This is a genomic window from Flavobacterium sp. (assembly GCF_043778725.1).
GTDB lineage: Bacteria > Bacteroidota > Bacteroidia > Flavobacteriales > Flavobacteriaceae > Flavobacterium.
In genome coordinates, this window is sequence record NZ_JAYWFT010000095.1 from 1 (window position 1) to 57,671 (window position 57,671).

Here is a 57,671-nt window from a genome sequence, read left to right on the forward strand (position 1 = left end):
CCACACAATCAGACATTTGTTGTTTTATATTTTTCAAAAAATGAATGTCATGAACTTCGGCTTTTGTAATATCTAATGAATGAAAAACTCCTGAAATTGAACAAACTCCATGAAGTTTATATCCATAAAACCAGTTGTTTTGAGAAGCACAAAATCCTTTTGATGGAGCAGTTTCAAATTCATCTTTACAGATTTTAACTCTATTATGACGAGAAAATTTACATATTTCTAAAGGCATACTGTCAACAATAAAATAATCTTCAAATTCAAGAAAAAAAGAAGCTAATTTGGTTCTGATTTCTTCGGAAAAAAAGAACAGTTTTCTTCGCCTTTTATTAAACTGACTTCTATCAATTAGATTGAAAATTTCATTGGAAGTTATCTGTTTAAAAAGAGCATTTTCACTATCAATTGACATAAATTCAGCAGTTAGGCTCAATGCAACTACTTCTAAATCAGACATTTTTTGTTTTCTACCAACATCTGATTTATATTCTAATTCGCAATTCAAAGAACTTATAACTTCTAAAACTCTAAAATAATTTTTTACTATATTTGACATAGATATTGGTTGTTTAGCGACTTCAAGATACTGAATTTCAGTATCTTGACCAGTATCTAATCAATTTATTTTACTTTAAATAATTACACCCAACGGGTTGTCTTAATAATTATTTTTATATCTATTTTAGGTTTTACTGTCGTAATAATTTATGTGCTAATTTATTAAATAAGTTGGAGTTGATTGTAAGTGTAAATACTTATTTTTAATGAAGTTAATTAGGTCAAACAATAAGTTTTTTTATAAAATTCTACAGTTTAATTTATTTGTATTTATTTTGAATATGCGCCGTCAAGGTGTTGCATTTGAAGGTAAAGAAAGAGTACTGTCTATTTTACTTTGTTTTTAAAGCTCTTAACCCCATAACATTCGCTTCTTTTTCTAGACTAGTATCCTTCTTTATGGTTGTATTATCTTTTATTTGCTTGGTGGGCTTTACTCTTCCTTGTTTTTGTTGTACTATATGAAAAGCTTCGTGAGAGAGGTGTTTTTCTTGACCTGTACCAAAATTAATGTCAGTACCTTGAGCATAAGCCTGTGCTTGTAGTTGGGCAGGTTTTTTAGAGTCGTAATGCACTTTGACATCGTCCATAGCTATATCCGATAGGTTTTCAATACCTGATTTTAGGTTGTCTGGTAAATCTGTATTGTTTTTCTTTTTTTGGTTGACTTCTGCTTTTTGTACTTGAGCCACCTGTATAGCAAGTCGGCTATTATTTATTATGGGTAAATTGTTCTCTTGAACTCTACTTTTATTTTCAGATGTCTTGTTGGTGTTTGTATTCATCTCTGGGCGGATTCAAGACCTTAATGCAACAAGGTCAGTTAATATTTTAATAATCAAATTTAGTTTTTTATTTCAAATCGGCATCATTTCAGAATAACTTTTTTGGCTTTTTTAAAGAGCCAAAAGTTATTTCCGAAATAGGCTTGGTTTAAGCAGCATGATTAGTTATTTCTTGGTTCATAATTTCATTAGGAGTTTTGTATGCTAAAATCTTTCTAGGTCTGTTGTTTAAGCTGTTTTGCGCATGTTTAAGCTGTTCACTACTATATTGTTGAAGTCAGTTCCTTTTGGAAAAAATCGTCTAATTAAACCGTTTGTATTTTCGTTAGTTCCTCTTTCCCATGATAAATATGGATTAGCAAAAAAGATATCCATTCCAGTTATTTCTGTGAGCCATTTGTGATTTGCCATTTCCAATCCGTTGTCGTAAGTCATTGTTTTTCTGATGTATTTAGGTAAAGTGTTTAATATTTGTGCAAATTGTTGTGTTACAGTTATTGATTTTCTGTTCTGGATTTTGACAATAAAAGTGTATCTTGTTTTTCTTTCTACGATAGTTCCAATTGCACTTTTTTGTCCTAGACCAATCATTAAATCTCCTTCCCAGTGTCCGACTTCAAGGCATAGTTCAACGTGTTGTGGTCTTTGACTAATATTGACTTGGTCTTTAATTCGGACTCTGTTTTTTCCAAACTTTCTATTCTCTCTTCTTTTGTGATGATGATAGGGAAGAAGCTTGATTAGTTTTTTGCCTAAATAGGATTGTCTGTGCCTATAAATAGGCTGATAAATAGCTTCGTATGATATTGACATTACTGGGTCATTTGGATATAGAACTTTGATTCTACCACCAATTTGTTCAGGGCTAAAACCGGACAATAATCCTTTGTATACAAATAGTTTAAGTCTTTTGTAAGTATTGATTTTGTCTTTATTCCTCTTCTTTAAATAGTCCTGTTTAGTAAAGAAATGAGCGTTAGCAGCATTGTATATATCTGTAGGTTTTCTAACCCAATTATTGACTTCACGAGTAATTGTAGATCTGTTTCTATTTAGATGTTTGGCAATGTAACTTTTGGTCTTGTTTTCTTTGAGTAAAGCCTCAATAACAATCCGTTCATTTAAGGTTAATCTTCTACGTAGTTTTTCCATAATTCAACAAAGATAAAATTTATCATTTGTTGAATTAAGTTATTGAAATCGTCTGGTTTGCCCATTCTACAACATCAATTTTTTCTACTTGGAGTAATTCTTCTTTTATGTAACTCTTTGCCTTAATGCATTGTGGAAGTGTTAGGTTTTTATATTCTAAAATACCCGAATCGTAAAAGGAGTGGAGGTTGGTACCTCTACCATAAAAGTTTATTTGGTAATTGTTTCCGCCTTTATCTTCGCCGTAACCAACATGTAATGGTTGATGTAAATCACCTACTAAATGAAAAAGAATGCAAAGCTTGATTTTGACTTCTGCTTTTGTAAGTGCTTTGTAATTTTTTAGCTCTTCGATGGTTTTGGTGAGTGCACCAATACTATTTTCTTCATTATTTAGTGTTATTTTTTGACCTCTCTCTGCATTGATGTAGTGTAGCTTTCTAAGATAATCGTAGGTTTTGTCGCTTTTAATTTCATTCATCCAGTTGGTGGCATCTTGGATTGTCATACCATCAAGATACTCAGTAAGCACTTTTCTTTTGGCTGGATCTAAAAAATTAAAGGCGACCTCTGCTACTATAGCGTGGCCTTTTTGCCCCAGGCAAATGAAGTTGTAGATTGAAAAATTGTAAAGAAGGTCAGCAATAGTATAGTGTGTCGTTTCATTTTTGATAAATTAGTATCGAAAGGTATGCAGTTTTTTTTGTTGTAGCGGTGGTTATACTTTATTTTTTCCGGATAAATGCGGAGATAAATTTAGATAATCACTGCATTTAATTTTTTATTTATAGTTTTTCAGTTCATTAGCTAATTCCGTGCGAAGAACATTAGAGGTTCGATATTTCCTTTGTCTGCTTCACGAATGGCATTTATATATGATTTTCTGGTTTCGTTAGCCTTTATCTTATTGGAATGATTCCATGAAAAAATAGGAGCTTCAAAAATAGACTCAATAATACTATCTGCCATAATTCTTGAGTGCCTACCATTACCATTTGGGAAGCAGTGGATATTTACCAATCTATGCTTAAATCTTATGGCAATTTCATCTGGAGTGTAAGTGTTGTTTTCAATCCAATAGAGGGTATCATCCAATAAAACCTTTACATCCATACCTATTCTTATCCATGGTACTCCAATATTTTTTTCTGATCTTCTGAATTCGCCAGCCCAATTCCAAACTTCGCCCAGCATTCTTTTATGTAACGCTTTGATGAATTCTTCGGAAAGTATGGTTTCTTTTTTTAGTTTTTGACGCATAAGCCATTGTATCGCCTTCTCTATATTAAGTTGCTCGTATTCGTCCAGTTCTCCATGTGTAGTAATGGTCTTGATAAGCAATCCTTCTTTTTCTTCCTCGCTTAATGGCGTTTGCCCCTCCTCATATACAAACTCTAATCCCATAATGATTTGTGCATTTCACGTTTTAATTCGTTTGCCAATTCCATGATGGCGTTGTTTATTTGTTCGGGACTGTTGCCTTGGTTTTCCAATTTCATATTTTGATTTGTTCGCAAAACAATTCTTTGGGCAATTTTCGTGGCTTTAGCTGTTATCATTTCGTCAACGGAATTGTATTTGGGAACAAAACCATAGACAAAGTGCATGTCTAAAGCTTTCCCCATTTCCTTGAGGGATTTGATAGAGATTGATTCGGTTGCTTCTCGTTCTTCGATTTTTTTAATGCCTTGTTTTGTCATTTGGAGTTTTGCTCCTAATTGTTCCAAAGTCATATTTAGTGAAGTCCGGATGGTATAAATCCAACCTTGTTGTGGTACAATTACTTTTTCTGTACCTTGGAAAGGTTTTAGCTTTTTGTCAAGCTGTTCTATCAGTAGTTTTTTAGTACTTCGCATCACTATTACGTTTACAAATTTTGTCAAAAGTAAACCTATATATTTACAAAACAAAATAAAAGTAAACTTATACGTATACTATTTTTTATAAAAGTAAACATATAAGTTGATAAATTATAATTAAAGTAAATGGATGTGTTTACTATGATGCTTGACATTTCGAAAAAAAGACTAGCTTTACAGAGTGCGGAAGTCCTAAAGGCTGAATCCTAATTCCGTATAAAAATACACTTCTAGTGTCTTTTTCTTTTGAATTTTACGGATTCAGCCTTTAGGAGTTCCGCACTCTAAGTAATAAAATTAGATTTGTTCAAAAAAAATGTTTATAAAATTTGTTTTACTTTTTTATAAAATTTCTACCCATATTTTATCTTGATATTTAATATAAACTTCAAAGGTTGTCATTATTATTTCAATATTTTAAACTTACTTAGAAAAAATATTATCCGCATTTAATTTGCTCTTTACTATAGTGTGCTGTAAAGAGCAGGATTGAAATTGATTAAATTAACTCCATATTTCTTTTTAACAACGTATTAGGAATGTTGAGGAGTGTGCTTTTAACTCTTCTTATTTTGCTATTGATAATTGATTTTATAGAAAAGTAAATACAAAAAACAGCTATTAAGCTAATTAAACACGGAAGAAGTTTTCTCCATTTGAAATCAGAATTTATCCAGCTGATTACAGCAATACAAAAATAGATTATTGTGATTATCAGTAAAGCTGATAAAAATAGTAAGCTAATTATTAGAAATTTTATGTCAAAATGAATCCAAGTAAGTGGATTGATGATTATTGATTTTTGAAGAATTGGAAGAAAAAAAAAGTAGCGAATAGTAATTTTTGTTTCATGGTGTTTCAATAATTAATTGTTGGTTTGTATTATACGAAGTTATTAAAAAATCCAAATTATCAAGCGTTTTCTCACGAAAAATCTTTAAATATGCATTTCCTAAAAGATTTTAAATTGAAAACTGAACAAAAAATATTTTATTCATGGCAATCGGATTTACCAAAGGATAATAATCTTAATGGTATTAGACAATCGTTAAGAAATGCCGCAAATGAAATTGAAAATAATAATAATGAAATAAGAATTGATTTGGACGAGGCTACAAGAAACACATCTGGAAGTCCAAATATTCCTTTAACTATTTTTGATAAAATAGATTCTTGTGATGTATTTATTTGCGATGTTACAACTATCAATTCTGAAAATTCAGATAATCGAAAAATGCCTAATCCTAATGTATTGATAGAGTTAGGTTATGCCATTTCTGCACTTGGATGGTCAAGAATTATTATGGTTTTCAATACTAATTATGGTAGTTTTCCAAATGACCTTCCGTTTGATGTTGATAGACATAGAGCTACAGTGTTTTCAATAAAAGATAAAACTGATAAAGTTGGGAAAAGTCAATTATCGTCAGTTTTAAAAAATGCTATTGAAGCCATTATAAAAGCTGCACCTTTAAAACCAAATGAACTAAAAAAACTTTCACCTACTGAGATTAAAAGAAAAAAGGATGTAGAAAATTTGAAAACATTATTAAATTATGTTCATGTACCTACAGTAGATTTGTTTCTTGAAGATGTGCCATCGACAGTAATTGATGAAATATTTTACTATCAAGAAAGATTTAGAGAATTTTTAGAAAGTAATTCATTTCACATATATGATAAAAAACTACTTAAATTATTAATAGACTTAAACAATAATTGGAAAATAATATTATCATATGGCAAGCACTATGATTCTGAAAGAATTGGTAATAATTACAAATTTTATATACCTTGTCATGATAAACCTGATCATGCAGAAGCTTTTTCAGACTATAATTATCTATTGAAAGTAAGGTTGGAATTAGAAAAGAATTTTAAAAATCTCTTTAAATTGATACGACTAGAATCTCTTGAAATTGATTTAGACGAATCAAGTAAAAAAGCATTTGAAATGTACCAAGAACATAATTAAATCTCGGATTTACTTACTATGATAAGTTTTGAAATAAATGAACCTTTGTATAATGTCAAACTTTGAAAGTCTTAAATTGAAATTACGCCTAAACTGCCCAGTCTTGTTATTGTAGTATCAGATACTTTTTCGAGACAGGCTATACATAATAATCTCTCTGTACGACTAAAAGCAACATAACCAAGGCGTGGATAATCAGTTTTTTCATTGTCGCGTTTACTTTCTCTTATGGATCGGTCTGTTTCTAACCATAATAAAAGTTCTTCTTCTGTTTTAGCAATTGCAAGCACCGCTTCGGATTCCAAACCCTTAATAGTATGTATATTGGCAACAGTAACATAATTACCAACTTCTTTATTATTAAAATCGAATTTCAGATTTTCAATTTTTACTGGCAATCCCTCTTTGATTTCTAAATTAAGGACATTTTTAACAAATACTCCAAAAGTGTTTTCATTTGTTATAACCCCAGAATTTATAGCTTTGAATATTGCAACTGCATGTTTTCTAAGTGTAAATATATTCGTTTCATACTTAGTACAGAATTGTGTCTGATTCATTTGTAAAGTAGAAAGTAAAGTATCCTGAATGACTTTTATTGGGAGCAAACTAGAATTCTTTTTAGGATCCATATATTGATTATTTACTGCTGATTTTATACGACTAATAACATCATTTTTTTTAGCTAAAATGCACCTGTTCGTCATAGGAATTGCAATGTTTTCGCACCTAGTATAGAAAGTCTCAATTATTGGTTTTACTGTTTCCCATTGCGGAATAAATACTATTTCTTCACTAGAATCTTGTTCAGTTAATGAATTAAGTTCTTTTGATATAGACTTTTGCTCAAACTTTTGATTTTTAAAAGTTCTTCCATTAAAATGATTTAAAAATTTAACAATCTTAGATGTTGACCTATAATTTTTATCATTAATTTTTACATTATAACTATTACTTTCGGATGCTTTTAGAATAGGGATGTTTTTAAATTCCCTGATCGATGAATCAAAACTTTGAATATACTGTTCAGGGTCGCCGACACAATAAATTTTTGTTTTATTAATTTTTCTAATGTTTTCAATTATGCTGAATACTTCATTTCCAGAATCTTGAAATTCATCTATAAATAGATATTGCAGTCGATTACTTATTATTCTGCATATTTCAGTTTTTGACATACATTCTTTAGAAAGAGATAAGGTCTGGTCATATGTTATATATCCTCGTTTATTGAGTTTTTTTTTGATATTTGATTTAATAACTGCAGCATCTTGAATGTTCTTACTTCTTTTGCTTTTGTCTTTCATTTTTTCAACTTTTTTAAAGACGTCATCAATTCCACATTGTATGAAAAGCTTTTCTTTGCCAACTTCTTCAATACCATGCGATGAAAAAGGTATTATTATGAAGCGATTTAAGAATGAATGCATTGTACCTATAAAAAGGTTTTCAGGTATAATTATTCTTTTAGAAAGTCTGTTGTAAATGTTATTAGTTGCAGAATTAGTATAAGTAATTACCGCTAAGTATCTACTTGGAGATAAATCTTGAAGTGCTACAATTATGGATTCAACCATATTATAGGTTTTACCAGCACCTGGTCCAGCTATAATTAATTCTCCCTGCACTTTTTTAATTGCCATTGTTGTTCGTTTATGCTAAGAATTTTACACCATCACTTATGTAAGTAGGTATTACAAATTCATCATTGGATTCGATTAGATTAAGCATTAGGCTATATGCAAATTCTGATTTGTATTGTTCAATAAGTGCAAAATATTCATCAACTATTATAGGATTGCTTCCAATATTAGTAAAATATGATTTACCACTGTTAGGTCTTACTTCCTGAATTACTTGTAAAAGAATATCTCTCCCTTTACCACTCGTATTAACTGAAATTAAATCTTTCTCAAAAGTTGATTCTGTGGTAATGCCAACATGTATTTCTGAAACTCCAGAATATTTGGCGGCCAAATTATCAGCCCGATCTTTTGCTTTTGTATCTGAGTCACGATCCGTTAAGACTAGACACTTTTGAAAATAGCCATTTTTAATAATTTCTAAAAAATAACTGAATGCCAAACCGTTTACACTAATTACACAGCAACTTGATTTTTCAGTTGAATGCTTAATTATTTTTTCAAAAAAGATAGGCAATAATAATTTTTCAGATATGCCCTCAACTAAAATTACTTTTCTAGAATAGAAAAAGTTAGTATTTACTGCATCCAAGTATTTATTTAGATATTTAATTTGTTTTTTACCCAGAGCATCAGCACTGAATCCGTCAAGAATATAATGTGATACTATTTGATTATCCTTTCTATAAAGTACGACTGTATTTTCAAAATCAATTTTAGTAGTAATATGTGTTGAATGAGAAGTGATAAGTAGTTGAATATCTTTTCTATACTCTTTTTGATTTGCTGTTTTTATTAAAGATTCAATGTTGTGTGCTAAATGGTCTTGAAGGTTTGGATGTAAATGTGATTCAGGTTCTTCAAGTCCAACTACTCTGAAAAAAGAGCTTTGCGCTCTAGTTACATCTTCGATATATGATAAAACCAGAGAAATAAATAAAAGGTTATTTCTTCCAGTACCATTTCGTTCTATTTTTATTGGATTATCGCCATATATTAAACTGATTTTTTTTAGTAAATCTGAAACATCAGGAAGTGTAAATATTAAATCAACAATATTTGTTGTATCATCAGTAGCTAATGATATTTTATCCAATTGAACAGAAATACCTTTTTTTATTTCCTGTAATGCTCTATTTTCATTTATTGCCTGTTGTAAACCTACAAGTTGACCTTTTAAATCTTGGTATTCTTTTTCTTCTTTTGAATTTAAAATTCTAAAAAGTAATTTATTATTATGACTTGCTACTAATTCAGTACCGGCATCCCTAAGCGCATCGAGAAGCTCAAACCGTAATTGGTTTAGGTGATAAGTATTTGCTTGGGTACTTTTTCCTAATCCACCATAAATGCTATAATGGTATTTTGAGATAGGAAAGTTGATTAAATCAAGCTTGGCACTTTCAGGAAGTTTTTCATATACAGCTTCAGTATTTTCATTTTTAAATTTTGTTATAAAATTTCGCTGTTGTTGAAGTTCCTCTTGTTTATTAAAATTAGTTACTGGTGCAAATACATAAGATATAGTTGCTTCACTGAACTTCGGATTACTGTACCAATCTGATATAACAGATTCTTGGTCATCATCCCAATCCTTTAATGTTGCTTCAATGATGATTTCTGGAAATTCTATAGTTTCAATTGAAACTGTAAAATCTAGTACTTGTCTTTTAAAATCTAATAATGTATCATAATTAAAATCTGCCACCTCTAGAAATCTTTTTTTGAAGAACGATACATCTTGCCCAAAGATTAAGCCTAGTGAATCCAACAAATTAGATTTACCAACGTTGTTTTCGCCAATTATTAGAGTAAGGGGTTTTAGTTCAATTGTAAAGTCCCTAAAACTTCTATAGTTTTTTATTGTAAGTTTTGATATATACATTTAAAGTTTTTTTTAGTTAAATGATTTCGGATTTATATTTAAATTTTTTTAAGTTGAGTAATAATCATTTTAAGCCTTCTGATTAAATCATCGTAAGTAAATATATCAATTACATTCTTATACTTTCGTTTAATAATTTCAAAATCATGAAGTTGATTTTTATCCATTTTGTTATCTCTTCCCATAATAATTATGGCGCTTGGATTTGTTATCCTGATTTCCAAATTATCGGGCAATTCATCTTTATATTTTTTAGTAAGCTTGTTTTCTATTTCTTTTCCTGATTTATTTAAGTAAAAAATATATTTTTCAATTTGCATTATAGTGCCAGATAAGTCCCTATTAGGAATGTGATTATCTCTATATGTTATATCTGAAACAATATTTTTTTCAAAAGGAATTTTTATTTCAACTATATCTAGATTGCCCATAAAATCTATCAAACCATAATCTAATCTACGATTTTTATTGCTGTAAATATCAAGGAAATGCACTTCTTTAAATACAGCTATGTACTTAGGGAAAAGTAAAAGTATGATTTGAATTATTTCAGATTGCCATTGGTTTTCATTGTAATTTATTTCATTATTTAGCATTGATTCTAAACGTTCAACTAAGGTCTGGTACTTAATAATTTCAGATTCCTTAAAGGTCTTTCTAATTTTGCTTTCAATGAGAGGAACTTTTTTATTCATATAATCATTATACGCTAGCTCCTTATCATCAACATTCTTAAAATAATTCTTTAAAATTGAAGTAACTTTTGCCTGGCGGTAAAGTTTTATTTCTTGAGTTGTTGGAAATATTTTAATCAAATTAATAAAGTCAATATATGGCAAATTTTTATCAACTGCACCTCCAATATAGAGGTCTTTTTTGAGAAGTGAATCTATCTGATATAATAGCGATATTTTTGATTTGGCTACGAAAGTAGTTTCGTTTAAGTTTAGGTTTTTATAAAAATAAAAATCATTTTTTAATCCAAATACAGAATTATCAATGGTGGATTCAATTAATAAATGCGAAGGCCTTTTGGTTACTTAATTTTTGTAAATATACTTCATTTGGAGAATTAAATTGATGTCTTTTTCTAGGACGATTATTTAATTTTTCTATTACAGTTTCAACTTGTTCCGCAGTTATTAAACTGAAGTCTGAACCTTTTGGAAAGTATTGTCTTATTAATCCATTTAAATTTTCGTTTGCACCTCTTTCCCAACTACAATAAGGGTTAGCAAAATAATAATCAATTTCTAACGCAGTAGCTATTGACTGGTGCTTTGCAAATTTTTTTCCATTATCTGATGTTATTGTTTGTAGAAACGGCTTCCAGTTTTCTAATAATTCAATAGTTGCATTCTTGACAATTTCGGCATCTTTACTTTCTATTTTTTTCATTTGTAACATTCCTGTTGCTCTATCGTTTATTGTTAGTAATGCTCCTTTATGGTCTTTTCCAATCACTAAATCTATTTCTAAATCTCCAAATCTCAGTTTTTCTTCTACTTCTTTTGGACGGTTTTCTATTCCAATTCTTCCAACTATTTGTCCTCTTTTATCTTTTGACGCACCTCTTTTTCGATAAGTTTTACCTTGGTTTCGAAGATGACAATATAGGTTTCCATTTTGCTTTTTATCGTTCCAAACATATTTATATATTGTTTCAATACAAACACAATTAACATTGTCTTTTAAGGCTTTTCCAACTATTTGCTCTGGAGAAAGATCTTCAATAATTAAACTTTTAACGTAAATTTTAATTTCATCAGTAAAGCATTGGTTTTTAGGCTTTTCTTTGTGTCTTTTGCTGCATTTCCGAATGGCTAAATTGCCTTTGTAAACAGTACTACGAGCGTCTGAATTACGATTAATTTCTCTATAAATTGATGAAATATGTTTATTTAATTCTATAGATATTTGTGGTTTAGATACGTTTTGTTGCAAAAGAACTTCTAATTTGTATCTTTGTTCAACGGTAAAATGGTTCATACTTTTGCGAATTTTAGGCGAGGAGCAAGTAAAACAAATTTTTCCATTTCAGCAAACAGGGAAAAGAATTAATTTTCTTTTCTTTGTTCTGAAAAAATATTTAATCTTACTATGCGATTCCTAATTTTCGCATTTATTAATTGAATCTATGAATTTTATAATATTCGCCAACTAAATTCCCTATCACAAACAAAAATACAGGCTCTTCAAATTCGTCATCAATCTTCTTATAAAATTTGATTTATCTAAATGAAAAACACCTGCCAAAGTGAATTCTTTATCCGTTTTTAATAATTTATCGAGCCAAATTGTTGGCTGAAAATCTGAGGAATATTTTAAAATCAATCGTTTTTTAACTTTTTCTATATAAATCAAAATATTTGTATTAAAGTTTTGAGTAACATTAAATATACATTATTTCCTTACCTTATCAATGCTGTCAAAGTAAGGATGTTTAATTACATAAGTTTTATTTTGATCTTCAACAAATAAATTAAAATCCATAAAAACTTGTTCATTATTTGTGATTCTTGAAAAGTCATAAACTGTATAGCACTTGTATTTACTATTAAACATGTATAAAGTTGGCGCATTTATTAGAAAAATACCTTCAACAGTGAATTTTGATAAATCAATATTTGATATTGGTTTGTCTTTTCTTAGTTTAAAGTGGTTTTCAATCATTTCAATGTTTTTAATTGCCCAATTGACTTTTCGCTCTAACTGTTTTTCATATTTATCTTTGAAATTGGAGTAATCTCTTTTCCAATTATTATAATCAAATCTAGATCTATTGTGCTTACATTCACAAACATAAATTACCTTTTTTGAAGTATCTAAAAATAAAACATCTATATCTCCAATACTGTCATTTATGTTTATAAATTGCTTTTTGTGAGTTTGAAAACTTTTAATATCAATTTTGTAAGGAAATGATTTTTCAATTAGCTTATTAATAATTGGCTCTTGTAATATTTTATCGTGTGTTGTGTCAATTTTTTCGATGAATTTCTTTAATTCGATGTTTTTTTTCCATTCTACAGGGAATAAACCAAAAGGAAAGCAGTTTGTTGTTAAAAGATAAAGACTTTCTCCCCATTTATTAGGGCCAATAACATGAAACGTTTTTTTGTCAATTGTATATTCTAGTATAGGTCTGTAAATATGCCTACTTAAATCTTGATTATTGTAAAAACATTTTTCTATTTCAAGAACATTTTCTTTGCTAACCGTTAGCCCTTTGTAAAAACTATCTATAAAATCGTGATTAACATTGGAGTTGTTTTTAATATTTTCAATTATTGTTGGCATTATTGTTACTCCTAATTTATTTGCAGGATTATTTATAATTTCTGTAATGAAATAACACAAATTGTCATAAGAAATATTGTATTTATCTTCAATTAAATTTTTAAAATCATCTATGCAATCTGATAAAACTACATTTGAATCATGTTTTGGTAATTCATTAAAAATGTGAGAAAAAAAATGAGGGTAGGGTTGATATGTTAAATATGTAAGTTCACCATTATTTATAATTATGCCAATTGCTTTAGGAAAAAGTTGACTTCTAGCTATATATTCACTAGTTATAAATGCCCATTGGCCAACATAAATCATTTTTTCCAACAGTTCACAATACTCAAGCCAATTGTTTTTCATTTCCATGGAGAAATTTGGGCAACCCTTTAAATCATATTTTGTTGATTGCTCTAAAATTATCTTAATGATTCTTCTTGATGCAGCAAATTTCTCCTCATTAAAAGGAAGCTTAAAACCTACAGTTAACTTTAAATGGATGTCTATAGAGTCTTCGTGTAAATTATGGCAGAATAAATAAAAAGAGAATCTTTTTTCATTTTCAATTAGTTGACTGAGTTTATTACAAAGAAAAGTAAAGCAATCTTTTAAAATTTCTTGTACTTTTTCTGGTTCTCGTATTTCAGTAGCGTCTGTGAAATATTTATTTTTTATGTATTTCGATAGTTCTGTCCAATAAATTTCTTTGTGTTTATCATCTGAGATAAGAACTCTTTTGCGGTCTATAATATATCCTGGCATCTTTTCATCATTTTTTGTATTAGTCTTGATTTCATTTTTAGCAATCCTATTTTAATTTTAGCTCAAGTTTAAATCCATTTTTCCATATAGTATAAATATTTAGTCTCTCTAAGTAAATAAACTTGTTATGTTTTTATTTCCATTTTTTAATTACAGCTAAAATCATATGTAAGTGGTCAACGCAAGCATACAACATTTGAAACCCTTGAATAACATGTGGATAATTGCTATCAACTCCTACTAATTTAAATGATTCAATAATATTACTACTAGGCAGATGTGCATCTCCATGTCTCAACTCATATACGCCTACTATTGGACTTAATATTTTTCGTGCATATTCCTCCTTAATTTTAATACTTAATAGATTTTCAAGAGACTTTATTGAACCCCATTTTGTTCCTTTTGGTGGAATTGCAATTTTTTGAATTTCTTCTGTATTGATATCATCAATAATAACCCTTGCTATGTCTTTTGCTAGTGAGAATAATCCTTTATTGTCGGTGGCCTTAAATCTATTAATTGAAGGTAAAATTTCCTTTATGCTTTGATGCTCGCGAAATAGTTTAAAACCCAATTGTTTTGTAAACTCATTGTTTAAATTATTTATAACGCTGCCAAAAAAATCTTCTGGTGCAAGAGTAGAAGCAGGTTCTGATTTTACTTGAGAGTCGTGTAGTTCTCTCGATATGCCACCTTCTGGAGAAATATTAAATCCTGCCCATATCTGTTATTGCCAAATTGGTAAATACCCAATATCTTTTGCATATACAGTTATTAAACCCAATTCATTTATTCCGAAATGGATAGCTCCATTTGGACCACATGCAATGCTACCTGTATCTTGAGTATACCAAGATAAATTGCTGCCTCTGTTTGTTAGTAAATTGCTTACTAAATCAGGTTTAAACCATAGCCATTTTCCACCTTTTCTAAGATTATAGCCGCTTTCTTTCCTGCCTTCTGCATCTATCGTAAAATATATCTTCGTTTTGTCTTTCTGACCCAAAACAATTGAACTTTTTTTAGCAGGATTTATCCAATCATATTTCCAAAGTTCTGCCATTATTCTAAACAATTTTTTTCCTTCAAACTCCTTTTCGTAAAATTCTGATTTTACGTTATCGTTTGTTGGAAATTTGGATATATCAGGAATGTCTTCATTTTCAAATATATCAATTCTACCTGCATGAGATATTGCAATTTTTTGCCCAAAAGGAAAACCTCCTTCATGAATCTCCATAATTCTATATTCCCATATGTCTTTCCCTTTTTTCTCTTCTTTGGATTTTTCGTTCCATGATACTATGTCTGATTTATCATAAATATATACTCGACTATAATAAGAACTCACATAGAGTCCCGAGTCTCTGGCGCTAAGGTAATCCTTCAAAAATTGATTTTTAATAAGCATAACAACAGGATTTCCTTCTTTATCTCTCTCAAGCTTTGCTACTTCAACGTAGCCTTCTTGTGGACACACCCATATATCTCCTTCTCTTTTTAAACCAAGGCTTATTACCAAATCTTGATGTAAATGCCATTCGTTATTGTCATAGTTATTGTCAAATGATTGATTTAATATTAAATTAGTTCCTTTGAAATTACTATTTTCACTTATGAAGATATCTGATGGAAAATATTGTCCTTCTCTGTAATGACTATTATGTATGGGCATTATTCCTATATCCATCCAATCTAATTTTTTGGAATGTGCTTTATCTTTTTTAGCAATCATTAAGGAGCCACTTCCAAAAAAATCTTCCTGATGACCATAAAATCTCGATTCAATATTATTTCTAATAGTTTTTTCAGATCGAAGTGGAATCCAAACTGAATTATCTAGATTCTTATTTCTGAGATCTAGCATTTCGAACCAAGACTGATTTATATTCATAATAATTGTTTTATATATTTTGCCTAAAAGTATTTAATTAACAAATATATATAACTTATTGTGGAGTAAACAAATGAGAATAAAGATGCTTAACAAATTTTCATTTCTTTCTATCTTTCCAACTATCATTTTTAAAGTAGTTTCTTTTATTCTCATAAATTTTACCGCGAATGTAAGCACCAATTATTATAACTGGAACAGCTAATAGAATTTCATACCATTGCATGTTGATTATAAATTTGATTAATTTGCAAACCTAATGCGCTATAACTATTTTAGCAAGAAGTGTAGTGTGTGATTCCGGAATTGAATACTATATTTTTGAATATGTAGTATAAAAAAGATGCCGGAAGCATCTTGAATTGTAATTTTTATGTTTGAAGTGATTAATTAAAATACAGTATCATTAATTTTAATTAATAAACGCTTTAATGCATTTTCTTTTAAGGTGTTTTTGAGAGTTTTACCCACAATATGTTTTTCCATGACATAGGAAATCAAGTGGCATCTTGCTTGACTGAAGTCTTTATTGTTTTTTTGAACTAACATGTCTTGAGTTACTTCGAAAGTAAATAAATCAGTTTCAGTTGATGAGGTCATCATTACACATACATAAAGTTCGTCTTTATCGTAAACGTCTTCGTTTGAAATTATGATTGCAGGATGTGTTTTTGTTTCCTTTGAGTATGGTAAATTAAAAAATACCTCAATAATATCGCCTTTTTGGAAACTCATTAACAAGAAAGTAGTTTGTCTAGAGAAGCTGCTTTCATTTTAGAAAAGCCTTCTTTAAACTCTTTATCAGTTTCAATTATTGGAGCTGATTTGTACACATTTTTGTGGAGCTTACTTTCCAATTTGTATAGACATTCAAGCGAATATTTGATATTTTGTTTAACATCATCACTGTCTAAATAGTTAGCTTTGGCTAAATCGACTTCAACATTTTCTAAAGATGTTATAATTCCTTTCATTTCTGAAAGTAATGATTTTGATTTTTCTATACTGAGATCTTCAATGCGATTTATGGCACCTTCTAACGCTAAGTTAAATGTAGTGAGATGGTTGTTGTATTTAGTGACCATTTTATTTTTAATAAAATACAAAAACCGAACAATGAATGATACTTTTTTAGTATCACTTACTATTGGTTGTGCCATGTCTTGTATGTCAATACTTAAATACATATAGTAATTGTAATGCAAATTACGTTCCAAATATAGTTATTCTAATTAATATAACAATAGATAAGGACTAAAACCGATTGAATTGACTGATTTGAAACTTAATTTAGTTTGTTTATTAAACGTACAAAATTGTAAAATGTTTCAAAAAGTATGTTAAAATGAAATTATATAAATTTACTATCTATTTTATCCATATCTAAGTTTAACTCACGATAATTTTTCAGCCAACTACTGAAGTATAATAAATCTGCTCTACCAATTATTGAGTATGACAACCATTCATTATCAAGATCAGTAAATTTTAATTGTTGTGAGTTTGATTTTCTAGAGATGAGTTTGTCTAAATCTTTTAGAGCCAAAATTCTGTTTTCAAATTTCATACTTTTAGTTATTATAATGGCAATTTCATCATTGGTGATTTCCTCCTTTAAAAAATTTCGAGATTTATTTATCGTTTCATAGATAAGAGTTGTTCTAAGTATGTGAGACATGAAATTTAACCAATTATTATGATAACTATTCGTTTTAAGTTGACCTAAATTATTGAGTATTCTTATTATCAAACTTGCAGCGTCTATAATCTTAATAGGAAGAAATGTTGTAGTTACGCTGTATGCACCAACTTCCATAAATGCATCGGATATTAGTTTGACATAACCATAGTTAGGCATAGTTTCACAAGCAGATAATATAACTAGTGGTGCGGTTAGTTCATGTTTAACAATATCATCACCAGTTAAAAAAAGTTTTTCTTCAGCATTAATCACAAGAAAAGACGATAAATCATTTTTGCTAGATCCTCCATGGCAATCAAAAATCAGCAAGTCAGGTTTGCATTCATCAATCGCTTTCTTAATTTCTTCAATACTTGAACATCTTGCACTTTGAAATCCTAGAGAAGATTTAAAATTATCTATTAGATCAAACATACTGTTCATCATATTATCATTTTTTGACGAACAATGTATTACTAATGTCTTGTTGATTAAATTAGTTGGGATTTCATATAAAAATCTTGAAGCATGTACTGCTGAATTTACGATACCATTTAAATTGAATTCTGGAAGTCGGCATACATCATGTGTAAAACACAAAGGATATTCATCTAAAAATAACCATTCAAACGGTAAATCACTGATTGCAAATACTTGACCATTTCTTTGCTGTAGATACTCGACTAATGGTTCAGCAATTATTAGGTTTCTTAATTTATTACCAAATTTTTTAATATTAGATATTGTACTTGATTTCTTTAAAGATATTTTTTCAAGATGTGACAGCTCCATGTTAATTGAAGCTCCTATTTGAGGTAGCCTTATTACAGGAGAAAAATCAAATCTCGCATGTAAAAATGCAACGCAATCAAGATATTTTAATCTCAAAGAAGCATTATTCATGATAAAATGAAATTCTTCATGCGACACTTTGCTTATATCATCGGGATTAAATTGATGTTCGTAATTTAAATTCTGTTCAGCACGAGAAATTGAAAGCCAAGTCTTTTCCTTTTTATTGGATATAGCACCATAAATCTTCTCTGTTCTTGGAAAATGATAAGGAGCTACAATAACAATTGTTGAAAGTAAGGGTTGAAATGGATCAGTTGGTTTCACCTTAACATCATTATACATTATCATTGAAATATTATCAATTTTTTGTGATTGATTAATTATTTCTTGTGTTCGTTCAGCATGATTCGTTATTAGGTTATCAGGTTTTTTCAACTTGTTAACCCATATATTACCAATAATTTGATTTAGTACAAAGTAATTGTTTTGTGCAATATTTGAGCCTGGGAAATCATTTGAATTAATAAAGGTACCATTTGGATTTATAGAAAAATCGATACCTAAATCGATATTTTCACCTTGCTTTTTGTAATAATCAATTATTGACTGATTAATTTTGGAACTATCTCTGTTTATCAAATCAATAAAATCATGTTCCGATTGAAAATAATTTTTTGTATTGTATTGATTTTTGTAATCCTCTGAACTTGGTAAAATTGTAAAGTAAGAATGTTCAGAAATTTCTAAAAATTGAGAAATTTGCTGATGATTTTTTAATGAGCTGTCAATTATAAAAACGTTTAAGTTTGAAATGATTTTATAAAGATTTATATATTCATTGAATTTGGATAAATCATCCTCACTATCATCAGTAAAAAAAAATGAAGGAAATGTAAATATTTCAAATGATCTCCTAGAATTAAATCTAAAATTAAATTCAAAATTATTTATCGAATTTTGTAATTGAGACAAATCTATAGGAAGTACGCGTAATAGGTTTAAAGCAGTGCAATAAAATTCATTACTACTATATGACATCGTATCTGTTATTAAAATATACTGAATACTACTTGGAGATGTTGTTTTTATTACCGAATTAGATACCCTCATAAATTTATTATTTTCAAGTATCAAATATACATAACTGTATTCTAACTTATTCAAACAAAAAAAAGATGCTATTCAGCATCTTTAAATTTTATTTTTCTATAATGGTTTATCTGGCCAAAAGTCTTTCGGAGAACAATTGAATATTTCAGCAATCTTATTTAGATGATTGATATTATATTTTGCTCTTTTTGATGGTGCCTCTACATGTGAAATAAAACTATCACTCATTTCCATCTTTTGTGATAATTCCAATTGAGAAAGTCCATGCTCTTTCCGCATAGTTCTAATTTTTTCAATTATATATTGCTCAATTGTAGTCAAAATTTTTATTTAATAAAATTATTACAAAGAGCATCTTATTTTAATAAAATATCAATGGCACTTGTACCACTATTAAAATAATTTATATATATTTGCTTTTGATTAACTAAATTTGCGATTCTTCAAATACAATATTGAAGCATTCGCTTTGAATCTCTCCTTAGAAAACTGGTAATTTAATTGGGAACGAGATGATAAGTATGATGCTCACGCTCTAGGGTGTGGGCTCACTTATTGTTCCCCGGTATACCAGTACCTCTAAGGCAATAAGATGAGTTCCATGCCTTTTTTTATACCCAAAGGTTTCCTCAACTTTATTCTTAGCACTGTTTCTATTTTTCTTGGTTTTGCGAATTGTTTTCAAAAGTTCTCGATATAATTTTCTATACTTAAAACTTGCGTTTTAGGTATAGAAAATCACTCGAAGTGACGGTAGAAGTGTAAACAACTAAATCAATCGCCTATGGAATAAAAGACTAAACTAACATCACAAAAAAAAGCCCTCTAGCTCGTCGGCAAACTAGACTAGAGGACTGGACAAACAAAACAAATGTTTCATTTAACTCAACCAAAATTATGAATAAATTTTCATTGTACAAGGATAGGTGTATTATAGTGGTATGCTGTTTTTATATTCAAGTTGCTTTTTCTTATGGGAGCGACATTGGAAACAAGAAGAAATATGCAAGATGCAAGACTTTCTACACTTTGAATATTGAATGCGATTCCTCCTTCGTCGGAATGACAAAAGACGAAAGTCTTAAAGGAAGTCCCTCGACTGCGCTCGGGATGACAAATCTTGAGTATTCAGTGCTCAGTGTTCAGTATTCAGTGGCTACTGTGCAAACAACACAACAACAAATCAAAGGAACTGTAAGTGATGCTAATGGCGTATTGACTGGTGTTACTGTAACGATTAAAGGTAAGCCAATTAACACTATAACAAACGAGAATGGTCAATTTACAATAGCTGCTGCTGAAGGCGATGTGCTTGTTTTCAGCTTTATGGGTTATGAAGAGGTTGCAGTCTCAGTCTCAACAAGCAGTGTTATTAATTTAACTATGCAGGAAGTTGCTACTACTTTGAAGGAAGTAGTTGTGAATGCTGGGTATTATACTGTAAAAGATAAAGAGCGTACTGGGAGTATTGCTAAATTGAGTGCTAAAGACATTGCTAAACAACCTGTTACTAATGTGCTTGCAGCTATGCAAGGCAGGATGGCAGGCGTAGAAATTACTCAAGAAACTGGAGTTCCTGGTGGAGGCTTTGCCATCAAGATAAGAGGTATTAATAGTTTGCGAGCTGATGGTAATACTCCGCTATATGTTATAGATGGAGTTCCTTATTCTACGGAGACTGTTGGCGCTAGTCAAACCTCAACTGTGACCCCTACTGCAACTGTAAGCCCCTTGAGTAACATCAATCCGAGTGATATAGAAAGTATAGAAGTTCTAAAGGATGCCGATGCTACGGCTATCTATGGCTCTCGTGGTGCTAATGGTGTGGTCTTGATCACTACTAAAAAAGGAAAAGCTGGCAAAACTACTTTTAATGTAAATGCTTCTAGCGGTTGGGGTAAGGTTACTCGTTTTTTTGATTTGATGAATACGGAGCAGTATTTGAAAATGCGCAGGCAAGCTTTTATTAATGATGGTATTACTACCTATCCTGCTACTGCCTATGATGTAAATGGTACTTGGGATCAAAACCGTTATACTGACTGGCAGCAAACACTTTTGGGCGGTACGGCTGAAATTTCGAATGTGCAGGCCTCTGTATCTGGAGGCACAGGAGCTACGCAGTTTTTGGCAGGTGTGACTCACTACAGTGAGGGCACAGTTTTTAAAGGTGATTTTATTTACAGAAAAACGAATGTACATTTTAATATTAATCATCAATCGGAAAACAAGCGTTTTAGATTTTCACTGACCGGAGGCTATACGGTACAAAACAATAATCAACCTGCTACGGACTTTACTCGTGAGGCTGTGTCATTAGCACCCAATGCACCATCGCTTTACAATGCTGATGGTTCTTTGAATTGGGAAAATAATACTTTTAACAATCCGTTGCGCAATTTGGAGACCAAGTATAAAACTAAATCTGGAGATTTTGTTGCTAACACTTTACTGTCGTACCAATTGCTTGAAGGACTTGAGGTAAAATCGAGTTTTGGGTTTACAGATTTGCGCTTTGCTGAGCGTCGTATTTTGCCTTCGACGATGTTTAATCCTTCATTGGGATTGACTAGTGCTTCGTCTGCTTTTTACTTGAATACTACTAATAGACAATCTTGGATTGTTGAGCCTCAAGTGACTTATAAAAAAGCGTTTGGCAAAGCGAAGTTTGATTTTTTGTTGGGAGGTACTTTTCAAGACCAAACCAATTATAGAATGGTGGAACGCGGTGTAGGCTTTACCAGTAACAGTTTGATTGAAAACATGGCTGCTGCTAAAACACGCTTTGTGTATGGTAACGAGCAAACTGAATATAAATACCAAGCGTTTTTTGGTAGGTTGAATTTTAATTGGGACAAGAAGTATCTCTTGAATTTGACTGGGCGAAGAGATGGTTCTAGTCGTTTTGGACCAGGCAATCAGTTTGCTGTTTTTGGTGCTTTTGGTGCTGCATGGTTGTTTGGCAATGAAGATTGGATTCAAGCTCATGTTCCTTTTTTGAGTTTTGGGAAGTTGCGTGCTAGTTATGGAACAGCAGGAAATGATCAGATAGGTGATTATCAGTTTTTGGACACCTATAGTTTGTCTTCTTCTACTTATCAAGGCACTACTGGTCTTGACCCTACTCGTTTGTTTAATCCTAATTTTGGATGGGAAAGTAATACTAAGCTTGAGATTGCTCTTGAAACAGGCTTTGTAAACGACCGTATATTTCTGACCACTGCTTATTACAGCAATCGTTCGTCTAACCAGTTGGTTGGGATTCCTTTGCCCGGCACCACTGGATTTACTTCTTTGCAAGCTAATCTTGATGCTACGGTTGAGAACTCAGGGTTGGAGTTGACTTTGCGTACTGAAACTATAGCGAAGAAAGACTTTACTTGGAGTACGAGTTTTAATTTGACAGTTCCGAGAAATAAACTGATTTCCTTTCCCGGTTTGTCTGGCTCGACTTATGCGAACCAGTATGTTGTAGGTTCGTCTGTGAACATCAAAAAGCTTTATCAATCTACAGGAGTTAATCCGTTGACAGGACTTTATGGGTTTACCGATTTTAATGGCGATGGCATCATTTCATCTGTTAATGACCGTCAAATTATAAAAGATTTTAATCCGAAGTATTATGGAGGATTGCAAAATACTATTACTTATAAAGGCTTGCAATTGGATTTTCTATTTCAATTTGTGAAGCAAGAAAACTGGAATTGGACTTACTTGTTGGGACTTCCAGGAATAGCATCAAATATGTCGGCTGAAGCTGTTAACAGTTGGAGCCAAGCAGGTAATGTAGCGCCTTATCAATTGTTTACAACTGGAGTTAATAGTGCTGCGGTAGCCGCTTATTATAACTATATCCAAAGTGATAAAGCTGTAGTGGATGCTTCTTATGTTCGGTTAAAAAATGTCTCTTTGTCTTATCAGCTGCCTAAGAACTGGACGAAAGGTTTGGATTGTAAACTGTCGTTGCAAGGACAGAATCTATTGATTATAACACCGTATAAAGGAGCTGATCCAGAGTTTACTATTGGTGGTTACTTGCCACCACTTCGCATTATTACAGTTGGTGCTCAGTTTAATTTTTAAAAACTAGAACTATGAAAACTTTAAAAAATATTATAGCCCTAGGATTCCTGCTTGTTGCAGGTGTTTCCTGTGATGGTTTTGTGGAAGTATCGCTTCCTAATTCGCAATTGACTTCGCAATCGGTATTTGAAAATTATACCACGGCTGATGCTGCTATGGTTTCTATTTACTCTAAGATTAGAGATGCAGGCTTGTTGACTGGTACTTCTTTTGGACTTTCTAATCAACTGGGATGCTATGCTGATGAATTGCAGTTTTATGGTACAAGCGGTAATTCGTCGAACACTTTTTATAATAATGTTTTGTTGCCTACAACCAACGAAATGGCTACTTACTGGAACGCCACTTATAATCAGATTTATTCTGCTAATTCTGTTTTGGCAGGCGTAGCAAATTCTACAGGTTTGACCCAAGTTCAAAAGAATCAATTGAAAGGCGAAGCTTTGTTTGTTAGAGCTTTGTTGCACTTTTATTTGGTTAACTTGTATGGTGCTGTTCCTTACATCACTACTACTGATTATACCCAAAACAGTCTTGTAGCTCGAATGCCGATACCATTTGTTTATGGGTCTATTAAAGCGGATTTGGACGCAGCACTTTTGTTATTGCCAGCTAGTAGTTTGGAGCGTGTTCGTCCCACACAAATTACTGCTCACGCCTTGTTAGCAAGCGTTTATTTGTACACTCAAGATTGGGCTGCTTCAGCAAATGAGGCATCGGCAGTACTAAATACTACAGGTTATGCCATTGAGACTAATTTGGACAATGTTTTTTTGAAAGGAAGCACTTCAACGTTATGGCAGTTGAAGCCTACTGTGGACGGCAAGAATACTGATGATGGGCAGGCGTTTATTTTTGTAACAGGACCACCGCCATTGGTAGCTTTAAGTAGTGGTTTGATAGGTGCTTTTTCACCTTTAGACCAACGAAAGATTCATTGGACAAAAGCAGTAACATCAGGAGTTAACACTTGGTATCATGCTTATAAATATAAAAAGAATGCCAATACTGCCACTTCTTTGGAGTATACTATTTTATTTAGATTGGAAGAGCAGTATTTGATACGTGCTGAGGCAAGAGCGCAACAAGGCGATTTGATAGGCGCTTCCCAAGATTTAAATGTGGTTCGAACTAGAGCAGGACTTGCTAACACGACAGCGGTAAATGCTCCCGATATTATTACTGCTGTTATAGCCGAACGAAGGTTGGAGTTTTTTACTGAAATAGGTCATCGTTTTTTTGATTTGAAACGCACAGGAACTATTGATGCCGCTTTAACGCCTGCTAAGCTTGGTTGGAATAGTACGGACGTATTGTTTCCGTTGCCGCAGACAGAATTGTTGGCAAACCCAAATCTTACTCCGCAAAATCCAGGCTATTAGAATGGAAACAACAATAGTCTCAAAAATAAGTTCCTTAATTTTTGCCTTAAAGACAGTAATGTTCCGAAATTTCGGACTACTTTTTGTGTTAGTTGCCTGCCCTGTAATGGGGCAGGTTTTGACAAAAAAACCACTTGAGGTAAAAGATTATTCCTTGTGGAGTACCTTACAAACAGAAGGTATTTCTGATGTTGGAGGTTGGGTAAGCTATAAAATGAAGTATGCTTCTGGAAACGATACTTTGTTTGTAAAACAAACTAAAGGTTCTAGACTTTATTCCTTTGTTAAAGGTTATGATTCGAGTTTTAAAAAGGAGCAGTATTTTGTTTGTATGTTGCCAGATAATCGTTTGCAAATTCAGAATTTGAAGGATGGAAGTCAGCATTTATTGGAGAATGTAACGTCTTATTTTTTGTCTAAAAAACTTGATTGTTTGGTATTGCAATGTAAAAATAGCCAAAGAAGTTGGGTTGAAATAAGAACCCTTGATGGTTTGTTGCTTGGAGCTCTGAAAGGTGTTTATAAAGCTGTCTTAAATTCGATGGGCACGCAGGTTTTGTGTTTTTCTTCTGATGGATTGTCTGCTGTTTTTGTTTTTGATTTGAAGGCGTTGCAGTCGCAGGTGCTTCTTGAAGATTCTCAAGCTGTCTATACTAAGGCTGTTTGGGATAAAAACGGAACGGCTGTTGCTTTTATTCAGATAAAAAAGGATTCTACTTTGGCAAACGTTAAGCGTAGTGTTTGTTATTATTCCTTTAAAATGCATCGCCTTTATAAATTTGATTCTGATGAATTTGATACTTTTCCACAAGATATGTTTGTGTCGAGTGATGGCAAGGTAGCTTTGTCTATTTCGGATGATGGTGCGCGCGTATTTTTTGGAATTATGCTCATTGTAAAAGAAGCAATTAAGCAAAGTGATGTACAACAGTGGAATGCTAATGACACCCTTTTATATCCTTTAAAGCATAAATTAGATGGTTGGAAGAAGATTGAGAAAGCTGGCGTTTGGTTTCCGATGGAGCAAAAATTTCTGCCTATAACTACTAATTTGCTGCCTAAGTTTGTATTGAATGGCGACCAAAAATATGCCATTACTTTTAATCCTTATCAGGGAAAAACTTTAGGGTCTTATGATGCATTATCAGATTATTATATTACTGATTTGGCTACAGGAGTTAAGACGTTGTTTTTACCTCAACAGACTATTGCTTTGCATTCCCTTCTGATTTCCCCTGGTGGCAAGTACGTTCTGTATTTTAGAGACTCTCAATGGTATGCTTATGTTATAGCTACAAATACACATGTAGCTTTAACCAAAAAGTTGCCTGTTTCTTTTGTTGATGCTGAGAATCAGTTTTTTGAAACTGAAGCTAGTGGTGTTGCAGGTTGGACTGAAAACGATGCTTCGGTTTTGATTTATGATTCTTTTGATTTATGGAATATTGTACCCGGAAAAACCAGTGAGAGAATTACTGATGGTAGCGCAAAACAGTTGAAGTTTCAAGTTGTTTTTGATAAGGATGCTAAAGGAGTTCTGTCGAGTTATGATGGTGGAATTAGTCCTGTTGTATCTTTGAAAGAAGGTATGCTTCTTAAGGCTAGTTGTGGTACAGATTTGTCCTCAGGTTATTTTACATGGCAAGCAAAAAGAGGTGTTCAGCCATTGGTGTATGGTTTACTGACTGCTGACCAATTGGTAAAAGCTTGTGATGCTCCTGTTTATGTTTATAGAGAACAGTACTATGATGTTTCGCCAAGGTTGGTCTTGAAAAGTGATATAACTGTTCCTGCCCAAGTGATTGTACAAAGTAATACACAACAAGCCCATTATTTATGGGGTAAATCGGAGCTTGTTTATTATACTAATTCCAAAGGAACAAAACTTAAAGGAGCACTTTTTTATCCAGCAGGTTATGATGCTACTAAAAAGTATCCTATGATTGTTTCTATTTATCAATTGCAATCTCACTTTGTTTCTGTGTATCAGAATCCATCAGAGTATAATTTGATTGGTTTTAATATTACTAATTTGGTAACTAAAGGTTACTTTGTATTGTTGCCTGATATTGTTTATGAACAAGGAAAGGCAGGAAATTCCGCTGTAGATTGTGTGGTTTCTGCAACAAATGCTATCATTGAGCGCGGCTTGGTAGAACGAAGCAGGATAGGTTTGATAGGTCATTCTTTTGGAGGTTATGAGACCAATTTTATTATAACACAAACGTCACTGTTTGCTGCTGCTATTTCAAGTTCGGGATTTACCGACTTGGTAAGTGGTTATTTTAGTGTTGGATGGAATAGAGGCACTCCAGAGTTTTGGCGGTATGAAAAGCAACAATTGCGTATTGGCAAATCGTTTTATGAAGATAAAGAAGCTTATGTAGCCAATTCTCCATTATGGCATGCCGAAAAAGTTGAAACTCCCTTGTTTTCTTGGGTTGGCGAAGAAGACAGGCAGGTGCATTATTATCAAAGTATTGCTTTTCATTTGGCTTTGAGAAGACTTAATAAGCCCAATATACTGCTGATTTATCCAAAAGAGGCTCATGTATTGGGAATTGCAGCACATCAGCAGGATTTAACGAGTAGGATAACTGATTGGTTTGGTTATTATTTGAAAAATGAGCCCTTAGCTGGATGGATTAAAGAAGGTATTGAATAAAAAGACAACGCAGTCATTTGGACTGCGTTGCTTTTTTTAGCTTAAAGCTATTTTTGTCTGTACAAAAGTGTTGGACAATCTCCTGTTTCGTCTTTAGCGAACAGTTGTTCTCCAGTTGGTGCGGTACAAATAACATCTACGACGTCACTACACTCAATAGAACTTGTACATGGGTTACCGGGATGTTGAATCCATCCTTGAACCGCCATTGTTTTTGCTTTACTATTGTGCGCTGCATTGGTAGTAAAAGCACTTGCGATAGCGAATGTAAAAACAAGCACTGGCAAGATCATCCATTTTGAAAATCTACTTTTCATAATACGAAATATTAAATTAAATAAAGTGATCTACTTTTTTCTACAGGTTTTCGATCGGCATCCTGATACTGGCCAAGTATATTATTTAGATTGAAATTCTTTTTTGACAGCAGGCATTAAGCGGTAGGCTACTAGATGGTTTCCGATTAATGCAAATAGGTGGTTGTTGGTAACTGCAAAACTTTTCATTTTTTTTCTGTCAACATTGTAGACGTAAGTACTGAATAAGTAGGCTTTGTCGGAAATATTATATACGTCGACCACTGTTGCTTGCTTCCACATTGCTTGAGATTCGTGACGTCCTGGCACATCGGAATTAATAAAAAGGAGGTTCTTGCATATTGCGCTATTTTTATTGACAATACTAGCAGGAGTTTCTAATTTGGTTTCTTGTTGTTTTCGAAGCGTGGCTACTTTGATGTTTGCCCGTTGAGTTGTGTCAATTGTTTTGCCGCGATAGTCTAATTTTAGATTTTTGTCAGCAACTATAAATTGGTTTCTGTAGTAGTAGGTATACACTATTTTATGAAGTTCTTCGCTGTAACTTAAGGTGCCATCGGTATCAAAAATACCGTCGATTTGTTTTTGTAAAAGTTTTGCATTGTATTTTGTTGTTTTAGGATTTTCTAATGCAAGGCTTCCTAAAATATTGATTTTTGTTTTGGGATTAATGGTTCTAAAAGCTATGTGCGTAATGTCTATTATTATTGGCAAATCAAAGTAGGCCTTTCCTTTAAAAATAAGATTGGCTTTCCAGTCGTTTATGTTCCCTCTATAGATGCAAGGTACTGTTCCGTCAAGGACAAAGAAGTATGGTGGCTTAACTCTTATTTGAATGGAGCGAAACGGTTGTTTGCTGTTGTCTAATTGGATTACATATTTCTTTTTTACTTTGAGAGCTGTGTCTATCACGGTCATTAAAGAAGGCGTGGTTGTATTCCCTAAATATATTTTGTCTTTATCTGTTCCTGCGAAATAGTACGAATTGACCTCTAGGTCAATGTCGGCTACTTGTTTTATAGGATGTTGCTGAAATCTTCTTGTGAAGTTGTTATTGTAATGCAATTTGTTTTCTGAAACTACGAAGAGTAGCGTCATCACTCCTATAGCTGTTGCTGCACTACTAACTACTATTATTAAGGTTTTAGTGGTGGTTTTAGTATAAAATACAATTGCTATTGCAGCTATAAGAACAAAAAATACATTAAAAATTAGGTGTTGCTCCCAGTTCATTTTTTCAAGAATTCCTCCACATGAACAAGGAATAAAAGCACTGTAATTTATTATGATGTAGATGTAAGCACAGAACATTATCATAAGTACAAAGGCGCCATGAAGTGCTACGTATTTTGTTTTAGGAAAGAATAGTAGTACTGCAATGCCTATTTCTATCATTGGAACTGACCAAGAAACCCAATCGGCGAAGGAGCTTAGTAATGGCGATTGTCTTAATTGGATTTGAAAGACTTGAAAATCTAACACTTTACTAACGGCAGCATAAGTAAAAAGAAGTATGTAAAGGTAAGTAGTAATCTCAATAAAATACTTTTTAAAAGAAGGTTTCGCTTTCATTATGTGAATTTTTAGTAGTGTAAAATTCTATAAATGAAATCTTTATGGTATTTCAATTTGGGAATATTTGTAAGTAAAAAACGGAATATTATTATAAATCGGCATTCTTGCGGTTGAGTTCGCTGGGAGGATAATTGAATTTTTTTTTGAATGCTTTGTAGAAGTTGGTGTAATTAGTGAAGCCGCTTAGTAGGGCAATTTCTTTTAAAGGAATGGTGGTTTTCTCTATTAAAACATGGGACTTTTTAAGTCTTTCTTCATTATAGAATTGATAAATACTGGTTTTTACAAGTTTTCGAAAGTTATCTTTTAAAGTGAATTCGTTTGTGCCGAACATTTTTGATAGCATTCTGGAAGAAGGCAACGGCTCTTCTAAATGATTTTGAATGTAATCAATTACTTTTTGAACAATGAGGACTGCAGTATCGTTTGATGCTACTATATCAAATTTACTATTCTTGTAGGGACTTGAGTATTCGAATAGCTGTAATTTTTCGGCTACCTGGTTGAGCAGTTTTGCTAGTTCCTCAAACTGCGGATCATCTCGCTCCACTACTATTCGATAGGTGAGATTTCCATTTGCGATTTCTAACAGCATGCGGTAAATGGATTTTATCCGTTGTTGGTTTTGTTGCTGGTTCATTGCGGTTGTGTAATGAAGGATTTGACTCGCAAACGTATTGTATAAAATTTATTGAAACTAATGTAATGGTGTTGGATTCGGGAATTTAATAGTGCGTTTTGGGGTTGGAAGGGAATGTTTTTATATGGTGAAGGCTTGTGAAATTGGTGTTTAATTTGTTAATTATTTTTCGCTTTAAGATACTTTCAAATAAAAAAGGCAAACTATAGAGCTTGCCTTTTACTTTTAAATTTACTTTAATTTTTGTTTTTCAAATAGTTAAATAATAAGAGGTGATGCGTTACCAGCTTTGATATATTACCAAAGGAACTAGTTTTATTACCATAACACTTTCTTTACTACACTATTTCCATCGACCGATTTTATATGTACAATTAAAACACTGTTAGCCCATTTTCCATTTAAATGAATTTCTGTTGCATTAATCGATTTTTCATCTGCTAGCATGCGTCCTCTACTATCAAAAACTTTGACAGATTCCAAGGCTATAGAGGCACTTTTGATGATTAATTTATCATTGCTTTTAAAAGCAATCACTTGATTTTCTAATTGTGGTATGGTTGGACTGGCTAATGGGGTTGTATAAATAATTTCGAAACGATTTTCAAAAACACCTGTTTGAGAAGAAAATGAATAGGATCCCGATTTTATATCCTGCAGTGTTCCTGTTAAGTTGTCTTTAATAAAAATAGTCTGGTTTCCTAAAAACAATCCGTCAACATGATCCAAAGTAATTGTGTATATACCTGCTGTACTGGTTTTAAAACCTAACGGAACAATGTCACTTGCGCCAAATGGTAGCGCACGTCCTTGAATGACTAATTTTTCATTGTCTATTAAACTATAAAATTCAATAGCACCATCATTAATATATTTGCCATCATAATAATCAAGACCTTGGGTAGCATTAGTAACATAACCCACTTCCATTTGTGAATAAGCGCCTGAGGTATCGGTTGCATTCAGCCAAATTCTGTTTAGTTCTTCGTTAGAATTTTTAAAAAATTGATTGGATGTATTAGACGTTCTTTGTGCATTAGTGAAAGTAACTGCATTAGCCAAAGCTTTAGCTTCTACAAAGAACCCTTGTCCTGTTCTAATAATGCCATTTGGATCGACTACTTGAGCTTCTCCATTGTTTACAAAAGTTCCACCTGTCCAGGAGCAATAGGATGGACTAGCGGCATTGTTAGTTTTTCTCCAAAAATATAATGTTCCAGTAATAGTACTAGTGTTGGCCGCTACAAAATCAGCAATGCTTATGGGTGAAGGGTAGGGATTTCCCACTAAATTAAAGCGGTGTGTTGCGTCTCCGGCATTCATAGGATAGGAATAATTTCCGTTGTGAGGAACGCCGGTAAAGACACCGTTCCATAGTGTTGCTGCAAGAGGATGATTGTTGGGCAGTCGTATTAGGTATCCTTTGGCTGTTTCAAAATTAGCTGTGGGAACCGTAACGGAATATAAATTAGTTAATGAATCATAATTGTAAAAACGATTTGCTAATGTTAATGGCGAAAACGCTTGCAATTGTTGCCCATCTACTGGTGCTGCCCATAAGGTGTAATCTAATCTTTTTAGTGCTGAGCTGGAGCGTTTCAGTATGATGTTTCCAGAATTTGCTGTATTGGAGGTTTGCATTAGATTGGCATTATTTTCAAGTGTAAAACTACCCGAATTCACAGTTAGAGCACCATTAATAGTTACTGTAAATCCAGATGGAATTACAACGATAGCATTATTATTGACTGTTAAGGAGCAACATGTAATAGAAGTTGGCGCAGTATAATTGGCCGCTATTACAGTAGTACTAGTGCTTGTGGGAATACCATTGTCCCATGTTCCTGTCCAAGTGGTTGTATTTCCCATACTTATTGTGCCGTTGGCGCTTGCGGTGCTACCATTACCATCTCTTACTGTAACTGTATAATTAGTTGTTGCAGTAATGTTAGTTGCACTAGGGTTGGCACTGGTAGTGCTGCTTAAAAAATTGGGAGGAGACCAATTGTAAACAACTGGTGTGTCGGTTGTAACAGAAGTATCCAAAGGTACATTAGCGTTACTGCAAACTATTCCAGTTCCCAATATGCTAACTGTTGGATTGGCACCTTTAATTCCTGAGAATACTGTAGTTTGGCTTGACGCTAAAGAAATGTTATTTATAGTAATAGTGTTTCCCGACAAAGCATTGTATTTAATCCATGGATTATTTAATTGGTTAAAATTACCTGTAATGCTTGCTCCTGAAATACTTGTTTGAATCCCTACACTATCTGATGAAGTATAGGTAGCAGCGACATTTGCTATATGAGGATTGTTTCCAGATCGTGTCAAGCTCCAATATCGGTTTAAATAATCTGTGGTGCTGGCATTATTTGGATGTTTTGCATTGGTCACTTTTACGCCATAATAATTATTTGCCGCGCCATCGTCAGCGAGTGTAATTGTAATCGGAGAATATTCGGAGGTTCCTGTATTATCCCCAATTGGATACGTAAATGAACTTCCTGTAATCATCATCTTTCTTACTTCTCCCAAACCACTGGCTATAATCATTTTTGAAGCACTTGGAGCAACTACCGCGATAGAACCTGTGGCTTCTATTATTAGGTTATTGTTGCCAATAGTTAGATTGCCTGATGTTAAATTTAATACCCCATTTACAGTCATATCTTGACCCAAAGTAAGTCCGCCTGAACGGTTGATTGTAAGATTGTTTAAAGCTGGTTGCGTACTAAATAAATCATTTGCAAAAACCATCGCGCCACTACCGCCGATATTCAGAGACGAAACTGGACTCACTTCAAGAGAACCTGAAATTTTTGTTATAGTTCCCAAAATTCCGAGTGTGTTGTCAATTTTGAAGACTCCGTTTGTAAGTGTAAGCAAAGTGTTCACATTTGTGGGTTCATCCATGGTGACGCCACTGTTGTTATTGATGGTTAGCTGATCAAAAGTAGTTACCGATGTTCCTAATATTGATTGTGGCGAAGTTCCGTTTAAGGAAATAGTATGGCCTAGTGCAGCGTTGAAAGTACCACTATCATCAAAATTACCGGCAATGATATGGTCGAAATTACCTGTATTAAAGGTTGCGTTTTGTCCGATAGCGACATTTCCACCAATAGTTAAAGCAGATGCAGCAGATGTTGTTACTGTATCGGCAAGGCTAAAATTACCATGTATGTTTCCTAGTGCTGATGCCATAGTTTTAGTACCACTACCACTAAGAATAAGATTAGAGTAACCTGCTATGGCTCCATTTGGGTTGACAATAGTTTGGGCTGCTCCATTGTATTCAACGAAAGCCGAACCCGATGCCAAGGTATTCCATACACCATTGTTGATCATAGCTCCTGCAATACGGATATTACAATCCTGAGTCATAGCAAGTGACTTTCCGCTGTTGATGGTTAAGTTGTAAAAATTTGTTGTTCCCGACATGGTTGCTGCAACGTTATTAAAAATAACAGTACTTGTACTCGCATTAAAAGTTCCACCATTATTATTCCAGGCATTGGTTCCTTCAAGTGTTAATTGTGCAGCAGCGACTGAATTCAAAACGCCTCCGGTACTTATGGTAATCGATTTTACATCGGTTATTGAAGGTACAATAGGTGCATAAGTTGTGGTGGCTGTATCAGGTATTACTATGTTTTTTGTAGCTGATGGTCCGACGTTTGGTGTCCAATTTTGAACTGTTGTCCAAGATGTAGATACCGATCCATTCCAAGTTAAGGTATTAGTAGTGCTGAATTCATCTAAGGTTACATTTTTAGTTTCATCAAAAGAGGATGAAAAGAAGGCGACATTTACATTTGAAAGTGAGTTCCAGTTGTCCACTGCATTAAAAGCAGAACTGCCATATTCTATATTTCCTATTTTGACCCACAACACCATGTTTTCTTCATTGTTACCGTTTAGTTCGCTATCTAGATAATGAAAAGAAACAATACCGCTTGTTGCTACAGCACCAGTTTGAATCACTTCTATCTCGCGATTTATTGCGCCAGTTCTCCATGAAGGATTTGTTCCGATGCTTAATTTTAAGCTCAATTGACTTGGTAACGTACCAATGTTATTGAAATAGACTTTCATAAACGGACTTCCCAAAGTATAGTTCACTCCAGGAGTAAAAGAAGTTCGGGCATTAATTCCAGTGGTGTCACCAGGTCCGATATTAATAGCGTTAATACCCAACGTAATAGTTTTAGCTGTTGTTCCATCCCACATATCCAAAAGCCCTTTAGTAGCCGAAGGGTTAATGCTTGCCAAATTTAAAACACCATTAAGCGCAAAATCGCCTTGTGAAGTTATGCCTCCAGAACCAATTAGGGTTAGATTGTTTACCGCTGTTGCAAAAATTGATGGAGGAAGTAAAATGGGAACTGTATTTAAAAAAAGCAAAGTTGCATCGCTGTTGCTTGCATCAATAGCACCATTTACGCGCGTTGGTGAATTGCCAGAAATTGTCAAGGTGTTTGCTCCAATGGCAATTGTTCCTGAAGTTAAAGCCAAAGTGCCTAGCACTGAAACCGAACCTATAAGGTTGATTCCTGATGCTCTATTTACCGTTAAACTATTTAGAATGACTGAAGGAAAATTGGCTGTTCCATTTCCGCCAACAACAATACTACTTGAGCTTCCGCCAGTTAAGGATCCTGCTGTGCTGTTTATGTCTCCATTCAAGGTAAGCGAGTGCGTTCCTATTGCTAAGGCACCATTGGTTAGTGTTGCTGTTTGAGCTATAGTGATGTCATCATTTAGCGTTAATCCGTTAGTATTGTTTAGTGTGCAACTGTTCATTGTGTTGCTGACTAAGGCACCGGAAGGAATATTTTGAGAAGCCGTTCCTTCAAAAACTAGTCTAGAAGAAGTAGTTATTGCCTCTAACTTAGCATTATTTGAAAAAATTAGAGACCCGAGAAGCGTAAGTTGATTTCCATTAAGTAACAGTTTGTAAGTTGCTTGGGTATTGGTAATATTTCTAAGTGTCCTGTTTTGATCTAGCATGCAATTGTTAAAAGGTGCAGCGGCAAATGAGATGTCAGAACCATTGGGAGGAACCAAGCCATTTTGCCAGTTTGATGCTGTTGCAAAATTTGTACTTGTTGCTCCCGACCATACGTAAGCAGTTATTTCTAGCGCACCCATTTTTGGCGTAGCACTTCTGGCAAGTCCTGTAAAATCGTTTGTTACACCTGTTCCGTTTGCACCAGTCAAAATAGCAGAAGTATAATAGTTTAAGGGATTGGCACTTCCGGGATTGTTAAAAAGAGGATTGGTATTTAAACTATTGGCATCTTGTAGTGTTGCCAATTTCCAGGCAGCCAAAGTAGTCTTGTCGCTACCTGCAAAAGAACCTGCAAAAGAACCTGCTGTAGCGTAATAGTCATTGTAATCAATAGTTAAACCACTTAAGCCTGCTATTCGAATGGCATAATGTTTACCAGTTGTGCCACCAGAGCGAACATTCATTAGAATATTATTTCTATAGTTTCTGGTTGCAGTTGAATTGGTATTCCATAAAGCTGCCGTTGCGGAAGTAACCCCAGACGATAGTGAACCTGATAAATAAACCGAATTGAAGTAAATACTGTTGTTATTTGTTGCAGTGGGCGAACTGTTGTCATTAATTCCATAAATCTTATAGCCTACAGTTAGATTAGAGCCAAGATTGATAATGTTATTGGCAGCAGTAGTAAGTCCATTGCCTAGCATAATGCCATCCATCTCACACAGGACGTTAGAAGAAGTAGCCGATAGCCCATATATAAAATTTCCCGAAACAATATTGTTTCCTGTAGTTGGACCATTATAATCAATTCCAATCACTACTGAAGAAGCCGTTGGATGGGTGTTTGATAAATTATATATGGTATTGCCTGTTAAGGTTTGGTTGGTGCCAGCGGTAGTAACGTATTGCTGAATTCCTCTTACAGTTATACTATTCATACAAGCAGTAATGTCTCTAATGGTATTGTTTTGAATGACATTGTTATCGCCATTAGAGCAAATACCATCTGCTTTAGAAGTTGAGATTCCGTTGTAAGCACTTGTCATATTGGCTATGGTATTTCCGGAAGCTGTGACAAGATTTACAGCAGAATTTACAAATATACCACGAAGGTCTTGTTTAAAAACAGAATTGGTTGCTGGCGAACTTGTTTTAATATTATTGGCGGTGCTAAGACTTCCAATTAAATTATTACTGATGGTTATAATAGAGGTTGGAAAACCACTAATGACAATACCTTCGAAACAATGCGAGTAGGCAACATTTCCAATTGTGGTAATAGAACCAATAGTATTGTTTTCAATAGTAACATTCCCACTGTTTAAGCAACGTATGCCATGTGTGGTTGAATAACCAGAACCATTCACGTTTACATTGGGCGTACTAGTATAGCCTGCACCTCCGTTAGTAATTGTGAATCCTGTAACGACTCCGCCAGAAATAATAGCAGTAGCCGAAGCTTGAGTTGTGCTTCCAGAAAGTGTAAAAGTAATTGTAGGCGCTGTTAAAAACCCACTACCTCCACCAACCAAGTTAATCGCTGTTAAAACACCAGCCGTTATTGTAGCAGTTGCTGTAGCATTTGGTGTTGTAACAACAATAGCATTTGTTCCTGTAGGTGCACCAATTGTATTTCCTAGAAAAGAAACATTACCCGATGATAAGTAAAGACCATCCCAAGGATTGGCACTTGTACTACTATAATTAAAATTCTGAATGGTGTTGTTTTGAATTAAAGGAGGTGTTGTAGTATTTCCGGTTATAAAAATACCGCTGAAATAGGTATCGTAACTCGAGTTCATTGTTAACGGCGTTCCGCCACAAAAAGGTTGACTTCCTCCAATATAATTTCCACTCACGGTATGCATATTGGGTGTGGCAATACGAATTCCTCCATAGGTATAACTGCCGGTTGGTGCCAGTGCAGCAGAATCATAAATACTATTGTTGATAATATTCCAATCGGAACTATAGATAGAAATATTTACACCAAAGGAATTATTATTGTTGTTCATAAAATTAAACAGCGCATTATTCCGAATGCTGTTTCCGCTGTTTTCACGACCTGCACTTCCTATGCTTAAGATGGCGTTAAAAGGTCTATTTCCACCTGCATTAGTTACGTTGCAAAATTCTACGATATTGGTATCATTTCCATTCCCAGACGCCGAAGTTGAAAACGTAATGACAGCCGTTCCTAAACTTAGACCAGAAGCCGCAAGAGCCGCATATTTAATGCTATTGTTTTCTGCAGAATTGGTAAACCTTAAAGCACAAGCGTTGACTCCAGTATTGCTGTTTGTAAACAATAAATCGGCTGTTGTGCCTGTAGCGTTAACTCTTCCGTCAATAATCACATTGTCAGCACCATTTAAATTGATAAGAGGATTGGCTATATTGCCACCAATTGAATAGCCAGTTCCTGTTGCATAAATTAAAACCGAATTGTAATTAGCCAATCCAGTACCGCTAGCGTTTAAACTAGCCATAGCAGGTTCTATTGTGCTGCTTACAATTTGAATTGTAATTGCTCCAGTAATACTTCCGGCATTAATTGCATCAAAAGCTGCTTTTAAAGTGGCATAATTGCCTCCTGAACCTACTGTTGCATTAGATAGCAAGACCGAAGTTTTAAACAATTTTAAGGGTTTTAGATTATTGGTTTTTCGCATCCCATTTGCAGAAATCGCAGCAATTGAAAAAAGAAACAAGATGGTATAGGAAGAAACAAGCATTTTAGCTCGCAATAGAGCGCTAATTGACCGTCCTTTGATCAAAAGATGTACTAGTGTTCTCATAATAGATTGGGGAGTATTAAGCGCGATGCAGGCTTTGTCTTTTAGATACTTTATCTTACAAAAAAATACAAAATGCGCCTTTTATCGTGTAAATGTACTATTAATCGATAGTTTGAATCATAAACCTACTACTATCGTATAATTATTATTCCACATAACGTGTTAGTTGTTTGATTTTTAGAGTTATAGTTTTAAAAATGCTTTTTATTGTTGTACTATTTAAGCTGTTAAAACATATAAAGACACTAGAAGTTATGTCTCTTGCTTTGTAACACTAGGATAAAAAATTTGAATTCCTTACAAATTTAGAGTCTTTTAGTGCTTTTTAAAAGGATGTTTTAAATAGGAAATTAGATTTTGAGATTGGATATTTAGTTTGGCTTTCAATAGGAGTTAAGATTAAAATTTTAACTTCAGAAATGAGAATAAGAATTTATGGTTAGGCATTTAAAACAAAACCGTCCATCAAGTATCCAAGACGATGGCTGGTGCGTTTGTTTGAATCCTTTTATTTTATCTGCGGTGAAAGTGTATTGCCAGCCATCGCCATTTTTGCCTGTTTGTGGTGTCCAGATGTTCCTTGCCCAAGACGTACTTATGGCTGGATAGGTATAACCGTTAGACAAATCAGGTTAGGATAAAGTTCCTATAACGAATTTACGAACTTAACCAAATCTTCCTTTTGGTGTTGCACTGAGAAAGTGAAAATGATTGTTTTTTTTATATAATTTAAACGCGATGCTTGTCGGCTTTCCAGTTTAGTATTGCTTTTTTTATTTCGTCACCAGACCATTTTTCATGCAGGCATTTTTCAATTAGTATTGGAAATTCTTTATCAGATGCAAACCTTAAAGCGAAAATTTGACTGTCAGTAAAATGATGTTCTATTTCTTCAAATCGCTTACCTGTTAATGTGAAATAAGTATATTTTACTTCTAATCTTACAATTCTATTTTGAAGCGTCATGGCATAATGTTGTCGCAGCATAAACGCCAAGCAAAACATAAATATAAATAAGACACTAATGAAAATCCAAAGTGCTTTTTCGGGTTTAGTGAAACTGAAGTAAATTGAAAAACATAGAAATGCTAGTAGTATTGGATAAAAAACAAAATGATGCGGTGTGTAATATCTGATGTGATTTTTATAGGATTGGGTTTTCATAGGTTGCAATTTTAGCACTGTAAATTTAATGGATTTTAATTTGTTTACAGTTTTTTTTTACCATCATTTGACATTATTGTATAAGTGTGCTTGACTATTAAGTTGTAATTTTACGATTGTATTATTTATATACTTTTAAAATTATGAATTTCAAAAATAAATACCTTTTAATTTTCTTTTTATCAATTTCAATTGGTTCTGCACAGCAACTTGTTCAAGAAATTCAGGTTTATGATTACGCCGGACGCATGGAACATCTTGGAAATAATAAAACTACTCTTATTGGTTCGGCTTCTTCAATTTCATTCAATTTTACTGGAGCAAAATGTGCTGTATCTTTAAAAAGTGTCGATTCCTATGAACATCACAACTATGTTTCTTTGGTTTTAGATGGCGACTATATTGGACGATTAAAAGTTGAAAAAGGCGAAACAAAATCCTATCCAATAACAATTTCAAGAGATTTAAAAGAACATAATCTCACTATTTATAAAGCAACCGAAGCATCAAATGGAGGTATTTTATTTGACGGCACAACAGCAGTTTTATCAGAAATTAAGCACATCAAGAAAAAGAAAATCGAATTTATTGGAAATTCCATCACTTGCGGTATGGGAAATGACACCAAAGAAATTCCGTGTGGCACAGGCGAATGGTACGACCAACATAACGCCTATTGGGCATACGGACCAATTTTGTCAAGAACCTTAAACGCCGATTATTTATTAAGTTCGGTTTCTGGAATTGGCATGTACCGCAACTGGAACGATGAGCACAAAGACGAAGCTATAATGCCAGATGTTTATGAAAAATTATACTTAAATAAAAACGATGCTAAACCTTATGATTTTAAATTCCAACCTGATTTAGTAAGTATTTGTTTAGGTACAAATGATTTGTCTGATGGCGATGGCGTTAAACCTAGACTACCTTTTAATGAAGAAAAATACGTTTCGAATTACATTAAATTTATTAAAACAGTTTACAAACATTCACCAAATGCCCGAATCGTTTTGCTAAACAGTCCAATGGTTTCTGGTGAGCGAAATATAACTTTGGTAAAATGCTTGAAACAAGTAATTGCCGCTTTCAAGAAGGATAAAAAACATAAAAAAATAGCTTTGTTTGAATACCAACCCATGCAACCAAAAGGTTGTGGCTCGCATCCAGACATTGAAGATCATAAAGTTATGGCGCAACAACTTGAATCATTTTTTAAAAAATTATTAGATGAAAAATAGACTTTCTTTATTGGTATTTATAATTTCAAATTCGATAATGGCGAACGTTACTTTACCAACTATTTTCTCTGATAATATGGTTTTGCAACGAAATTCTGAAGTAAAATTTTGGGGTTGGGCAAATCCTAAAGAAGAAGTAAAAATTACTCCAAGTTGGAACAATCAAGAATACAAAATCACTGCCGATAGCTATGCTTATTGGCAAATTACAATTCCGACACCAAAAGAAGGCGGACCATTTTCGATACTTTTTAAAGGTTATAATGAAGTAGTTTTAAATAATATTTTAATTGGCGAAGTTTGGCTTTGTTCTGGTCAATCCAATATGGAAATGTCGGCAAATTGGGGAATTGAAAATGGCGATGAAGTAGTGAAAAATGCAAATAATTCCAAAATAAGATTTTTTACAGTTCCAAAACAAACGGCTACAACTCCACAAAATAATTTATCAGGAAACTGGATCGAATGTTCACCGGAAACCATGAAGAATTTTAGTGCTGTAGGTTATTTCTTTGCTAAACGATTGCAAGAAGATTTAAAAAATGTTCCCATCGGATTGATTTCTTCCAATTGGGGTGGAACGTCTGCCGAAGTTTGGATGCCTGAAACGGTTTTTAAAAAAGAACCAGAATTGTTAAAAGCAACCGCCGATTATAAACCCAACGAATATTGTCCGGTTGAACCATCACGTGTTTTTAATGCTATGATTAATCCATTGGTAGGTTTTAAAATTGCTGGAACGATTTGGTATCAAGGCGAAAGCAATGTCGGTTCAGCAATTTATGACAAAACTTTTTCGACCTTAATTTCGTCGTGGCGCACACTTTGGAACGATGATTTTCCGTTTTATTTTGTTCAAATTGCACCTTATAACTATGGTGAAAATCATTTTGGTGGCGCGCAAGTAAGGGATTTTCAAAGACGAACATTACAAGTTCCAAAAACAGGAATGGCAGTTACGAGTGATATTTCGACAACAGATGATATTCATCCCAAAAACAAAAAATCGGTTGGAATTCGATTGGCAAATTTGGCTTTAGCAAATACCTACAAAACCAATTCGAATCTAGTAAACGGACCACTTTTTAAGGACATTACAATCGATAAAAATAGAATTGCAGTACGTTTTGATTACTCAGACGGATTGTATTTTAAAGATAAAAGATCCGATCAATTTGAAATTGCAGGTTCGGATGATGTCTATTATTTGGCGAAAGCCGAAATCAAAAACAATACAGTAATTTTGACTTCTAATAAGGTAAAAAATCCAAAAAAAGTACGGTTTGCTTGGACAAATATTGCACAATCGTACTTGTTCAATAAAGCCAATTTACCAGCATCAACCTTTATTTCAGAATAAAAACCATGAAAATAACCACCATTACACTATTTACTCTTTTTGCAATCACAACTATGAACGCACAGAAAAAACCTCATTTAGACAAGACAAAACCCACAGAAGAGCGCATTGATTTATTGATGAAACAAATGACACTTGAAGAAAAAGTAGGACAGATGAATCAATACAACGGCTTTTGGGAAGTAACTGGTCCAGCTCCAAAAGGAGGCGATGCCGAAACCAAATATGAACATTTGCGAAAAGGTTGGGTTGGTTCGATGCTAACGGTTCGTGGCGTAAAAAATGTTCGTGCTGTTCAAAAAATTGCAGTTGAAGAAACACGTTTGGGAATTCCGTTAATAATTGGTTTTGATGTGATTCATGGATACAAAACTTTGAGTCCGATTCCGTTGGCGGAAGCAGCAAGTTGGGATTTGGAAGCCATAAAAAAATCGGCACAAGTAGCTGCAGACGAAGCGTCGGCAGTTGGAATTAACTGGACTTTTGGACCTATGATGGATGTTGCACGCGATGCACGTTGGGGTAGAGTTATGGAAGGTTCGGGCGAAGATCCATTCCTTGGAAGTAAAATTGCTTACGCTAGAGTGAAAGGTTTCCAAGGCGAAACAAAAGAAGATTTATTGAAAGTTACTACCATTGCGGCTTGCGCCAAACATTTTGCCGCCTACGGATTTGCCGAAGCAGGAAAGGAATACAACACAGTTGATATTAGTAATTCGACACTTTATAATATTGTTTTGCCACCGTTTAAAGCTGCCAATGATGCTGGAGTTCGCACTTACATGAATTCGTTTAATATTTTAAATGGCGTTCCTGCCACTGGAAGTTCGTTTTTGCAAAGAGATATTTTAAAAGGAAAATGGAAATTTGACGGATTTGTAGTTTCCGATTGGGCATCGGTTCGTGAAATGGTGAATCATGGTTTTGCAAAAGATGCTGCCGATGCTACTGCAAAAGCCGTAATTGCTGGTTCCGATATGGATATGGAAGCACATTATTATGTTGCAGAATTAGTGAATTTGGTAAAATCGGGCAAAGTAAAAGAGCGTTTGGTTGATGATGCGGTACGCAGAATTCTTCGTGTAAAATTTGAATTAGGCTTGTTTGATGATCCTTATAAATACTGTGATGAAGCTAGAGAAAAAGCGGTAATTGGAAGCAAAGCCAATAATGATGCTGTTTTGGATATGGCTAAAAAATCGATTGTACTTTTAAAAAATGACAAGAATTTATTACCATTAAAAAAATCAGGTCAAAAGATAGCTTTGATTGGTGCTTTGGCAAATGATAAAACGAGTCCGCTTGGAAGTTGGAGAATTGCTTCAGATGATAATACAGCGGTTTCTGTTCTAGAAGGAATGCAACACTATAAAGACAATCAGTTAACGTTTGAAAAAGGAACTGATGTAACCATTGGAAAAACCACTTTTGTTGACGAATTAGTCTTTAATACAACGGATAAAAGCGGATTTGAAGCAGCTAAAAATGTAGCCAAAACTGCCGATGTTGTAGTTATGGTTTTGGGCGAACACGGATTTCAAACTGGCGAAGGACGAAGCCGAACCGACTTGAATTTACCAGGAAATCAGCAAGAATTATTGGAAGAAATTTATAAAGTAAATCCGAATATAGTTTTAGTTTTAAATAATGGACGACCATTGGCTTTGCCTTGGGCAGCCGAAAAAATTCCAGCCATTGTTGAAGCTTGGCAACTTGGAACACAAACAGGAAATGCTGTGGCACAAGTGCTTTATGGCGATTACAATCCGAGTGGAAAATTGCCAATGAGTTTTCCAAGAAATGTGGGTCAATGTCCAATTTATTATAATAATTATACTACTGGAAGACCTATAAATTCTGATAAAAATGTATTTTGGTCGCATTATACAGACGTGGAAAAAACACCTTTATTTCCGTTTGGATTTGGATTGAGTTACTCAAAATTTGATTATAAAAATTTAAAAATTAATAAATCGGAATTCAATAAAGGTGAAGTGGTTTCGGTTTCTGTTGAAGTGACAAATTCTGGAAATTACGACGGAAAGGAAGTTGTTCAATTGTACATTCACGATGTTGCTGCAAGTTTGGCTCGACCAGTAAAAGAGTTAAAAGGATTTGAATTGGTCGAATTGAAAAAAGGTGAAACAAAAACCATTACTTTAACATTGTCCGATAAAGAACTTGGATTTTTTGATAATGATGGAAACTATCTGGTAGAATCTGGGACTTTCAAAATTATGGTTGGCGGAAGTTCTGAAAATGGTTTGGAAGGAAGTTTTGAGTTGAAATAGAAATAATGAAATACAACAGAACAGGAAAAAGCGGTTTATTATTGCCACAAATATCGTTAGGATTATGGCATAATTTTGGCTCGGTTGATGATTTTAAAAATGGTGAAAACATTGTAAAAGCAGCATTTGATAAAGGAATTACGCATTTTGATTTAGCTAATAATTACGGACCAATTCCAGGTTCGGCAGAAAGTAATTTTGGCAAAATTCTTAAAAATAATTTTCAAGGCAATCTTCGCGACGAACTTGTAATTTCTACCAAAGCTGGTTATAAAATGTGGGATGGACCTTATGGCGATTGGGGTTCGAGAAAATATTTACTATCCAGTTTAGATCAAAGTTTGAAACGAATGGATTTAGAGTATGTCGATATTTTTTATTCACATCGATTTGATCCCGAAACACCATTGGAAGAAACAATGATGGCTTTGGATTATGCCGTGAGAAGCGGAAAAGCGCTTTATGCCGGAATTTCTAATTACAATGCAGAGCAAACTGCAAAAGCTACCGAAATTCTCAAGCAATTAGGAACGCCATGTTTGATTCATCAAGTGAAATATTCGATGTTTGTTCGCGAACCAGAAAATGGATTGTTGGAGGTTTTAGAAGAAAAAGGTGTTGGTTGCATTGCTTTTTCTCCATTGGCACAAGGATTGTTAACCGATAAATATCTGAAAGGAATTCCCGAAAATTCGCGTGCTTTCAACCCAAATGGGCATTTGCAATTGGAAGAAATATCGGAAGAAAAAATTCAAAAAATTAGTGCTCTGAATGAAATTGCAAAACAACGCAATCAATCTTTAGCACAAATGGCGCTTTCTTGGTTATTAAAAGACAATCGAGTTACGTCGGTTTTAATTGGTGCAAGTTCTGTAAATCAATTGCATAATAATATTGAAAGTTTAAATAATTTGAATTTTTCTGAGGATGAATTGGAAGAAATTGAGAAGATTTTGAAATAATTGGTTAGTAGTTATTTTTCTAAATGTATTTGGAAACCTAGTCCAATTTGAAAACTATTTGATGTAAATGAGTCTGAACTATAAAAAACATGTTGATATTTAGCTAACAATTCCAAACCAACACTGCTATTGAAATATATTACTGGTCCAGCTTTAAAACCATAATTGGTAACATAATCAGATTTATTGAAATCTTTTCCATAGTAATAATTTGCTTCTAACAGAAAATTTATTATCTTCTCTGGCTTTAAGATATAATACCTAATGAAAGGTCCGACGCCCAAACCAGAATTAGAGTTGCCTCCTTTAGTTTTTCCATAACTATAGCTTGCCATTAATCCTCCAGCAAATCGGTTATAAAAAAAATAGCCTAAATTTGGTTGAACTGCAAAACCTGTGCTACTTTGAATTTCGTCACCATTAGAATTTTTTGCATTAGAATTATTAAAATATCCACTTCCGCCAACCATCCAATTACCTTTTGTAATTTGGGCATTAGAAATTAAAGCGAGAAGCAAGCATATTAAAATGGGTATTGTTTTTTTTGTCATAATTTTTATTTTTTTTTAATGGTTAAACTTTTTTAAAGCGGTATTTTTTTTCTTTTATATACTCATAGGCAGTTGTTAATAATTAATCTAAAATTAAATTATACAGGTAAGATAACGTAATAGTATATTTTCAAAATACGATAGTATTTGTAAGAAAAATACATTTTATGTTAGTAAAGATTTTGAAATAGAAAAAGGCGATAATTAAATCGCCTTTTTAAAAAAAATATAACAGTTATTAAATTTTAATAAATTTAATTGTTTTTACAGCATCCAATTTTAAGAAGTAAACGCCATTGTTTAGAGTAGAAATATCAATAGTATTTGAAAATAATTTATCCGATTTTAAAACAAGTTTTCCAATAATATTATAAATTTCATACGAAGTAACTTCTGAAATATCTGTAATGTTTATTTCGTTCGATGCAGGGTTTGGATATACTTTTATTAAATCTCTATTAAAATTATTTATTGCTAATGGTCCATTTAAATTTACATTGTTACTTGTTCCCAATATATAACTTGCGTAACCTGGCGTGAACAATGCCGAGTCAACTTTGTAGAATTGTCCTGCTGGTAAATTGGCACTTGGTGTAGCATTGGCAGGAATTGTTAATTGTTGCGATAATGAAACTGCTGTTGCAGTTGTTGCAGGTAAATTGTCTACACCAATTCCAACTAAATCACTAACAAATCCACTTGCATTGTAAATTGCAATACCAAATTTTACTAATCTAGATGCTGGACAAGTGTAATTTACAGTGATCGTTACATTTGAACCAGCAACAATTTCTAACGGAGGATTATCTAGGACAAGTGTATCGACAACATTATTAGAAGCTGTGATTGTCGCGCTCGTAAATTGAAAAGTATTTCCTACATCATTGTAATTTCCAACTCCTTGGGTTAATTTATAAACCCAGCTGTAAGTTTTTCCCGATGGTAAACTTGCAGAAGGAACCGCATTTGATGGAACAGTTACTGAAACAGTTCCGGAAGCTGAAGTTGCACTTGCTGGCAATGCGCTAGAAAAAGCTCCAACAATGTAGTTCGTTCCAACGCTGTAGTCTTGTGTGATTACGTTGCTTCCATCGATGTTGGCGATTCTTAGTTCGGCGTAAACTGCGCACGAAACTGTAGATGTGTAGGTAAACGAAATGTTTACCGTAGTTCCAACTTGAACGCTTGGAACAACATTTGGTGTGAGCGTTTGTCCAAAAGCAGTAAAGCTAAGTAAACAAAAAACTACAGAAATAAAGTGTAAAGTTTTTTTCATAATTGAGGGTTTTATTGATTAATTTTTAAGTTGTATTCCTTAATCAAATTCATAGTAGAAGTTTCACTAGAAAAAACCGAGTTCAAACCTTGTGGTTCTTGTGGCGGATCGGTTGTGAAATCTACACCAACTTTCCATTTTCCATCTTTGGGATTGTTTTTTGCGATTCCGGCGTAACCCCAAAAGTTTAAGGCTACGAATGGTTCATTTTCTTTAATTGCTTTTTCCAATCGTTCAAAAACGGCTTTATAAAATTGATTTCTAAATTCGACTGAAGCGTTTCTGTCTAAACTTTCTTGACTTCTTGGATAACCAAATTCTTCCAAAATAATTGGTTTTTGTAATCTTTTGGCAACTTCAATATGTTCGTCGATGTAGGCAATTGTTTTTTCAATGGCAATTGGTGTCGAGCCTTTTTCGTCATCCATTTTATACCAACTCCAATTTTTTGGCCAAATGTGCATCGTTAAATAATCGATGTTTTTATTGGTATGCGTTCGTTCAAAAGTTGCCAAATCGTCATTAGAACCAGCTTTTCCTTCAGAACCAGTTGTGATTAAATGATTTTTATCCAAACGATTAATTTCGTCAACCGTTTCGTTCAACCATTTGGTGAAAGCCGCTTCATTTTCTTTGGTAAAAACTCGAGGTTCATTAGCAACTTCCCAAGCCATGATTGCTTTGTCTTCGGTATATTTCTTTTTGGTGTACGAATTTGTTCTTCCGATAATAAATTGCATGTGCTTTTTGAAATCGTCTTTACAAGGTTCGCATGAATGAAATTGCGTGGTATAATTCATAAATTGTGGCCATGTATTTGGAGCGATATTCGGATTAGGAACTTTTCCATAACCGTTCCATTCCAAGTATTTTGCCATTCCTCCAGACCATTCCCAGTTGTTATTTAAATATAAAATGGCGTTTAAATCGCGTTTGCCCATTTCGGCTAAAACAAAATCCAAACCATCTAATAATTCCTTATTGTACTTTCCTTTTTCGGTTTGTAATGCTGGCGTAACTGTAAAATCTTGATCGCCACCTTCTGCACCAACTAGAATTCTTAGGTTGGTAATTCCGTTGGCTTTTAGTTCATCCAATTCTTTTAAAAGTCGTGTCCTGTCTCCGTTTTTAGCTCCAATCATTGCGCCGTACCAATAATTTGTTCCAATATAATGATATGATTTTCCGTCTTTTATAAACTTAGAATCTTTTACAGAAATAAATTTCTGAGACGAACAAGAAGTAGTAAAAATGATTAAAAACGCTAAAAGAATTGATTTTTTCATGTTGAAATTAATTTGGCAAAACGTACATATTGGGCAATGTATTCTGTAAAACCGATTTGGGTTTGATTACAAAACTATTGAAATCGGCTGCATTGGAAGTTGTAGGAGTTGGCACATAATAACCGCCATTTCCGTTTGCCCAAAACATTACAAAACCAATTTGAACTCCATTATTAGTTATTGCATCGTATAAATAAGTCGAAAACCAATTTGGAACCGCAGGCGTTGTATTGGTTACACGATATCCAGTTTCGGTTAAAGCAGCAATTTTCTTTTTGGAAATAGCTAAATCCGATAAGTATTTTAATTTATTGTTGGCATTCGTTGCTCCAGATGTCCCTTGATTGTTTAAATCGCCATAATTATCCATTCCCAAAACATCTACATAAGCATCACCAGGATAGCGATTTAAATAACTTGAAGAAGTTGTGTAAGTGTTGTCTGGAGAAAATGAATACAAAAGATTGTGGACATTTTTAGTATTTTTTAAGTAATCAACTGTGAATTGGAAAACAGCTTTGTATTCATCTGGAGCACAATAATTGGAACCCCACCAAAACCAACTTCCATCAAATTCATGAAACGGACGGAAAATTATTGGTATTAATTTGTTGTTGGCATCTCTCATATTTGAAACTATCGAAGCCACTTTGTCTAATTTTGTTTTGTACCATTCGTGTTTTGCTCCGCCGGGCATAATACTTCTAAAAGCAGTTTGTTGTTGGGCTGCTGTGATATCGGCAGCATAGAAGCTATCTTCATTGTTAGGTTCACGCAAATGCCAACAAAAAACATTTATCATACCTTTAGATTTAGCTTCTTTGGCATCATCAATGATATTAGTTTCTTGTTGGAAAAACCAATTGCTTGCTTGACCGTTATTGTTTTTATCGGTAATAAACATAAAATCGGAACCTAAAAGTGCTGGATCATGACCAGTGGTTTTCTTAATATCAGAATCGCCACTTGAAGTATAAAAACCTGCAAATGCGTCCTGATGACCAATGGCAAATTTGGTTTGAGATAATTTTCGTAAGTTGTAAAAAAGCGCAACAGTTTCATCTGTAGCATTTGGATCAACCATAAACGTTCTAACATTTTGTGGTGTAACTGGATCAACAACTGCTACTGGCGGAATTATCGCTGGTGTTTCCGAAGTTGTTCCGTCGTCTTTAGAACATGAAGTCAGCGTTAAAACTGCTGACGTAATGATAGAAATAAAAATTTTTTTCATAGCGATTTTCATTTTTTGTTAAACATTTATTTGAAACTAACAGTAATGTCATCGGCATATAAAGTGCCTGATGCAAAACCTAAAGCAAGCATTATTCTGTATTTTTTTGTTCCTTTTGGAAGCGGAAAAGTTTTAGTGTAAAAAGTCCAATCTGTTGTTCCAGTCACGAAAGTTACACTTTGATCGTCACTAGTTTTTTGATTGTCGTTTCCAGTAAATTCAACGTTTAGTAAGCCGTTGTTCCAGATTTCTCTTCCTTGTTTGATGTTATCTGATTTTAACCAACCCGAAATAGTTATTGAATTCACATTTTCTGGAACATCAGCAATTTGATCCATTCCTGTCCAATCGAAAGTTGTCGAATTTAATACTAATGATGCTTTTCCTTCTTTGAAAATTGTGCTTGAAGTTGCTGCAGTTCCGCGCCATGAATTGGTTCCGTTTTCGAAATTTCCGTTGGTTAATTCCATAGGTTTATTTGTGGAAGTACTTGAAATTGCTATTGGATTTCGTTTTGCGTTTTCTTCTTCATGCATTTTTGTAAGTTCATCTTGTGAGATTGCAATCGCTTTTATTTCGTCAAATACTATCGTTCCGTTGGTTTGACCTAAAGCCAACATAATTCTCAATTTGGATGCAGAAGTTGGAACATTAATTATCTTTTTATAAAACATCCAAGATGTTGTTCCTAAAATTGAGGCTACACTTTCGTTCTGAATTCCTTTTTCTCCAGCGTTTAAAAATTCGATGTCAAACTTTCCAGTATTCCAAGCATTTTTACCTTTTTCAATACCATCCGATTTTATCCAACCACTCAATTCTATTGCTACAGCATTCTTTGGAATGCTTACAATTTGATCTATTGCTTTCCATTCGGCACCAGTATATTGTGTGATTATTGCGCTAGCTTTTCCTGCTTTTTTATCAAAAGTTGATAATTGCGCCACATCACCACGCCAATTGTTAAGCTCCATTTCAAATCCGCCATTAGCGACCATGTTTTTTTGAGCAAAACAATTCATGCCGATGACTAAAACAAATAGTATAAATATTTTTTTCATAATTATTTAATTTTCAAACGTTTAAGCAATTCTAAACAAGCACGTGAATTGTGATACGGACATTTCCAGAAACCAGCTTTGTCCTTTTCAATTTTAGAATAATCACGGTTTATTCCCCAAATCCATTCACCGTTTTGTTTGTCTAGAATGTATTTTTGTACAAACTCAAAGTTTTTTTCGGTGATTTTTAGGTATTCTTCGTCGTTGGTCAATTGCCAAGCATTTACCATTCCAATCCACAATTCCGATTGTGGCCACCAATGTTTTTCGGCAATTAATTCATTTTCTTCTGGATTAAATTCGTACCATAATCCACCATCACCATCAATTCCTTCTTTGGTTACTTTGGCAATTTCTACGGCATATTTTCGGTATTTTTCAATCAACACTTTGTCTTCAATAACTTCGGCGCACCATTGCAATAACCAAGCCGCTTCGATATCGTGACCGTACGAAATTACATCTGGTTTTTCTACCCAATTTTCATTGAAAAATAGTTTTAAATGCCACGTATTTTTATCAATAAAATAAATACTAATTACGTAAAGCAGTTTTTTTATTTTGTCTTTCAGTTCTAAGTCGGGCCAAACTTGGTATAAATTTGCATAAGCTTCTACAATGTGCAAATGCGTGTTCATTGTTTTCTTTTCGTTGGCATCTTTATCGCTCAAACGCAAATCTTCTATGGGTTTCCAATCGCGAGTAAATGCTTCAAAATAACCTTCGTTTTCTCTATCGTAACTGTATTTTTCTATTGTATTATACAGATTTATTGCCAGTTGAAGTGCTTCTTGATTTTGGGAAATTTTGTAAAATTCGGTTAATCCGTAGATTGTAAAAGCCAATGCGTAAATTTGATTTTTGGTATCTTTTGGAGTTCCATCGTGGTTTACTGACCAGAAGATGCCACCAAATTCTTTATCATAAAAATACTTATTAATGTACTGAAAAGCTCTTTCGGCAATAGCCAAATGATTCGGATTTTTAGTCACAGGATATGCTGCAGCAAACGACCAAAGAATTCGGGCATTTAAAACCGAACCTTTGTCTGCCAAATCCTTTTTTTCTTCTTTAAAATCAATTTCCCCAATAAAACCTCCAAATCTTTCATCGATGGCATTGGTTTCCCAATAGTCTAAAATCGAATGCAACTCGGCAGTGATTTTATCTAAAAAATTATTGAATTTTATCGTCTCCTTTTCATAAATCATTTTCCTTGTACTTTAGTTTTTTGAAGCAGTTTTTACAGTGCCATCTTCATTGTATGATTTTAAATATTCTCTGGTTTTGATGCCCGATTCTTTTAAATCTGATGTTTTCCAATTTCCAGTTGCAGAAGCTCCTTTTTTCAATACAGAACACGTTTCATCTTTATCGGAAACCGACCAAGTAACCCAACTTATTTTGTTTTTATCCATCCAATCAATGAATTTTTGCCATTCTACATAATCCATTGCTGCATCGCCAGTAGCTTCCATTCCGGCGCATTCTGAAACAAAAATTGGTAATCCTTTTTGGATGGCTTCATCGGTTCTATCGCGCAACCATTGTTTGTGTGTTCCTGCATAAAAATGCATTGTGTACATCACATTAGTAACATTTTTTATCGGATTTTCGGCAGGTAAATTCACATCTTGATCCCAATGTGGCGAACCAACTAAAATAATATTATCGGCATCATTTTTACGAATTGTGGCAATAATTTCTTCTGAATAGGCTTTTACTTCTTCCCAAGATTCTTGATCTGGTTCGTTTACCACTTCGTAAATTACGTTTGGAAATTTTCCATATTTTTTAGACATTCTATCAAAGAAATCTTTGGCTTCTTTTAGGTTCAAGTTGTGACTGTGCCAATCGATGATAACATAGATATTATTTGCAATAGCAGCATCAACAACATCGGTAATTAATTTCTCAGAAACTTTCGTATTTTGCAAATAGCCGTTATCTGGTTCGATGCCCATTGCGGCTCTGATAACAGTGCAATTCCAATCTTTTTTAAGCCATTTTACAGTTTGTTTATTGTAAAACGATGGATGAAAACAACTCCAACCATAACTCATTCCGTGAAGTGTAATTGGGTTTCCTTTTTGGTTGCACAATTGTGTTCCAATAACTTGAAGGTTACCATTGTTTTTTACTACTTGAGCGTTTGCAAAAGCAGTTGTGAGTAGTAAAATTAGTAGTAGCCTTTTCATATTTTTAAATCGATTTATTTCTATCAATTAATTGGATAATTGTATTTACCGAACCAGCTGATGTAAAGGTATCTTCAGGAGAATTCATGGCATAATCTAACAGTTTTTCAACAGTTGAAGTTGCAACATGCATTTTCGTGTCTGACGATGCGTAATAAATAAATACATTTCCGTTATCGTCGGCAATCCAACCATTTGAAAACAAAACATTAGAAACATCACCAACACGTTCGTCATTTTCTGGCGCCATAAAATGTCCTGCTGGCGTGTGAATAACTTTAGATATATCATTCAAATCGGTCATGAAAACATATAAAGTGTAACGCAAACCTGCAGCAGTATTTCTAACACCGTGCGCCAAATGCAACCAACCTTTATCCGTTTTTATTGGAGCTGGACCAAGTCCGTTTTTAAGTTCGTAGATGGTATGATAGACTTTTCCGAAAATGATTTTTTCGTCTTTTACAATTGGATTTTCCATTTTGTCGATGTAACCCAGCCCAATTCCGCCTCCATTTCCAACATCAATAAATCCGTCTTGCGGACGTGTGTAAACTGCGTATTTTCCATTTACAAATTCTGGATGAAGTACTACATTTCGTTGCTGACCAGTATTTGAAATCAGGTCGGGCAAACGTTCAAAATTTATTAAATCTTTGGTACGCACTAAACCTGCATTTGCAATTGCTGTACTTGTATCGCTTTTTGGAGCACTTGGATCTTTTCTTTCGGTACAATAAATTCCGTAAATCCAACCGTCTTCGTGTTGTACTAAACGCATATCATAGGCATTGGTATCTGGATTTCCTTCAATTTGTGGAATGATACAAGGTTTGTCCCAAAACTGAAAATTATCAACACCATTCGGACTTTCTGCAATTGCAAAAAATGATTTTCTGTCGTTGCCTTCCACACGAAGACAAAGCACATAGTTACCGTTAAATTTCATTGCTCCAGCGTTGAAAGTGGCATTAAAACCAATGCGTTCTATACCAAGCGGATTGGTTTCGGCATTAAAATCGTAACGCCAATGCAATGGAACATGTTTGGCTGTAACTACAGGATTTGTATATCTTGAATAAATTCCGTTGTTTTCTGAAACTGGGCTATTTGGCTGTTGAATAAATTCCAAATGACTCGCCATTAAAGTATCGAAATTGTGAATTTTGGTTATGTTTTCCGTTATCATACGATGCGTATTATATTATAAATTTAATTTAAAAATCAGTTAATCTGTTCCACCAAGTGCGTTTCATTATGAAAGCAATTATTACAAATAATCCGAAAACGATTCCGAGTGCAAACCATCTGGAAAGTATTAAATACATGGGAACTAATGTTAGTAAAATTTGTCCTGTAATGCCAAGAAAGACATTGAACATATTGAGTTTGAAATTTTTATTTTTTTCTAAAGTTGGATCTTCTAGTAGTAATTCATCGTGAATTGGTTTCCAAAATCCCCATGGACGAACGTTTTTGTAGAAACTTAGTAAAACTGCTTTTTCTGTTGGTGGCGCAGCATACGAACCTACAATACAAGCTATTAATTGAATTAAAATAAATACTGGGAAGAAATACAACATTCGAGTTCCGTCAAAATAGGTTGTGATTCCAGAAACGGATAATGCTGGTGGAATGGCACTTGCGATGATTCCGAATAGCATTCCGTAGAAATATCCGTTGGCATTGAATCGCCACCAATACCATTTTAGGACGTTGGCACAAACAAATCCGCCATACAATCCAGCTGTGATAATATTGAAAATCATGTTTACATCTTTAATTAAAAGACCTAAACCAACACCTAGAATTACCATTACAATTCCCGAAAGATAACCCATGTTGATGATTTGTTTTCTATCGGCATTTGGATTGAAATATTTTAGATAAATATCATTTACAATATAGGCTTGACCTGCATTTAAAGTTCCTGAGAAGTTACTCATAAACGCACCCAAAAATCCGGCAAGGACTAATCCTACCAATCCAACTGGAAGGTATTTATTAATTACTGCTGGCATAATACTTTCAAAATTGATTCCGTCAGCTGTTTGATGCAAACTCAAATCTTTGAAGAATAATATTCCTAAAATGCACAATCCCATTACCATAAAATATCTTATTGGAAGTAAAATAATAGAAATAAATCCGCTCATTTTACTGGCTTCTTCTGGCGATTTTGTACTTAATATTTTCTGACAATCGTAGTTTGGTGCTGGTCCAGCTAATGATTTTAAAACTCCAGAAAAGAACATCATACTTACAATAGCCGAGAATAATTTATATCCGTCTGATTGTAATTTTTTGGTTGCTTCGGGTAGAATTTTACTCCAGTCTAAGCCTAATTCTTTTCCGAAAATTGGATTGTCCCAACCTAACGGCATTCTGTCGGTAATTACAATTCCAGAACTTGCTAAGTGTTGCATTGCGATCGTTCCAACAAAAATAGAACACACAATCATAATCATGTATTTTATGAAATCGGCAAGAACAATTCCGTGCATTCCACCAACAATACTATAGAAAGTAGCCACTATACATATGGAAACTCCATAAAATTGAGCTGTTGCATTTTTGGCATCAATTAAAGCTGATGTATATTCTGAACTTCCAGCGGTTAAGGTTTCCAGATTGTGATTTAAGAAAGGAACAACTTCTTTTATGGTTTCATAAGGAATAAAAATTTCTAGAAATTCACCAACACCAACAAAAGCGTATGCCATGTATCCGATGCAAAGCATCAAGGCAAAAACTACCACAATGGCATGACTTTGTTTTACACCTTTATCGGTTAATCCGAAACGTGTTCCAAGCCATTCGGCACCAGTTGTTGCGTTACTTCGTCTTAGCCATTTACTTAAGAAAACCATCAAAAACACTTGATTAAAAACAGGCCACATCCATGGAATCCAAATACTTTTAAATCCATAGAGAAATGCCATACTTACTAAAAGCATGGTTCCAGAAATGTCAAACATGTCGCTGGCATCGCTTAACCCAAGCATGTACCAAGGTAGTTTTTTTCCTGCCATTAAGTAATTGTCTTTGCTTTTTTTGGCTCTGTTTTTCATGACAAACCCAATGACAATCATCAAAATGAAGTAGGCTATTATTATTGTTATATCTATTGTTGAGAGTTTCATTAATTGTATTTTGGTGTTGAATTTGGGTTATTTATAAAGTTTTTCTTTGGTTACGTCTTTTTGGAAAAGTGTTTGTTTTAAGTTGAAGAAATCTATAAAATCTTTTTCGCTCACTTGTCCTTTATATGGTGCGTAGTAATGCATTTTCTTTTCTTGTTCTTGCCAACCGTGATTTCGCCAAGCCAAAACATAAGATATTTTATAATTCCCGATGGATTCTAAAAGTGTTTTTGTCCAAAATTTATCATATGGAATGGCTTCATAACCAGTTTCTGCAAAGGCAATTAGTTTGTTTTGTTCTTTTGCAATTTCATCCATTACTCCAAACAATTTCAAATTATTCTCTACAAATGAATTGTCTTTGGTTGGGTCATTGTATTCATAATTGTCAAAACTTAAAATATCTGCATAGGCTTCTCCTGGATAATATTCAAGAAATTCTTCTCGTGATTTTACCATAGAAGTATTGTATACATATATTAGATTATGAACTCCTTTGGATTTTAAATAATCTACGGTAAACTTCCAGCCTTCTTTAAATTGATCGGGAGTTGCATTGTTTTTGCACCACCAAAACCAGTTTCCTGTAAGCTCATGAAATGGTCTGTACAAAATTGGAACTGCTTTGCCATCGCTACCTTTTAATGATAAAAAGAATTTGGCTGCATCGTCTAACCATGATTTGTAAAGTTCATGTTTTGATCCGTTTGGTAGTATTGATGCAAAAGAATTAGGAGTTGTATCCCAAGCATTTTTTCCTGTAAACGGATTGTTCATGTGCCAACTTATGGTGGTAACACCACCACGGTCATAAATTTCTTTAATCCATTTTTTGGTTTTTTTGAAAGGAACTCCGTCAATATCATTTTCAGATTTGGTTTCTGTGCCACCAAGATCACAACCATAAACTGCAGGATAATCTCCAGTTACGTCTTTAATATCGCTTCTTCCTTCTTCATATCTCCAATTTACACCATACGCTAATGCGTCTTGATGACCCATCATAAATCCTTTTTCTTTTAACTTATTTAGGTTTTGAAAAAGTGTTTGAGTTTCTTTAGTAGCATCAATATCACTAAGTTTTACTTGTTGTGATTTACAAGAGATTCCTAAAAGCACAATTGAAATCGATAAAAATGAATTTAGTTTCATTGGGTATATTATTTATTTAAAAGCATTGTTGTATTAAATTGTCAAAACTATGATTTATTAAAAATAGTATCAATTTCGTAATTATATGTAGATTTTATTTTATTATGTAAAAAAATCCAGTCTATATTTTTCTTAAAGTTCAAAGATAGTTTTGTTAATTCATCATCAATAGTATTATTTTATCATTTTTATATCATATAATTGCAACTTTAAATTCAGATATGAGAGATATTACAAAGTTCCATCGTGAAATTACGCCATTATCTAAAGGTGATAGCTTCTTGGTTTTTGATAGAGTCAAAGATAATTTTGATTTTCCGATACATTATCATCCCGAATATGAGATCAATTTTATTAAGAACGGAAAAGGAGTTCGACGTATTGTTGGCGATCATATTGAAGAAATTGATGATATAGAATTGGTTCTTGTTGGTCCAAATTTGTATCATGGTTGGGAGATGAATAGTTGTAAAAGTAAAAAAATTCATGAAATTACAATTCAGTTTCACAATGATTTGTTTGATGATGACTTGCTTACTCGTAGAATTATGGGTTCTATAAAAGAGATGTTTAATAGATCTATTCATGGAATTTTATTTTCTAAAAAAACGGCGAATGATTTGTATGAACGTATTTCGAAATTGTCAAGATTGGATGGAATGGATTATTTTTTAGAGATAGTATCTATTCTTCAAGATATGGCAAACTCAAGAAATCAAAGGCTTCTTTCGACTTATACAATAGATTATGACAAGTTTGAAGACGATGACAAAATGAAACTTGTATATGAATTTGTTCAGAAGAATTTTGCTGAAAAAATCACCTTAGACGATGTTTCTGAAGTAGCAATGATGAGTCCGGTTTCTTTTAATAGGTTTA

The 57,671-nt window shown here is 33.4% G+C and carries 44 protein-coding genes (1 of these 44 running past the window's edge); 9 read left to right on the top strand and 35 right to left on the bottom strand.

The window, feature by feature from the left end; translation table 11 throughout:
• From ACH2CG_RS08380 to ACH2CG_RS08405, 6 genes are all read right to left on the bottom strand, one after another.
• A partial coding sequence (locus ACH2CG_RS08380) for an IS982 family transposase (protein ID WP_395064233.1) occupies positions 1-511 on the bottom strand: 511 nt, incomplete at its 3' end.
• A gap of 385 nt (positions 512-896) precedes the next feature.
• Entirely contained in the window at positions 897-1,349 is a 453-nt protein-coding gene (locus ACH2CG_RS08385) for a DUF4157 domain-containing protein (protein ID WP_395064102.1), read from the bottom strand.
• 228 nt (positions 1,350-1,577) lie between these two features.
• Positions 1,578-2,501, bottom strand: coding sequence for an IS30 family transposase (locus ACH2CG_RS08390; protein ID WP_395064104.1), 924 nt, complete (start codon positions 2,499-2,501; stop codon positions 1,578-1,580).
• 34 nt (positions 2,502-2,535) lie between these two features.
• A complete protein-coding gene (locus tag ACH2CG_RS08395) occupies positions 2,536-3,174 on the bottom strand; it encodes a S1/P1 nuclease (protein ID WP_395064235.1) in 639 nt (212 codons plus the stop codon).
• A 134-nt stretch (positions 3,175-3,308) separates the two neighbouring features.
• Entirely contained in the window at positions 3,309-3,905 is a 597-nt protein-coding gene (locus ACH2CG_RS08400; RefSeq protein WP_395064106.1) for a mobile mystery protein B, read from the bottom strand.
• On the bottom strand, positions 3,896-4,357 hold the full coding sequence (locus ACH2CG_RS08405) for a mobile mystery protein A (RefSeq protein WP_395064107.1): 462 nt from the start codon (positions 4,355-4,357) through the stop codon (positions 3,896-3,898). Before ACH2CG_RS08405 ends, ACH2CG_RS08400 begins: the two co-directional genes overlap by 10 nt.
• Positions 4,358-5,327: 970 nt before the next feature.
• Here ACH2CG_RS08405 and ACH2CG_RS08410 point away from each other — a divergent pair.
• A complete protein-coding gene (locus ACH2CG_RS08410) occupies positions 5,328-6,335 on the top strand; it encodes a TIR domain-containing protein (protein WP_395064109.1) in 1,008 nt (335 codons plus the stop codon).
• A 71-nt stretch (positions 6,336-6,406) separates the two neighbouring features.
• Here the strand turns inward: ACH2CG_RS08410 and ACH2CG_RS08415 are convergent, their stop codons facing one another.
• From ACH2CG_RS08415 to ACH2CG_RS08470, 12 genes are all read right to left on the bottom strand, one after another.
• Positions 6,407-7,978 (bottom strand): UvrD-helicase domain-containing protein, encoded by a 1,572-nt coding sequence (locus tag ACH2CG_RS08415; RefSeq protein ID WP_395064111.1) that lies wholly within the window; start codon positions 7,976-7,978, stop codon positions 6,407-6,409.
• Positions 7,979-7,988: 10 nt separating this feature from the next.
• Entirely contained in the window at positions 7,989-9,863 is a 1,875-nt protein-coding gene (locus ACH2CG_RS08420) for an ATP-dependent endonuclease (RefSeq protein ID WP_395064113.1), read from the bottom strand.
• Between the two features lie 38 nt (positions 9,864-9,901).
• Positions 9,902-10,702 (bottom strand): Shedu immune nuclease family protein, encoded by an 801-nt coding sequence (locus tag ACH2CG_RS08425; RefSeq protein WP_395064115.1) that lies wholly within the window; start codon positions 10,700-10,702, stop codon positions 9,902-9,904.
• Between the two features lie 169 nt (positions 10,703-10,871).
• Positions 10,872-11,852: an IS30 family transposase gene (locus ACH2CG_RS08430; RefSeq protein WP_395064117.1), complete on the bottom strand. Its 981-nt coding sequence runs from the start codon at positions 11,850-11,852 to the stop codon at positions 10,872-10,874.
• Positions 11,853-12,266: 414 nt separating this feature from the next.
• The gene (locus ACH2CG_RS08435; RefSeq protein ID WP_395064119.1) at positions 12,267-13,913 is read right to left on the bottom strand and encodes a hypothetical protein; all 1,647 of its coding nucleotides are present in this window, start codon (positions 13,911-13,913) and stop codon (positions 12,267-12,269) included.
• A 133-nt stretch (positions 13,914-14,046) separates the two neighbouring features.
• Positions 14,047-14,490: a hypothetical protein gene (locus tag ACH2CG_RS08440; protein ID WP_395064121.1), complete on the bottom strand. Its 444-nt coding sequence runs from the start codon at positions 14,488-14,490 to the stop codon at positions 14,047-14,049.
• 153 nt (positions 14,491-14,643) lie between these two features.
• Entirely contained in the window at positions 14,644-15,810 is a 1,167-nt protein-coding gene (locus ACH2CG_RS08445; protein WP_395064123.1) for a hypothetical protein, read from the bottom strand.
• Between the two features lie 100 nt (positions 15,811-15,910).
• Positions 15,911-16,036, bottom strand: a complete 126-nt coding sequence (locus ACH2CG_RS08450) for a hypothetical protein (protein ID WP_395064125.1) — start codon at positions 16,034-16,036, stop codon at positions 15,911-15,913.
• 164 nt (positions 16,037-16,200) lie between these two features.
• Positions 16,201-16,545, bottom strand: a complete 345-nt coding sequence (locus tag ACH2CG_RS08455; RefSeq protein ID WP_395064127.1) for a type II toxin-antitoxin system PemK/MazF family toxin — start codon at positions 16,543-16,545, stop codon at positions 16,201-16,203.
• Complete coding sequence (locus tag ACH2CG_RS08460; RefSeq protein ID WP_395064129.1) at positions 16,545-16,997, bottom strand: hypothetical protein; 453 nt, start codon at positions 16,995-16,997, stop codon at positions 16,545-16,547. The genes ACH2CG_RS08455 and ACH2CG_RS08460 overlap by 1 nt, the downstream gene beginning before the upstream one ends.
• A gap of 164 nt (positions 16,998-17,161) precedes the next feature.
• Positions 17,162-19,396, bottom strand: coding sequence for a CHAT domain-containing protein (locus ACH2CG_RS08465; RefSeq protein WP_395064131.1), 2,235 nt, complete (start codon positions 19,394-19,396; stop codon positions 17,162-17,164).
• A gap of 96 nt (positions 19,397-19,492) precedes the next feature.
• On the bottom strand, positions 19,493-19,717 hold the full coding sequence (locus tag ACH2CG_RS08470; protein WP_395064133.1) for a helix-turn-helix domain-containing protein: 225 nt from the start codon (positions 19,715-19,717) through the stop codon (positions 19,493-19,495).
• An 840-nt stretch (positions 19,718-20,557) separates the two neighbouring features.
• On the opposite strand from ACH2CG_RS08470, the gene ACH2CG_RS08475 reads away from it, so the two are divergent.
• From ACH2CG_RS08475 to ACH2CG_RS08485, 3 genes are read left to right on the top strand one after another with little or no spacing between them, the layout of a single operon-like run.
• Entirely contained in the window at positions 20,558-23,479 is a 2,922-nt protein-coding gene (locus ACH2CG_RS08475; protein ID WP_395064237.1) for a SusC/RagA family TonB-linked outer membrane protein, read from the top strand.
• Positions 23,480-23,490: 11 nt separating this feature from the next.
• Positions 23,491-24,861, top strand: coding sequence for a RagB/SusD family nutrient uptake outer membrane protein (locus ACH2CG_RS08480; RefSeq protein WP_395064135.1), 1,371 nt, complete (start codon positions 23,491-23,493; stop codon positions 24,859-24,861).
• A 1-nt stretch (position 24,862) separates the two neighbouring features.
• Positions 24,863-27,526, top strand: a complete 2,664-nt coding sequence (locus tag ACH2CG_RS08485) for an alpha/beta hydrolase family protein (protein ID WP_395064137.1) — start codon at positions 24,863-24,865, stop codon at positions 27,524-27,526.
• A 47-nt stretch (positions 27,527-27,573) separates the two neighbouring features.
• On the opposite strand, the gene ACH2CG_RS08490 is transcribed toward ACH2CG_RS08485, so the two are convergent.
• From ACH2CG_RS08490 to ACH2CG_RS08515, 6 genes are all read right to left on the bottom strand, one after another.
• A complete protein-coding gene (locus ACH2CG_RS08490; RefSeq protein ID WP_395064139.1) occupies positions 27,574-27,843 on the bottom strand; it encodes a DUF6520 family protein in 270 nt (89 codons plus the stop codon).
• An 81-nt stretch (positions 27,844-27,924) separates the two neighbouring features.
• Positions 27,925-29,415: a MauE/DoxX family redox-associated membrane protein gene (locus ACH2CG_RS08495; protein ID WP_395064141.1), complete on the bottom strand. Its 1,491-nt coding sequence runs from the start codon at positions 29,413-29,415 to the stop codon at positions 27,925-27,927.
• A 91-nt stretch (positions 29,416-29,506) separates the two neighbouring features.
• Positions 29,507-30,058: a helix-turn-helix domain-containing protein gene (locus tag ACH2CG_RS08500; RefSeq protein WP_395064143.1), complete on the bottom strand. Its 552-nt coding sequence runs from the start codon at positions 30,056-30,058 to the stop codon at positions 29,507-29,509.
• Positions 30,059-30,376: 318 nt separating this feature from the next.
• Positions 30,377-37,873, bottom strand: a complete 7,497-nt coding sequence (locus tag ACH2CG_RS08505) for a hypothetical protein (RefSeq protein ID WP_395064145.1) — start codon at positions 37,871-37,873, stop codon at positions 30,377-30,379.
• Between the two features lie 413 nt (positions 37,874-38,286).
• Positions 38,287-38,499 (bottom strand): hypothetical protein, encoded by a 213-nt coding sequence (locus ACH2CG_RS08510; RefSeq protein WP_395064147.1) that lies wholly within the window; start codon positions 38,497-38,499, stop codon positions 38,287-38,289.
• A 103-nt stretch (positions 38,500-38,602) separates the two neighbouring features.
• Positions 38,603-39,037 carry a DUF6526 family protein gene (locus tag ACH2CG_RS08515; protein ID WP_395064149.1) on the bottom strand — a complete coding sequence of 145 codons (435 nt, stop codon included), beginning with the start codon at positions 39,035-39,037 and terminating at the stop codon, positions 38,603-38,605.
• A 143-nt stretch (positions 39,038-39,180) separates the two neighbouring features.
• Between ACH2CG_RS08515 and ACH2CG_RS08520 the strand changes: the two genes are divergently transcribed.
• From ACH2CG_RS08520 to ACH2CG_RS08535, 4 genes are read left to right on the top strand one after another with little or no spacing between them, the layout of a single operon-like run.
• Entirely contained in the window at positions 39,181-40,278 is a 1,098-nt protein-coding gene (locus tag ACH2CG_RS08520) for a GDSL-type esterase/lipase family protein (protein ID WP_395064151.1), read from the top strand.
• The gene (locus ACH2CG_RS08525; protein WP_395064153.1) at positions 40,268-41,638 is read left to right on the top strand and encodes a sialate O-acetylesterase; all 1,371 of its coding nucleotides are present in this window, start codon (positions 40,268-40,270) and stop codon (positions 41,636-41,638) included. The genes ACH2CG_RS08520 and ACH2CG_RS08525 overlap by 11 nt, the downstream gene beginning before the upstream one ends.
• Positions 41,639-41,643: 5 nt before the next feature.
• Entirely contained in the window at positions 41,644-43,929 is a 2,286-nt protein-coding gene (gene bglX / locus ACH2CG_RS08530) for a beta-glucosidase BglX (RefSeq protein WP_395064155.1), read from the top strand.
• Between the two features lie 5 nt (positions 43,930-43,934).
• Entirely contained in the window at positions 43,935-44,891 is a 957-nt protein-coding gene (locus ACH2CG_RS08535; protein WP_395064157.1) for an aldo/keto reductase, read from the top strand.
• Positions 44,892-44,902: 11 nt separating this feature from the next.
• Here the strand turns inward: ACH2CG_RS08535 and ACH2CG_RS08540 are convergent, their stop codons facing one another.
• The 11 genes from ACH2CG_RS08540 to ACH2CG_RS08590 all read right to left on the bottom strand — a co-directional run bounded on the left by ACH2CG_RS08540 (position 44,903) and on the right by ACH2CG_RS08590 (position 57,379).
• Positions 44,903-45,442 (bottom strand): hypothetical protein, encoded by a 540-nt coding sequence (locus ACH2CG_RS08540; RefSeq protein ID WP_395064159.1) that lies wholly within the window; start codon positions 45,440-45,442, stop codon positions 44,903-44,905.
• Positions 45,443-45,680: 238 nt separating this feature from the next.
• Positions 45,681-46,718 (bottom strand): T9SS type A sorting domain-containing protein, encoded by a 1,038-nt coding sequence (locus ACH2CG_RS08545; protein ID WP_395064161.1) that lies wholly within the window; start codon positions 46,716-46,718, stop codon positions 45,681-45,683.
• 11 nt (positions 46,719-46,729) lie between these two features.
• The gene (locus ACH2CG_RS08550; RefSeq protein WP_395064163.1) at positions 46,730-48,004 is read right to left on the bottom strand and encodes a beta-mannanase; all 1,275 of its coding nucleotides are present in this window, start codon (positions 48,002-48,004) and stop codon (positions 46,730-46,732) included.
• A gap of 7 nt (positions 48,005-48,011) precedes the next feature.
• On the bottom strand, positions 48,012-49,238 hold the full coding sequence (locus tag ACH2CG_RS08555) for a glycoside hydrolase family 26 protein (RefSeq protein WP_395064165.1): 1,227 nt from the start codon (positions 49,236-49,238) through the stop codon (positions 48,012-48,014).
• Positions 49,239-49,264: 26 nt separating this feature from the next.
• On the bottom strand, positions 49,265-50,299 hold the full coding sequence (locus ACH2CG_RS08560) for a hypothetical protein (protein ID WP_395064166.1): 1,035 nt from the start codon (positions 50,297-50,299) through the stop codon (positions 49,265-49,267).
• A 2-nt stretch (positions 50,300-50,301) separates the two neighbouring features.
• Entirely contained in the window at positions 50,302-51,510 is a 1,209-nt protein-coding gene (locus ACH2CG_RS08565) for an AGE family epimerase/isomerase (protein WP_395064168.1), read from the bottom strand.
• Between the two features lie 12 nt (positions 51,511-51,522).
• The gene (locus ACH2CG_RS08570; protein ID WP_395064170.1) at positions 51,523-52,497 is read right to left on the bottom strand and encodes a glycoside hydrolase family 5 protein; all 975 of its coding nucleotides are present in this window, start codon (positions 52,495-52,497) and stop codon (positions 51,523-51,525) included.
• A 4-nt stretch (positions 52,498-52,501) separates the two neighbouring features.
• On the bottom strand, positions 52,502-53,641 hold the full coding sequence (locus ACH2CG_RS08575) for a glycosidase (protein ID WP_395064239.1): 1,140 nt from the start codon (positions 53,639-53,641) through the stop codon (positions 52,502-52,504).
• A gap of 73 nt (positions 53,642-53,714) precedes the next feature.
• Positions 53,715-55,640: a sodium:solute symporter family protein gene (locus ACH2CG_RS08580; protein ID WP_395064172.1), complete on the bottom strand. Its 1,926-nt coding sequence runs from the start codon at positions 55,638-55,640 to the stop codon at positions 53,715-53,717.
• 27 nt (positions 55,641-55,667) lie between these two features.
• Positions 55,668-56,792 (bottom strand): glycoside hydrolase family 26 protein, encoded by a 1,125-nt coding sequence (locus ACH2CG_RS08585; protein ID WP_395064174.1) that lies wholly within the window; start codon positions 56,790-56,792, stop codon positions 55,668-55,670.
• 260 nt (positions 56,793-57,052) lie between these two features.
• Complete coding sequence (locus tag ACH2CG_RS08590) at positions 57,053-57,379, bottom strand: group II intron reverse transcriptase/maturase (protein ID WP_395064176.1); 327 nt, start codon at positions 57,377-57,379, stop codon at positions 57,053-57,055.
• Positions 57,380-57,643: 264 nt separating this feature from the next.
• On the opposite strand from ACH2CG_RS08590, the gene ACH2CG_RS08595 reads away from it, so the two are divergent.
• Positions 57,644-57,671 carry the 5' portion of a helix-turn-helix domain-containing protein gene (locus tag ACH2CG_RS08595; RefSeq protein WP_395064241.1) on the top strand. It continues 221 nt past the right edge of the window, so only the first 28 of its 249 coding nucleotides appear in the window; the start codon lies at positions 57,644-57,646; its stop codon lies off the right edge, out of view.

Coding starts and splice junctions, on each gene's coding strand:
- ACH2CG_RS08445 (WP_395064123.1), bottom strand. CDS start 15,810: ATGAATATAAATCAGTCTTGGTTCGAAATGCTAGATCTCAGAAATAAG.
- ACH2CG_RS08400 (WP_395064106.1), bottom strand. CDS start 3,905: ATGGGATTAGAGTTTGTATATGAGGAGGGGCAAACGCCATTAAGCGAG.
- ACH2CG_RS08455 (WP_395064127.1), bottom strand. CDS start 16,545: ATGAGTTTCCAAAAAGGCGATATTATTGAGGTATTTTTTAATTTACCA.
- ACH2CG_RS08535 (WP_395064157.1), top strand. CDS start 43,935: ATGAAATACAACAGAACAGGAAAAAGCGGTTTATTATTGCCACAAATA.
- ACH2CG_RS08485 (WP_395064137.1), top strand. CDS start 24,863: ATGGAAACAACAATAGTCTCAAAAATAAGTTCCTTAATTTTTGCCTTA.
- ACH2CG_RS08525 (WP_395064153.1), top strand. CDS start 40,268: ATGAAAAATAGACTTTCTTTATTGGTATTTATAATTTCAAATTCGATA.
- ACH2CG_RS08575 (WP_395064239.1), bottom strand. CDS start 53,641: ATGGCGAGTCATTTGGAATTTATTCAACAGCCAAATAGCCCAGTTTCA.
- ACH2CG_RS08550 (WP_395064163.1), bottom strand. CDS start 48,004: ATGAAAAAATCAATTCTTTTAGCGTTTTTAATCATTTTTACTACTTCT.
- ACH2CG_RS08555 (WP_395064165.1), bottom strand. CDS start 49,238: ATGAAAAAAATTTTTATTTCTATCATTACGTCAGCAGTTTTAACGCTG.
- ACH2CG_RS08585 (WP_395064174.1), bottom strand. CDS start 56,792: ATGAAACTAAATTCATTTTTATCGATTTCAATTGTGCTTTTAGGAATC.
- ACH2CG_RS08465 (WP_395064131.1), bottom strand. CDS start 19,396: ATGAGGGTATCTAATTCGGTAATAAAAACAACATCTCCAAGTAGTATT.
- ACH2CG_RS08540 (WP_395064159.1), bottom strand. CDS start 45,442: ATGACAAAAAAAACAATACCCATTTTAATATGCTTGCTTCTCGCTTTA.
- ACH2CG_RS08430 (WP_395064117.1), bottom strand. CDS start 11,852: ATGAACCATTTTACCGTTGAACAAAGATACAAATTAGAAGTTCTTTTG.
- ACH2CG_RS08480 (WP_395064135.1), top strand. CDS start 23,491: ATGAAAACTTTAAAAAATATTATAGCCCTAGGATTCCTGCTTGTTGCA.
- ACH2CG_RS08415 (WP_395064111.1), bottom strand. CDS start 7,978: ATGGCAATTAAAAAAGTGCAGGGAGAATTAATTATAGCTGGACCAGGT.
- ACH2CG_RS08385 (WP_395064102.1), bottom strand. CDS start 1,349: ATGAATACAAACACCAACAAGACATCTGAAAATAAAAGTAGAGTTCAA.
- ACH2CG_RS08405 (WP_395064107.1), bottom strand. CDS start 4,357: ATGCGAAGTACTAAAAAACTACTGATAGAACAGCTTGACAAAAAGCTA.
- ACH2CG_RS08505 (WP_395064145.1), bottom strand. CDS start 37,873: ATGAGAACACTAGTACATCTTTTGATCAAAGGACGGTCAATTAGCGCT.
- ACH2CG_RS08545 (WP_395064161.1), bottom strand. CDS start 46,718: ATGAAAAAAACTTTACACTTTATTTCTGTAGTTTTTTGTTTACTTAGC.
- ACH2CG_RS08560 (WP_395064166.1), bottom strand. CDS start 50,299: ATGAAAAAAATATTTATACTATTTGTTTTAGTCATCGGCATGAATTGT.
- ACH2CG_RS08565 (WP_395064168.1), bottom strand. CDS start 51,510: ATGATTTATGAAAAGGAGACGATAAAATTCAATAATTTTTTAGATAAA.
- ACH2CG_RS08520 (WP_395064151.1), top strand. CDS start 39,181: ATGAATTTCAAAAATAAATACCTTTTAATTTTCTTTTTATCAATTTCA.
- ACH2CG_RS08570 (WP_395064170.1), bottom strand. CDS start 52,497: ATGAAAAGGCTACTACTAATTTTACTACTCACAACTGCTTTTGCAAAC.
- ACH2CG_RS08590 (WP_395064176.1), bottom strand. CDS start 57,379: ATGAATAGATCTATTAAACATCTCTTTTATAGAACCCATAATTCTACG.
- bglX (WP_395064155.1), top strand. CDS start 41,644: ATGAAAATAACCACCATTACACTATTTACTCTTTTTGCAATCACAACT.
- ACH2CG_RS08580 (WP_395064172.1), bottom strand. CDS start 55,640: ATGAAACTCTCAACAATAGATATAACAATAATAATAGCCTACTTCATT.
- ACH2CG_RS08490 (WP_395064139.1), bottom strand. CDS start 27,843: ATGAAAAGTAGATTTTCAAAATGGATGATCTTGCCAGTGCTTGTTTTT.
- ACH2CG_RS08460 (WP_395064129.1), bottom strand. CDS start 16,997: ATGTATTTAAGTATTGACATACAAGACATGGCACAACCAATAGTAAGT.
- ACH2CG_RS08495 (WP_395064141.1), bottom strand. CDS start 29,415: ATGAAAGCGAAACCTTCTTTTAAAAAGTATTTTATTGAGATTACTACT.
- ACH2CG_RS08435 (WP_395064119.1), bottom strand. CDS start 13,913: ATGCCAGGATATATTATAGACCGCAAAAGAGTTCTTATCTCAGATGAT.
- ACH2CG_RS08390 (WP_395064104.1), bottom strand. CDS start 2,501: ATGGAAAAACTACGTAGAAGATTAACCTTAAATGAACGGATTGTTATT.
- ACH2CG_RS08420 (WP_395064113.1), bottom strand. CDS start 9,863: ATGTATATATCAAAACTTACAATAAAAAACTATAGAAGTTTTAGGGAC.
- ACH2CG_RS08500 (WP_395064143.1), bottom strand. CDS start 30,058: ATGAACCAGCAACAAAACCAACAACGGATAAAATCCATTTACCGCATG.
- ACH2CG_RS08515 (WP_395064149.1), bottom strand. CDS start 39,037: ATGAAAACCCAATCCTATAAAAATCACATCAGATATTACACACCGCAT.
- ACH2CG_RS08450 (WP_395064125.1), bottom strand. CDS start 16,036: ATGCAATGGTATGAAATTCTATTAGCTGTTCCAGTTATAATAATTGGT.